At 64.7% G+C, this 57,169-nt stretch carries 49 protein-coding genes (1 of these 49 cut by a window edge); 19 read left to right on the top strand and 30 right to left on the bottom strand.

Features of this window, described 5'->3' with window-relative positions:
- Positions 1 to 162: 162 nt before the first annotated feature.
- Positions 163 to 1,335, bottom strand: a complete 1,173-nt coding sequence (locus tag BT173_RS16880) for a NucA/NucB deoxyribonuclease domain-containing protein (protein WP_084658795.1) — start codon at positions 1,333 to 1,335, stop codon at positions 163 to 165.
- 352 nt (positions 1,336 to 1,687) lie between these two features.
- Here BT173_RS16880 and BT173_RS16885 point away from each other — a divergent pair, with 352 nt between their 5' ends.
- A complete protein-coding gene (locus BT173_RS16885; RefSeq protein ID WP_072429852.1) occupies positions 1,688 to 1,984 on the top strand; it encodes a GIY-YIG nuclease family protein in 297 nt (98 codons plus the stop codon).
- A 95-nt stretch (positions 1,985 to 2,079) separates the two neighbouring features.
- Here the strand turns inward: BT173_RS16885 and BT173_RS16890 are convergent, their stop codons facing one another.
- The 4 genes from BT173_RS16890 to BT173_RS16905 all read right to left on the bottom strand — a co-directional run bounded on the left by BT173_RS16890 (position 2,080) and on the right by BT173_RS16905 (position 8,472).
- Positions 2,080 to 3,060, bottom strand: coding sequence for a Gfo/Idh/MocA family protein (locus BT173_RS16890; RefSeq protein WP_072429853.1), 981 nt, complete (start codon positions 3,058 to 3,060; stop codon positions 2,080 to 2,082).
- Between the two features lie 217 nt (positions 3,061 to 3,277).
- The gene (locus BT173_RS16895; protein ID WP_072429854.1) at positions 3,278 to 4,822 is read right to left on the bottom strand and encodes a metallophosphoesterase; all 1,545 of its coding nucleotides are present in this window, start codon (positions 4,820 to 4,822) and stop codon (positions 3,278 to 3,280) included.
- 76 nt (positions 4,823 to 4,898) lie between these two features.
- Complete coding sequence (locus BT173_RS16900; RefSeq protein WP_072429855.1) at positions 4,899 to 6,641, bottom strand: alpha/beta hydrolase; 1,743 nt, start codon at positions 6,639 to 6,641, stop codon at positions 4,899 to 4,901.
- Between the two features lie 61 nt (positions 6,642 to 6,702).
- On the bottom strand, positions 6,703 to 8,472 hold the full coding sequence (locus BT173_RS16905) for a GMC family oxidoreductase N-terminal domain-containing protein (RefSeq protein ID WP_072429856.1): 1,770 nt from the start codon (positions 8,470 to 8,472) through the stop codon (positions 6,703 to 6,705).
- 141 nt (positions 8,473 to 8,613) lie between these two features.
- Here BT173_RS16905 and BT173_RS16910 point away from each other — a divergent pair, with 141 nt between their 5' ends.
- From BT173_RS16910 to BT173_RS16920, 3 genes are all read left to right on the top strand, one after another.
- The gene (locus BT173_RS16910; protein ID WP_072429857.1) at positions 8,614 to 11,967 is read left to right on the top strand and encodes a hybrid sensor histidine kinase/response regulator; all 3,354 of its coding nucleotides are present in this window, start codon (positions 8,614 to 8,616) and stop codon (positions 11,965 to 11,967) included.
- 325 nt (positions 11,968 to 12,292) lie between these two features.
- Complete coding sequence (rsgA, locus tag BT173_RS16915) at positions 12,293 to 13,366, top strand: ribosome small subunit-dependent GTPase A (RefSeq protein ID WP_072429964.1); 1,074 nt, start codon at positions 12,293 to 12,295, stop codon at positions 13,364 to 13,366.
- On the top strand, positions 13,363 to 13,803 hold the full coding sequence (locus BT173_RS16920) for a GNAT family N-acetyltransferase (protein WP_072429858.1): 441 nt from the start codon (positions 13,363 to 13,365) through the stop codon (positions 13,801 to 13,803). The genes rsgA and BT173_RS16920 overlap by 4 nt, the downstream gene beginning before the upstream one ends.
- Here the strand turns inward: BT173_RS16920 and BT173_RS16925 are convergent.
- Positions 13,800 to 14,207, bottom strand: coding sequence for a PilZ domain-containing protein (locus tag BT173_RS16925; RefSeq protein ID WP_072429859.1), 408 nt, complete (start codon positions 14,205 to 14,207; stop codon positions 13,800 to 13,802). The two genes, BT173_RS16920 and BT173_RS16925, sit on opposite strands and share 4 nt — an antisense overlap.
- Positions 14,208 to 14,412: 205 nt before the next feature.
- Between BT173_RS16925 and BT173_RS16930 the strand changes: the two genes are divergently transcribed.
- On the top strand, positions 14,413 to 14,655 hold the full coding sequence (locus BT173_RS16930; protein ID WP_072429860.1) for a hypothetical protein: 243 nt from the start codon (positions 14,413 to 14,415) through the stop codon (positions 14,653 to 14,655).
- A gap of 57 nt (positions 14,656 to 14,712) precedes the next feature.
- Here BT173_RS16930 and BT173_RS16935 read toward each other — a convergent pair whose 3' ends face one another.
- Positions 14,713 to 16,329, bottom strand: a complete 1,617-nt coding sequence (locus BT173_RS16935; protein ID WP_072429861.1) for a methyl-accepting chemotaxis protein — start codon at positions 16,327 to 16,329, stop codon at positions 14,713 to 14,715.
- Positions 16,330 to 16,497: 168 nt separating this feature from the next.
- Positions 16,498 to 17,547, bottom strand: coding sequence for a porin (locus BT173_RS16940; RefSeq protein ID WP_072429862.1), 1,050 nt, complete (start codon positions 17,545 to 17,547; stop codon positions 16,498 to 16,500).
- A gap of 480 nt (positions 17,548 to 18,027) precedes the next feature.
- Between BT173_RS16940 and BT173_RS16945 the strand changes: the two genes are divergently transcribed.
- On the top strand, positions 18,028 to 19,029 hold the full coding sequence (locus tag BT173_RS16945) for an MBL fold metallo-hydrolase (RefSeq protein ID WP_072429863.1): 1,002 nt from the start codon (positions 18,028 to 18,030) through the stop codon (positions 19,027 to 19,029).
- Positions 19,030 to 19,085: 56 nt separating this feature from the next.
- Here the strand turns inward: BT173_RS16945 and BT173_RS16950 are convergent, their stop codons facing one another.
- Complete coding sequence (locus BT173_RS16950) at positions 19,086 to 19,877, bottom strand: M90 family metallopeptidase (RefSeq protein WP_072429864.1); 792 nt, start codon at positions 19,875 to 19,877, stop codon at positions 19,086 to 19,088.
- Positions 19,878 to 20,078: 201 nt separating this feature from the next.
- Between BT173_RS16950 and bufA2 the strand changes: the two genes are divergently transcribed.
- Together bufA2 and bufB are read left to right on the top strand one after the other, a co-directional pair.
- Positions 20,079 to 20,366, top strand: a complete 288-nt coding sequence (bufA2, locus tag BT173_RS16955; RefSeq protein WP_072429865.1) for a BufA2 family periplasmic bufferin-type metallophore — start codon at positions 20,079 to 20,081, stop codon at positions 20,364 to 20,366.
- A 74-nt stretch (positions 20,367 to 20,440) separates the two neighbouring features.
- A complete protein-coding gene (gene bufB, locus BT173_RS20015) occupies positions 20,441 to 22,117 on the top strand; it encodes an MNIO family bufferin maturase (RefSeq protein ID WP_072429866.1) in 1,677 nt (558 codons plus the stop codon).
- Between the two features lie 19 nt (positions 22,118 to 22,136).
- On the opposite strand, the gene BT173_RS16965 is transcribed toward bufB, so the two are convergent.
- The 19 genes from BT173_RS16965 to BT173_RS17055 form a co-directional block, all read right to left on the bottom strand.
- Positions 22,137 to 22,928: a hypothetical protein gene (locus BT173_RS16965; RefSeq protein WP_072429867.1), complete on the bottom strand. Its 792-nt coding sequence runs from the start codon at positions 22,926 to 22,928 to the stop codon at positions 22,137 to 22,139.
- A gap of 215 nt (positions 22,929 to 23,143) precedes the next feature.
- The gene (locus BT173_RS16970) at positions 23,144 to 23,956 is read right to left on the bottom strand and encodes a UDP-2,3-diacylglucosamine diphosphatase (RefSeq protein WP_084658802.1); all 813 of its coding nucleotides are present in this window, start codon (positions 23,954 to 23,956) and stop codon (positions 23,144 to 23,146) included.
- Positions 23,957 to 24,049: 93 nt separating this feature from the next.
- Positions 24,050 to 25,657 carry an alpha-amylase family glycosyl hydrolase gene (locus BT173_RS16975; RefSeq protein WP_072429965.1) on the bottom strand — a complete coding sequence of 536 codons (1,608 nt, stop codon included), beginning with the start codon at positions 25,655 to 25,657 and terminating at the stop codon, positions 24,050 to 24,052.
- A gap of 131 nt (positions 25,658 to 25,788) precedes the next feature.
- Positions 25,789 to 26,208 carry a hypothetical protein gene (locus tag BT173_RS16980; protein ID WP_072429868.1) on the bottom strand — a complete coding sequence of 140 codons (420 nt, stop codon included), beginning with the start codon at positions 26,206 to 26,208 and terminating at the stop codon, positions 25,789 to 25,791.
- 7 nt (positions 26,209 to 26,215) lie between these two features.
- A complete protein-coding gene (locus tag BT173_RS16985; RefSeq protein ID WP_084658805.1) occupies positions 26,216 to 27,115 on the bottom strand; it encodes a carbonic anhydrase in 900 nt (299 codons plus the stop codon).
- Between the two features lie 75 nt (positions 27,116 to 27,190).
- Positions 27,191 to 27,814: a DUF2238 domain-containing protein gene (locus tag BT173_RS16990; RefSeq protein ID WP_072429869.1), complete on the bottom strand. Its 624-nt coding sequence runs from the start codon at positions 27,812 to 27,814 to the stop codon at positions 27,191 to 27,193.
- Between the two features lie 15 nt (positions 27,815 to 27,829).
- Positions 27,830 to 28,378 (bottom strand): DUF1993 family protein, encoded by a 549-nt coding sequence (locus BT173_RS16995; RefSeq protein WP_072429870.1) that lies wholly within the window; start codon positions 28,376 to 28,378, stop codon positions 27,830 to 27,832.
- Positions 28,379 to 28,471: 93 nt separating this feature from the next.
- Positions 28,472 to 28,849: a hypothetical protein gene (locus BT173_RS17000; RefSeq protein WP_217651500.1), complete on the bottom strand. Its 378-nt coding sequence runs from the start codon at positions 28,847 to 28,849 to the stop codon at positions 28,472 to 28,474.
- Positions 28,827 to 29,330 (bottom strand): hypothetical protein, encoded by a 504-nt coding sequence (locus tag BT173_RS17005; RefSeq protein WP_072429871.1) that lies wholly within the window; start codon positions 29,328 to 29,330, stop codon positions 28,827 to 28,829. The genes BT173_RS17000 and BT173_RS17005 overlap by 23 nt, the downstream gene beginning before the upstream one ends.
- 123 nt (positions 29,331 to 29,453) lie before the next feature.
- Positions 29,454 to 31,016, bottom strand: coding sequence for an alkyl hydroperoxide reductase subunit F (ahpF, locus tag BT173_RS17010; protein WP_072429872.1), 1,563 nt, complete (start codon positions 31,014 to 31,016; stop codon positions 29,454 to 29,456).
- Positions 31,017 to 31,322: 306 nt separating this feature from the next.
- Positions 31,323 to 31,892, bottom strand: a complete 570-nt coding sequence (gene ahpC / locus BT173_RS17015) for an alkyl hydroperoxide reductase subunit C (protein WP_072429873.1) — start codon at positions 31,890 to 31,892, stop codon at positions 31,323 to 31,325.
- Positions 31,893 to 32,122: 230 nt separating this feature from the next.
- On the bottom strand, positions 32,123 to 32,809 hold the full coding sequence (locus tag BT173_RS17020; protein ID WP_175545630.1) for a glycine-rich domain-containing protein: 687 nt from the start codon (positions 32,807 to 32,809) through the stop codon (positions 32,123 to 32,125).
- Between the two features lie 27 nt (positions 32,810 to 32,836).
- Positions 32,837 to 33,253 (bottom strand): PaaI family thioesterase, encoded by a 417-nt coding sequence (locus tag BT173_RS17025; protein ID WP_072429874.1) that lies wholly within the window; start codon positions 33,251 to 33,253, stop codon positions 32,837 to 32,839.
- Between the two features lie 32 nt (positions 33,254 to 33,285).
- Positions 33,286 to 33,855, bottom strand: a complete 570-nt coding sequence (locus BT173_RS17030; RefSeq protein WP_072429875.1) for a GNAT family N-acetyltransferase — start codon at positions 33,853 to 33,855, stop codon at positions 33,286 to 33,288.
- Between the two features lie 13 nt (positions 33,856 to 33,868).
- A complete protein-coding gene (locus BT173_RS17035) occupies positions 33,869 to 34,552 on the bottom strand; it encodes a penicillin-insensitive murein endopeptidase (protein WP_072429876.1) in 684 nt (227 codons plus the stop codon).
- Between the two features lie 63 nt (positions 34,553 to 34,615).
- On the bottom strand, positions 34,616 to 35,371 hold the full coding sequence (locus BT173_RS17040; RefSeq protein ID WP_072429877.1) for a substrate-binding periplasmic protein: 756 nt from the start codon (positions 35,369 to 35,371) through the stop codon (positions 34,616 to 34,618).
- Positions 35,372 to 35,594: 223 nt separating this feature from the next.
- The gene (gene htpG, locus BT173_RS17045; protein WP_072429878.1) at positions 35,595 to 37,484 is read right to left on the bottom strand and encodes a molecular chaperone HtpG; all 1,890 of its coding nucleotides are present in this window, start codon (positions 37,482 to 37,484) and stop codon (positions 35,595 to 35,597) included.
- Between the two features lie 146 nt (positions 37,485 to 37,630).
- Entirely contained in the window at positions 37,631 to 38,416 is a 786-nt protein-coding gene (gene blaOXA, locus BT173_RS17050; RefSeq protein WP_072429879.1) for a class D beta-lactamase, read from the bottom strand.
- An 11-nt stretch (positions 38,417 to 38,427) separates the two neighbouring features.
- Positions 38,428 to 39,495, bottom strand: coding sequence for a serine hydrolase domain-containing protein (locus BT173_RS17055; protein ID WP_084658808.1), 1,068 nt, complete (start codon positions 39,493 to 39,495; stop codon positions 38,428 to 38,430).
- A gap of 161 nt (positions 39,496 to 39,656) precedes the next feature.
- Here BT173_RS17055 and BT173_RS17060 point away from each other — a divergent pair, with 161 nt between their 5' ends.
- The 3 genes from BT173_RS17060 (at position 39,657) to BT173_RS17070 (ending at position 44,308) form a co-directional block, all read left to right on the top strand.
- Positions 39,657 to 41,222: a hypothetical protein gene (locus BT173_RS17060; protein WP_084658810.1), complete on the top strand. Its 1,566-nt coding sequence runs from the start codon at positions 39,657 to 39,659 to the stop codon at positions 41,220 to 41,222.
- A gap of 78 nt (positions 41,223 to 41,300) precedes the next feature.
- Positions 41,301 to 43,979 carry an HAD-IC family P-type ATPase gene (locus BT173_RS17065; protein WP_072429882.1) on the top strand — a complete coding sequence of 893 codons (2,679 nt, stop codon included), beginning with the start codon at positions 41,301 to 41,303 and terminating at the stop codon, positions 43,977 to 43,979.
- A 50-nt stretch (positions 43,980 to 44,029) separates the two neighbouring features.
- Entirely contained in the window at positions 44,030 to 44,308 is a 279-nt protein-coding gene (locus tag BT173_RS17070; protein ID WP_072429883.1) for a hypothetical protein, read from the top strand.
- Between the two features lie 6 nt (positions 44,309 to 44,314).
- Here the strand turns inward: BT173_RS17070 and BT173_RS17075 are convergent, their stop codons facing one another.
- Complete coding sequence (locus BT173_RS17075) at positions 44,315 to 45,685, bottom strand: glycosyltransferase (protein ID WP_072429884.1); 1,371 nt, start codon at positions 45,683 to 45,685, stop codon at positions 44,315 to 44,317.
- A 134-nt stretch (positions 45,686 to 45,819) separates the two neighbouring features.
- Between BT173_RS17075 and BT173_RS17080 the strand changes: the two genes are divergently transcribed.
- The 3 genes from BT173_RS17080 (at position 45,820) to BT173_RS17090 (ending at position 50,755) form a co-directional block, all read left to right on the top strand.
- Positions 45,820 to 46,590 carry a ParA family protein gene (locus tag BT173_RS17080; protein ID WP_072429885.1) on the top strand — a complete coding sequence of 257 codons (771 nt, stop codon included), beginning with the start codon at positions 45,820 to 45,822 and terminating at the stop codon, positions 46,588 to 46,590.
- A 13-nt stretch (positions 46,591 to 46,603) separates the two neighbouring features.
- Complete coding sequence (locus BT173_RS17085) at positions 46,604 to 49,768, top strand: PAS domain S-box protein (protein ID WP_072429886.1); 3,165 nt, start codon at positions 46,604 to 46,606, stop codon at positions 49,766 to 49,768.
- Between the two features lie 84 nt (positions 49,769 to 49,852).
- Positions 49,853 to 50,755, top strand: a complete 903-nt coding sequence (locus BT173_RS17090) for a response regulator (protein WP_072429887.1) — start codon at positions 49,853 to 49,855, stop codon at positions 50,753 to 50,755.
- On the opposite strand, the gene BT173_RS17095 is transcribed toward BT173_RS17090, so the two are convergent.
- Positions 50,707 to 53,043 (bottom strand): DNA internalization-related competence protein ComEC/Rec2, encoded by a 2,337-nt coding sequence (locus tag BT173_RS17095; RefSeq protein ID WP_072429888.1) that lies wholly within the window; start codon positions 53,041 to 53,043, stop codon positions 50,707 to 50,709. The genes BT173_RS17090 and BT173_RS17095 overlap by 49 nt on opposite strands.
- A gap of 129 nt (positions 53,044 to 53,172) precedes the next feature.
- On the opposite strand from BT173_RS17095, the gene BT173_RS17100 reads away from it, so the two are divergent.
- The 5 genes from BT173_RS17100 to BT173_RS17120 all read left to right on the top strand — a co-directional run.
- Entirely contained in the window at positions 53,173 to 54,093 is a 921-nt protein-coding gene (locus BT173_RS17100) for a class I SAM-dependent methyltransferase (RefSeq protein ID WP_217651501.1), read from the top strand.
- Positions 54,094 to 54,223: 130 nt separating this feature from the next.
- A complete protein-coding gene (locus BT173_RS17105; RefSeq protein WP_072429889.1) occupies positions 54,224 to 55,624 on the top strand; it encodes an L-serine ammonia-lyase in 1,401 nt (466 codons plus the stop codon).
- A 119-nt stretch (positions 55,625 to 55,743) separates the two neighbouring features.
- A complete protein-coding gene (locus BT173_RS17110) occupies positions 55,744 to 56,103 on the top strand; it encodes a DUF4870 family protein (RefSeq protein WP_084658816.1) in 360 nt (119 codons plus the stop codon).
- Positions 56,100 to 56,552: a D-aminoacyl-tRNA deacylase gene (gene dtd, locus BT173_RS17115; RefSeq protein WP_072429890.1), complete on the top strand. Its 453-nt coding sequence runs from the start codon at positions 56,100 to 56,102 to the stop codon at positions 56,550 to 56,552. The genes BT173_RS17110 and dtd overlap by 4 nt, the downstream gene beginning before the upstream one ends.
- Before the next feature lie 332 nt (positions 56,553 to 56,884).
- Positions 56,885 to 57,169 carry the 5' portion of a hypothetical protein gene (locus BT173_RS17120; protein ID WP_072429891.1) on the top strand. The gene runs 54 nt beyond the window's last position, so the window shows 285 of its 339 coding nt (coding positions 1–285); the start codon lies at positions 56,885 to 56,887; its stop codon lies off the right edge, out of view.

Genomic DNA, 57,169 nt, shown 5'->3' on the forward strand with positions numbered 1-57,169 from the left:
AAGTATTTAACAAGAGTTATGTGAGCCATCGACAAATCATGGAATGAGAGGGAGGGTAGGTTGTTCAGACGTTGGTGAAGAAGCGACGCAGATGGGGCATATCGCCCCATCTGCAGTTTTTTCCATCGCAAATCCGCGTGTAATACCGCTTACAAGAGTGGATTACTGAATTTCAACGAAGAACGGTTCATTATCGATAACGCGCTCGCGCAGATAGAAAGTGCCGAGCAATCCACCCGCCCGACGATTGTCATCGGGCGAGATGATCCGGATCGAAGCGCCGCTCCCATCGTCGTCTTGCCCGCCTTCTCGGCTGGAAGCGAATGGATACTCATCGCAATCGCAACCTTTACCGGCTGGTTCATCCGTATCGCCGCTACCGCATTCACCTTGAATGGGGTTGTTTTTACGTGCAACACACGCTTTTTTGGTTGATTCTCGACTCGCCCGTATAGCGGATTGGCCGCGTTGCCTGCTCAATGGCTTTACTGCATCTTTGTCTGCCAATGCACTGCCAGGCGACTTCGGGACAAATTGTCCCGGTTGTCCATTCTCTTGAGCGTCTTTGATATGGCGGGCGGATTCGTCCACATCCGGATTACTTAAAGCCAAGCTACGGAATACCGCTGCGGCCTCATAATAGACGCAGCCCGTACTGTCTTTCTTGGCCATGCCTGAGTCGCAGCGTACCTTAGGTACATAGCTTTCATTTGGCTTGTTCTCCAGTTCACCCTTGCCACGGAACTGGTACTTCCATTCAGTATCGAAGTCGAGCCGCTCTCCGGCCGCTGGCCGTGGAAAGTTGATGATGACGGTTTGTTCTGCACTTAAGCCATTCAGCGACAAAAGCGCGCCGGCATTTAGGGTGATAGTGCAATCGGGGCAATTCACCTCAGGCTTGACAAATATCTGACCTGGATTGCCATCTGTGACCGTGGTGCGAATGCGATATTTAATCGGCCAGCTCAATGTATTGGTCGGGTTATTATCCGAATAAGTGTAAGTTTCTACTGAAACTTCACCTAGGTAATGGCCATCTTTATCCATCACGTTGAAAAGGAATGGCGCAGTTTTCGAACAGAACGAGGTGCGGCTACGTAGTACTTCTGGTGTTTTTCCGATAAAGGTGCGTGCGCAGACGGCGGCAACATCGCTTGCATCGATAGGGCCGCTTTCGCTGCTGCGCTTGACACGGTTGGCCGCCAGTTTGGGGGTGGGCTTGCTGGCCTGGGCGGGTTTGCCTGGGGCATACCACCGCGCGTCGAAGGCTTGCGTGCTAAGGCTGAGGCTGCCGAGCAGCAGCCCGGCAATGAGCCAGGATGGCTTGATGAACATGGTTTTCCTTGCTTCTTGATTTTGTATGGATGGCGCCGATCAGCACCTTCCTCCTGATTCCTGCCAGCGTGTGGCCAGCAGGACGGCGCAGAGTAAATAGTTGAAGCGGTATAGACAAATTATTTCGTTTAATAAGATATGCTGATTTAATTCATGTTGAAGCATGCGGAATGGCTACTATTTCAAAAGCATTTATATTCCTGGTTTAATTGCTTGATTTATTGGGTGTTCTTTTATTGCATTCGCCGGCGCGATGGCGCATGGCTGGATCATCCGACGGCCAGAGGGATGCGCCCGCATTCTCGTGACTTGGCGGCTTGCCCGCTGCCGGGGCGGTTGGGACAATGGCGGGATGAGTGAGCGCAAAGCGAAAGATTGGTGCGTGTATCTGCTGCGCTGTGCGGATGACAGCCTGTATTGCGGCATCAGCAACGATTTGGCCGCGCGCCTGGCCACGCACAATGCCGGCAAGGGCGCGCGTTATACGCGGGTGCGCCTGCCGGTGGTGCCGGTGTATGTGGAGCGCTGCGCCGACCGCTCGAGTGCTTCCAAGCGCGAAGTGGCGATCAAGCGGCTGGATAGAGCGGCCAAGCTGCGTCTGATTGCCAGTACGCCTGAGCTGACCTTGGTGCTGCCAGGCGAGGCTTAGTGCGGGCTTATCTGTGCTGCCAAGCCAGCCAGCCAGCGGGCGATGCGGGGCAAGCTTGGCGCCGCCGCGTCTGAGTCGACGCCACGCTAGCGCACTTACTCGCCCGGATAGCGGACGCCAATCTGGCGGCGGATTTCATCCATGGCCGCCAAGGCAGCCAGCGTGTCGTCCAGCGGCATGCGCGGGCTTTCGCGCAGGCCCGCGCGCAGGCAGCGGTTTACCTCTTCCACCTCGTAGCGATAGCCATTGCCCAGATGAGGGACGGCTATTTCACGGCTGCCCTGCTCGTTGTGCACGGTCAGCCGCTCGGGCTTGAACATCGGGCTATGCAAGCGCAGCGTGCCGCGCTCGCCCATCAGCGTGGCTTCCCACGGCGTGCGGCTGCGCAGGCTGCATAGGCCCTGGCTGATGCCACCGTCGCGATGGCGCAGGCTGAAGCTGGTCTGCTCATCCACACCGCTCTGCCCGAGCTCCGCCTGCGCGCTGATCGCACTGATCGGGCCGAGAAACAGCTGGGCCAGTGCTAAGGGGTAGATGCCGATATCCAGCAAGGCCCCGCCGCCCAGGGCCTGGTTGAAGGTGCGGTGTTGCGCGTCGAAAGGCTGGCAGAAGCCGAAGTCGGCCTGCAGGCCCTGCAAGCGACCAATCTCGCCCGCTGCCACCAAGTCTTGCGCCGCCACAATCGCCGGGATGAAGCGCGTCCACATCGCTTCCATCACGAACACGCCGCGCGCCCGCGCCAGCGCAATCGCCTCGGCGCCCTGGCGCGCATTCAGGGTGAACGGCTTTTCGCACAGCACCGGCTTGCCGGCCGTAATGCAGTCAAGCAGCAGCGCGTGGTGCTGGGCATGCGGGGTGGCGATATAGACCACATCAATCTGTGGGTCGGCCAGCAGAGCGGCATAGCTGCCGTAATGGATGGGCGCGCCAAACTCGCCCGCGAATGCCGCCGCTTTGGTTGCATCGCGCGATGCCACGCCGTACAGCAGCGCATCATCAAGCTCGGCCAGTGCCTGGGCGAGCTGACGGGCAATCCCACCGGTGCCGAGAATGCCCCAGCGCAAACGACTTTGCATAGCTAGCCCTTCCATGGATAACGGTTTGGGCCATGCTAGCGGCTTTGCGGGCTGTAGTGGGTAGCGCGGGGTTTCAGGGTGGATGAGACCAGTGGGGTATTGATGACTCGGCAAGGTGCGCCGCGTGGTGACGGTCTCGCCTGCCCATCTTTCAACACTCAGTGCATCGCATCCCGAAACCATCCGAGGCCCAGCACTTAGCTGGGCCTTGTCGTTTTCAAGCCAGCTTATCGAGCTGGCTCCCCCAGCTCAGCGCGTCGCGCACGTAGTAGCGTAGCGTGCGCTCGCCGTTGCCTTGCTGGGTGTCGAACAGGTAGAGCGCGCGGCCTATGCCGCGGCGGCGGTAGCCGTAGTTGGCCTTGGGGAAGATCTGGCCGCGCCAGGCGCCGGTGTTCACATAGCTGTAGTTGGGCTGCTGCTCGGGCGTGTCGAACTGCAGGTCGGCTTCCAGTGCCACATGGGTGTGGCCCTCGGTGTGGATGCTGAAGCCGTATTCGCGGTAGGCGGCGTGGAAGGCCGGCAGGCCGAGCAGATCGCGCAGCGCGATGCCGGGCTTGGGTTCCTGCACCCAGGCCATCAGCTTCATCACGCCCAGGCTGACCACCTCCTGGCGCACGCGGCTGAGCAACCAGAGCAGGGGCAGGAAGACGATGATGGGGAAGGGCGCGCGGCGCCAGGCGGCTGCTTGGGCCAGCCAGCGGCGCAGATTGGCGCGGAAGGTGGTGGAGATGCTGGCCACGATTGCTTCGTCCGCGCCCTTGCCGCGCTGGGCGCGTGCTTCCTGCAGGATGCGCACGATGCCCTTGCTGGCCGGCCGATACAGGTCCATCTCGTCGAGGATGCTGCACAGGCGTGCAATTGCCTTGCTGTCGGTGCGGTTGCCCGCTTCCAGCACGCGTAGCGCGTTCTTGGCGTCCCAGATAAAGCCGGACAGCAGGCCGGCCGCCACTGTGTCGCCAAAGCAGGCATCGGTGAAGGCGGCAAAGCGCTGCTGCTGCCAGCGTTCCGGCTGCCAGCGGCCAGCTTTCCAGCCCTTGCCCTGCACGGCATTGGTGTTGTCGCGCCATTGGCCGTGGGTGGCAAACAGCTGAAAGCCACGGTCGCCATAGTAGAAAGGCAGCCAGGGCGTGGCGGCGCCGGCGCGCGTGCTGTCAAAGCCGTATTGGGCGGCAATCCAGTCGCGGTATTCGGCATCCTCGTCCACCGCCCAGTCCAGGCAGTCGCGATAGAAGCGCGCGCGTGCGCTGTCGACCAGCAGGAGTTCCTTGTCGTGGTTGCCGACGATGGGCACCAGACGCACCTTCACGCCGCTGGCTTTCAGGCTGCGCGTGAGCTGGCGCAGCAGTTCGAAAAAGCCATCGCGGCCGAACAGGCCCTGCGGCGTGGCGTGCTGACGCACGATGCCGGCCATGATGGTGTCGATCAGCTCGGCAAAGCGTGGGTGCTCGCGCTGCCACGGGTAGACGCCGGCCTCGGTCCAGGCGGCGCTGCGGATCAGGTCGATAATGTCGCCGTTCAGAATCACCACCAGCTCGTCCTGGCCCTGGGCGGCCTGCTCGACCTGGGCAAAGAAGGCCAGCCAGTCCTCGCCTTCGCCGCTCTGGTTGCCCACCGTGCCATCGGTGCAGTGGATGTCTGAAATCACCACACACAGGCGCTTGGCGGCACTGGAGGGCGGCAGGAAGGCCATATGCGGCAGGCTGCTGCCGGCCGGGGTGTTGTGACACAGCTTGTCGTACAGGGTGCGGGTGGCGCTGACCATGGGTGCGGCGTCTCTCGTGCTGAAGTGGGCAAAGATAGGCCCGACCCGCACTAGCGGGCCGGGCCGAGGGGCAGGCTCAGGCGCTGTGCGCGCGCAGGAAGGCCAGCATGCGCGGGAAGGTGTCCTGGGCCACGTTCTTGCCCATGAACACATCCTGGTGGCCGTAGTTCGGGTACACATGCAGCTGGTGGCGGCCCGGTACCAAGCGCTCCAGCCGTTCGTGACAGACGATGTTCGAATCGGCGAATACGCCGTTCTGCTGGCCGGTGGTCAGCAGCATCGGTGTGCTGATGCTGGCCGCGGCGGCGAAGTAGTTATCGGGCAGGCTCGCGTAGCGCGGGTCCTCGGGGGCGAACTTCACCGCCTCGTGGTCGGCCTTCACCATCTTCAGCACATGGCGGTAGTAATTGACGCTGATGCCGCCGAACAGATCACCAAGCCGATCATGGGTTTCGGGCGCCATGTTCTCGTGCAGGAACAGCGCCGGTTTGCCGGCCCCCCACATGAAGCTGAGCATATGGCATTCGCTGGAATCGCATTCCGGATGGAACCAGTCCACGCCCATGGCCAAGAGCTTGGCCGGTGACCAGCCCGGTTGGTGGCGCCAGCGCGGGTTCACGTATTCCACCCCGAGCAGGTAGTCGCAGGCGAAGGGGCCGAGGCCGAGCTTGAGCGCCGAATAGGGCGGCACGCAGGCGGTCAGCGCGATGCTGTTCAGGATCGCGCTCTGGATGCCGCCGACCTGGCCGGCGGCCAGGCTCATGCCGAAGGTCAGCGCGCCTACGCAGTGGGCAATCACATGCAGGCGTTTGTTCGGGCCGATGATCTGGCGCAGGGTGGCGATGGCGGCTGGATGGTCGTACAGGGCCAGGTCGTCGAGGTTCGCCTTGCCGCGGATCAGGTTATAAGGAAAGCGGTTGCTGCCGCGGTGGTCGAGCGTGAACACATCGCCATAGCCCTCGTTCAACAGGTGCTGCACCAGGTTTTCATGCTCGGGCATGATGAACATATCGGACGAGGTGGTCAGGCCGTGGATGACCAGCACCACATCGTCGCAGTTGTTGCGCTGGAAGCGGGTCAGGCTCAGCCCCAGGCCATCGCCGGTGCTGAACGGGTGCTCGGTGATGGTGGCGCCGCGCACGCCCTCGGTGGTGAAGCGCGCGTACACACGCGGGGCTTCGTAAGGCCGCGGTGGCAGCGAGGGCCCGTACACCTGCCAGAGCGAGCCGGCGAAGAACTCCCCGAAGGCGGCCAGACCCTTCAGGCTATGGTTGCCGGCCGCATCGCTAGCGCGCACGGTGCGCAGCACTTTCACGAAGTCGGCCACGCCGAGGCTGAGGATGCCGGTGGCCAATAGGTCGGCACGCGCGGCGTCCTCGGGCGCCACATGGCCGACGAAGAGATTGGTGTACAGCGTGGTGGTGTCTTTCCACAGATCAAAGCCGAAGTGGTGCTGCACCTCCTTCTGCCCGGCCAGGGTGAAGCGCTCGCCATCCGCATTCACGCAGTAGACGCGGTAATTCATGATCTTGCGCTTGAGGTCGGCGGTGTCCGGCATCAGCATGAAGTGGCCCGATTCGACCTCGGCACGCCCGCCCACCAGCGGGCCTTCCACCCAGCCCGTCAGCCTTGCGCCGTGTTCGGGCGAGGCGAGGAAGTCGGCCAGGTCGTCCACATCCACATTCACATGCAGTGAGAGCGGCAGGCCTGCCGCGCGGCCTTCCTCGAAACCGTCGGCAAAGCTGCTGCCGCCCAGGCTCGCGTAGCCGCTCATGGTTTCGAAGAAGTGAATCCGGATGCCCTGCAGCTCGCTGGCCATATGCTTGTTCCCCTGAAAGTGTGCGGTTTCTTGTCTTGTTTTTGCTGCGGCTGCTGGCTGCTTAGCGCAGCGTGTCGTCCGGCTGCTGGCCGGTGATGCCGTGGGCAATCCATTCGCTCAGCGCAGTAATCGTGGCGGCCGGGTTGGCGCCCAGCGCACCGGGCACGATGGCGCCATCGGCCACATACAGGCCCTGGTAGCCGAATACCTGGCCTCTATCCTCGGGCCGGCCGCTGACCACGCCCTGCTCGGGGCTGTCGGCCAGCGTGCAACCGCCCAGCGGGTGCACGGTCACGTTATGGCGCATCGGCCACAGCCAGTTGGGCATGGGCATGAACAGGCGCGCGCCGATAAAGTCCTTGAAGCGCTCGCCCAGCGCCAGGATTGCGTCGTACAAGGGCTGGCTGGTCTTTTGCGGCCAGTCGATGTCGAGGAAGCCGGCCTGGTTCAGCTGTAGGCGCCCATCGGATTTGTCGATGCCCATGCATAGCAGCACGGCGCTGTACTGGGTCACATCATGGCGCAGCAGCTGCTGGATCAGGCTGCCCAGGCGCTGGCTCTTGCGCCCCGGGTAGAGGCTGGCCAGCGCTTCCCAGGCCACGCTGAGCAGCATCTTGAAGCGGTCCCAGGGATGCAGCACCGGCTGCAAGGCGGCCACCGCCCAGCCGGCGTGGGTGGGCACGCTGGCGTCTTCCAGCAGGAAGGCGCGCTCGGGGTCGTGATTCTCGAACAGATGGTGGTCGGTGTACTGGGTGATCACCGGCCCATAGGTGGAATTGATCTCGCGCTGGCCATCCAGGGCAAAGGCAAGGAAGTCGCCATTGCCGGAGAAGCGCTGGCCCAGCCGCGCGCTCAGGCGCGGCAGGCTGCGGTAGATATCGCGGCAGCGCAGCAGCAGCTCATTGCTGCCCAGCGTGCCGGCAGACACCACCACGCGCTTGGCCGTCACCGTGCGCGCACTGCCGGCGGCAAAGTCGTCGAAGTACACGCGGTAGCCATGCTGGCCATCGGCGCTCGCGTCGTCCTCACCGGCGGCATTCAGCGGCACGATCTGGTTCACCCGTGCTTGGGTTTGCACCTGGGCGCCGTGGTACGCGCGCGCCGCATGTAGGTAGTTGAGGTCGGTGGTGTTCTTGGCATGCACATTGCAGCCGATATCGCATTCGCCGCAATAGGTGCACGAGGTCTGCACCGCACCGTAGCGGTTCTTTTCCTGCAGGCCAATCTCGCTCGGCTGCGCCGCGCCCGCATAGCTGTAGCCGTGTCCGAAGTAGACGGCGATATCGGACAGCTTGCTGGGCAGCTGCTGACTGGCGGCAAACTGCTGGAACTGCTGGGTGCGCAGGATGAAGCGTCGGTCCTGCTCATTCTGGTGCGGTGGAATGGTGCGTGCACCGAGCACCGACTGGGCAATATCGTAATAGGGCGCCAGGGTGGCCAGGTTCAGGCCCTGCGGCCAGTGCTGCTCAAAGTTGCGCGCGGACGGGCGCAGAAACACATTCGCATAGATGAGCGAGCCGCCACCCAGGCCGGCGCAGGTCACCGTGTCCATGCGTGCAAAGCTGCGTACATCGAACATGCCGAGCAGCGCACCTTTGTCGCTTTTTTGCCGCGCCACATGGCGCGGGCGTTCGCTGGTGTCGTCGCGCGGGCTCCAGAAATTGCTGGCCAGATCATTCGGGCTGCGTGGAAAGCTGCCGAGCGGATAGGCCTTGCCGCGTTCGAGCAAGAGCACCTGACCCGGCCAGCGCTTGCTTAAGCGCGCGCACATGGCGGCCCCGCCAAAGCCACTGCCGATGATGACGGCTTCATATTCGCTGCTGAACGGCATCCCTGTTACTCCCTATTGTTTTTTTCTGTGGCGCAAGTCTAGCCAAGCTGCGCGCAGATGCCAGCAGAAACAGCACGGGGCCGATCTGCTACGATTAAGCGCCCAGCCGCTTTGGCTGCGGCTTTCACCACTGTCCCACCCATGCCCACGTCGACTTTCTCGCTGTCCTGCTCGCGCTTTTGCCTGCACCTGTTGCGCTGCCTGCTGGCGGCCTGCCTGTGCAGTGCGCTGCTGGCCGCGCCCGTGCCGGTGCTGGAAGTGGGCCAGATGGACACCACGCCGATCTCGCTGCAGCCCCATCTGGGCGTGTTGGAGGACCGCAGCCAGCAGCTGGTATTCGCCGATGTGCTGGACAAACACCGCAGTGGTGCCTTTCAGGTGCAGGTCGGCAAGGGCGATGGGCTGAATTTCGGCCTGACCAAGAGCGTGATCTGGCTGAGCCTGACCCTGCGCAATAGCAGTGCGCTGCCGGTGGAGCGGCTGATCGATATTGCCTACGCCCACCACGACCAGATCACCTTGTTCCAGCCCGAGGCCGGTAGCTATACCAGCCTGCGCAGCGGCGGTGAGCTGCCGTTCACCGCCCGGCCGTATCGGCATCGCTTCTTTGCACTGCCGGTATCGCTGCCCGCGCAGAGCGAGCGCACCTACTTCCTGCGTCTGCAGTCGGACAGCTCGATGGATATTCCGGCCAAGCTGTGGACCAAGCCGGCCTTTGAGCAATACCAGCGCACCGACTATATGGGCCAGGCTTGGTATTTCGGCATGGTGATGGCCATGGGCCTGTTCAATCTGCTGCTCTTCCTGGCCCTGCGCGACCGCTCCTATCTGCTGTATGTGGGCTTTGTCAGCTTCGCCGCATTGTCGCTGGCCAGTTACAACGGCGTGGCCTTCGAATTCCTCTGGCCCGATTCGCCGCACTGGGCCAAGCCGTCCACGATGATCTTCTTCGCGCTGACCAATCTGATGCTGCTGCTGTTCATGCGCAATCTTTTGGACACCGCGCGTTATGTGCCCAGGTTCGACAAGGCGCTACTTGGCTTCGTGGCGCTGAACCCGCTGCAGATCCTCGGGCTGCTGTTTGCGTTCAGCGCGACCTTGCCCTGGGCGATCTTCATCGATTCGCTGACCATGCTGGTGGTGCTGGGTACCGGCATCGCCTGCCTGCTCAAACGCCAGCGCAGCGCCAAGTACTTCGTGGCCGCCTTCACCGTGCTGCTCTTGGCCGCCGCCATGACCGGCCTGCGCAGCTTTGGCCTGTTGCCCACCAATTTCATTACCGTGAATGGCATGCAGTTCGGCTCGGCGCTGGAAATGCTGCTGCTGGCCTTTGCCCTGGCCGACCGCTTCAATGCGGTGCGCATCGAGAAGGAAAAGGCCCAGGCCGAGGCGCTGGCGGTGAACCTCGAGCTGGTGGAAACGTTGCAATCGTCGGAAAAGAACCTGGAAGAGCGCGTTGAGCAGCGCACGCGCGAGCTGAGCGAGGCGAATGACCGCCTGCAGGAACAGGAGCTGGCGCTGCGCCACGCCATGCAGGTGGCCGAGGATGCCTCGCGCATGAAGTCGGAATTCCTGGCCAATATGAGCCACGAGATCCGCACCCCGATGAATGCGGTGATCGGCATGGCCTTCCTGGCCCTGAAGACCGAGCTGAGCGCCAAGCAGCGCGACTATGTGAGCAAGATCCACAATGCTGGCAACTCGCTGTTGGCGGTGATCAATGATGTGCTCGACTTCACCAAGATCGAGGCGGGCAAGCTGGATATGGAGCAGGTCGAGTTCTCGCTCGACGAGGTACTGGCCAATGTGGCCACGGTGACCGCACAGAAGGCGCAGGACAAGCAGCTCGAATACCTGTTCCAGATTCCGCCCGAGATTCCGCGCCGGTTGGTGGGCGACCCGCTGCGCCTTGGCCAGGTGCTGATCAATCTGGCCAATAACGCAATCAAATTCACCGAGCAGGGCGAAATCCACCTGAGCTGCCGACTGCTCAGGCAGGCGCATGGTGAGGTGGTGCTGGAATTCGCCGTGCGTGATACCGGCATCGGCATGAGCGCCGAGCAGGCGGCGCTGCTGTTCCAACCGTTCACCCAGGCCGATGGCTCGACCACGCGCAAATATGGTGGCACCGGCCTTGGCCTCGCCATCTGTAAGCGGCTGGTGAATATGATGGGCGGCGAGATTGGCCTCGATAGCCTACCAGGCAAGGGTTCGACCTTCCGCTTCAGCGCCAGCTTCGGCCTGGTGCAGGGCGCGCAGCCAGCCGTGACGGATGCCGCACAGGCCTGGCAGGGCAAGCGCGCGCTGGTGGCAGACGACAACCCGGTGGCCTGCGAAATCCTCGTCGATGCGCTGAGCACGCTGGGCATGCAGGCCGATGTGGCGCGCGATGGCGCCGAGGCGCTGCTGGCCATCCATGATGCCGACCATGGCAAGCCCTACGATGTGGTGTTCTGCGACTGGAAGATGCCGCAGCTGGATGGGGTGGAGGTGGCCCAGTTCGTACAGAAGGCCCAGCTGCGCCATACGCCGCGCATGATCTTGGTCAGTGCCTTTGGCCGCGACGAGGTGCGCCAGCATGTGGAAGACATCGTCATTGATGCCATCCTGACCAAGCCGATCAATCTGGTCAGCCTGACCGAGACCCTGCAGCCGCTGCTGCTCAAGCAGCCGGTGTCGGTTGCGCCGCAGCCCGTACACGGTGCTGCGCCGCGCTGGACAGGTCAGCGCGTGCTGTTGGCTGAGGACAATGAGATCAATCAACAGATTGCCGTCGAGCTGCTGGAGAGCGAAGGTCTACAGGTCGAGGTGGCGCAGACCGGGCGCGAAGCGCTGACCCTGCTGCAGACCCAGCCGGCCGACTACTACCAGCTGGTGCTGATGGATGTGCAGATGCCCGATATGGACGGGCATGAGGCCACCCGCCAGATACGCAGCCAGCCGCGTTTTGACGCCTTGCCCATCCTGGCCATGACCGCGCATGCGATGGTCGAGGAGCGAGAGCGTTGCCTGCGCGAAGGTATGCAGGACTGCATCACCAAGCCGATCGACCCCTTGCGCATGTTCCAGACCCTGGATAAATGGCTGCAGCAGGGTGCCAGCCCGGCTGCGGAGGTGCCATCGCCTGCGGCCGAGCCTGAGGCGGACGGCGAGCTAGCCGGCTTCGACACCGAGGGTGCGCTGCGCCGCATGGGCGGCCGGCTGGAGTTCTACCACCGCATGTTGGCCAAGCTGCCTAAGGCGCTTGGCCAGACCAGTGCCCAGCTGCATGCGGCATTGGCCGAGGGCGACCGCAGCACGGCCGAGCGCGTCGTGCACACGGCGGTGGGCGTCGCCGCCAATGTGGGCGCCACCGAGCTGACCGAGTGCGCGCGCACGCTCGAATACGCGCTGCACGATGGCCAGGAAAGCGCCGAGCAGATTGCCGCTTTCGATCAATGTCTGGCCCGTGTGCTGGCCCAGATTGGCCAGCGCTTCCCGGCTGCGGTCAGCTAGGGGCGGCTTGTTGCGCCGCGCGCGGCGGAGCGGCGGCCTAGCTTGACGGCGCCACCGGCCGGCGCGCAGACTGGCGCCTCTTTCACCCACCCACAGGAGACGACCATGGATAGATTTGACCTTGCCCTCCTGTCGGCCGTCTAGGCGCCTCGCCGCCCGCGCTTGATCTTCCCGCCCGCCATCCTGGTCGGGCCCTGTTTCTCCCAAGCCAGACGCGTGTTTGCCGCTGCCCGCGGCCGACCTCCCGTTTTTCCGTGCCATGCGCTGCTTGCGCCATGGCGATGCCGACGCACGCGTCGGCCACGTGATCTGGATAGAGAGAATCATGCACGCATTCGATTTTGACGCCCTGCACCGTCTGGGCCTGAATCAAACCCTGGCTGCGCAATGGCTGAGCAGCCCGGCTGCCGACCATAGCCAGTTGATGCGAATTACCGAGCTGCAGCGCGATTGCCTGCAGCTGCACGATGGCAGGGATGAGTACCCGGCCCGCGCCCTGCCCGCCCTGCAGGCCAGCCTGCACGAGGCAGGCAGCGGTCTGGCGGTCGGCGACTGGGTGGCCGTAGAAGCTCATGCCCACGATGAACTGTGGGTGGCCGAGCGGCTGGCACCGAGCACCCATCTGGCGCGGCGCGCCAATGATGGGCGGCGCCAGCCGCTGGCCAGCAATATCGACACCGCCCTGCTGGTGATGGGGCTAGACCATGATTTCAATCTGCGCCGCATGGAGCGCTATCTGGCCCTAGTACAGGCAGCTGGGGTGATGGGTGTGGTGGTGCTGACCAAGGCCGATATCGGCCAGGACGTGGAAGCGCGCATGGCCGAGCTGCACCGGCGTCTGCCGCGCAGCGTGCCCGCCTATGCGCTGAATGGGCTGGACGAGGCCGCGCGCGCTGATCTGGCGCCCTGGCTGGGCCTGGGCCAGACCCTGGTGCTGCTCGGCTCCTCGGGCGCCGGCAAATCCACGCTGACCAATACCCTGAGCGGCAGCGCGCTGCAGTCCACCGGCGGAGTAAGGCGTGGCGATGGGCGTGGTCGGCATACCACCACGGCGCGCTCGCTGCATTTCTGCCTGGATGGTGCATGCATCATCGATACGCCCGGTCTGCGCACCTGGCGCCCCGATGCGGATGCCGACAGCCTGGCTGCCACCTTCGAGGATATCGAGGCGCTGGCCCGGCATTGCCACTTCCGCGACTGCCAGCACGAGGACGAGCCGGGCTGCGCGGTGCGTGAGGTGGTGCCGGCCGACCGCCTGCTTAACTACCACAAGCTATTGCGCGAGGTGCGCCGCAGCCAGCAGACCCCGCTAGAGCGCAAGGCGCAACAGGCCAAGTGGAAGGTGATCGGCAAGGCCGGCAAGCAACGCTCGCAGGACAAGCGCCGGGGTGAGCGATGAGCGCGGATGGGCTGCACGGCGAGCAGGCCGATACGGTAGTGGCCGAGGTGGAGGCGGCCATGCTGGCCTTCAACCAGGCTCAGCTGGGTCCGCAGGCCGCACAGCGCTATGTGCTGGCCCGTTACGCTGCGCAGGGCGATTTGCTGGCAGGTCTGGTGGCCTGGTCTTACTGGAACTGCCTGTACATCGACCAGCTATGGGTGCATGAAGCGGCGCGTGGGCGCGGTCTGGGACGGGCGCTGATGGACGAGGCGGAAGCGCTGTCCTTGCGCCTGGGGCTGGCCGGGCTGCGTCTGGAAACCTTCAGCTTTGCCGCGCTGGGCTTTTATCGCCGCCTCGGCTACCAGGAATACGGCCATTTGCACGGCATGCCGCGCGGCGTAGGGCGCCATTACCTGTGCAAATGGCTGCGGGACGCGCCAGTAGCGAGGGCCTAGTCGGCGGGATGCAGGCGCGCCAGGCGCTTGCGTTCCGCCTGCAGGATGTAGCGCTGGATCAGCTGCTGGGCCGGCACGGTCAGGGCCAGGAACTGGGCGCCGCTGCGCACCGTGCGTATGCCATTGCGCAGTTGCACATCCTGCACGGCGCGGATCTCGATATTCGCCAGCAGCACGCCGGCCTGGGGCAACTCGATGCGTACTCCGTGGTAGCGCACGCCAGGGCGCAGCAGCAGGCCGGGGATATAGCCGAGGATGCCGATGCCTCCCTCGCTGAGATCGATCAGGTCGATCTCCTGCACCTCGTCCGGCAGGGCGATCTGGCAGCTCAGCGCCTCCACCTCCTGGGTCAGCAGGCGGTAGTGGGCACGTCTTTGTTCGGCAGGTGCGGTGGACACGGACATCGGCAAGCTCCCTCTGCAAGGCTGTCGCGATTGTAGTAGAGCGCTACGCCTTGCTGCCGCTTTTCTCGTCTCCGTCTGGATCGCGGCCTAGGCGTAGCGTGGCCGTGTAACAGCTGCTTGCAAATACGCGGGGCTGGCAAACAATCGGACATGTTTGCGAAACGGTGGCAGACGATGCTGCGGCCTGTCTACTCAGGAGCCCAATATGAAACCCAACATCCTTCTCTGTGCCTGCCTGCTGCTCAACCCACTCTGGGCCGCCGATACCCGCCCTGGCCCGGGCATGCCTCCGCCCCCATTGGATACCGCCGCCTGTGCCGCCAAGACTGCTGGTACCACTGTGCAGATCACCAGCCCGGATGGGCGCAGCATCAAAGCGACCTGCGTGCTGGTGGCGCTGCCCGATCGCCCGGCCGGACCACCGCCGGTCGGGCCTACCCAGCAGTAAGTGCCCAGCAATAAGCCGCTCGAAAGAGCGGCTTTTTCTTGTGACCAGGTCGCCGGACTAGAGCCGGAAGCGCGCCACAGCCTGCTCGAGTTCGCCGGCCAGGCGTTCCAGCTCATCTACCGTGCTACTGCTGCGTCCGATGGCGAGGTTGGTGCTCTCGGTCATCTGGGCGATCTGTTCGAGGTTCTGCGCAATCGACTGGCTGGCGCTAGTCTGCTCGCGATAGATGGCGGCCAGTTCGCTCAGCTCGCTGCTGGTATTGCCCGAGCCGGTCTTCAGCTCGGCCAGCGCCGGCAGCAATGCACGCACGGTTTCCGCGCCATGGGCAACCTGGGTACTGCTCTGGCGCATCGCGCCGGCGGCCTGGCCGGTTTCGCGCTGAATCGAGTCGAGCGCGCCCATGATGTCGGTGGTGGCCGAAGAAGTCTTTTCGGCTAGCTTGCGTACCTCGTCGGCCACCACGGCAAAGCCGCGCCCCTGCTCGCCGGCCCGCGCGGCCTCGATGGCAGCATTCAGGGCGAGCAGATTGGTCTGGTCGGCAATCTCGCGAATGGTGGCGGCGATGCTGCCTATGCTGTGCGCGTGCGCTTCCAACCGGTCTATGGTGGCCTGGCTTTCACGCACGGCCTCGGCGGCGCGGCCGATCTCGGCGCTTGCGCTATTGGCCTGAGCTGCGCCCGATTCGGCCAGCTGCCAGCCACGTTCGGCCTCGCTGCGCACTTCGCCGCTGCGATTGGACACATGGTCAAAGCTCACCGTCATCTGCTCGACCGCTGCTGCGATCGAGGCGGTGGCCTCGCTTTGGCGTAGCGAGCCATCGCCGATCTCCCGGTAGGCGGCGCGCAGCGCATGGGCAGCCTTGTCGAGCTGATTACTTGAGGCGCCGATGGCGGCCATCATCTCGCGCAGCTGGGCGCGCATGGTTTCCAGCGCCTTGCCCAGCCGGCCCATCTCGCCTTTTTCAGGCAGCTGCACGGTCTGGTTCAGCTCGCCAGCGGCGATCTTGCCCGCCATGCGGATGGCGGCTTCGAGCGGGCCGAGCACCGAGCGCACGATGGCGATGGACAGCACAATGGCCAGCACGATGCCAATCAGCACCGCGGCGCCCAGCACACCCTGCAGGCGGTTGCCCGCCGCGCTGGCGCGTTCATAGGCGAGTTTGGATTCCTCGCGCTGCAGGGCGATCCAGCTGCCCAGGGTCTGGGTGGTGTTCTCGAAGGCGCCACGCACCTTTTCGCGATAGGCCTGGCCGGCGGCCATCATATCGCCCTGCATGGCAATCGCTTCCATCTCCTGGCGCGCCGTCGCATACGCGGCATAGCTGGCGGCGAATTTGTCGCGGATGGCGGCTTCCTCGCCACTCAGCACAGCCTGCTCGGCCAGCGCGCTGCGCAAGGGGGCTTCCAGCGTGGCGATCTGATCGAAATGCTGCTTGGCCACATCAGGAAACGGCGCATCCAGCACCAGCAGCAAGGCGGCGCGCGCCTGGTGCAGCCGGTCCATCTGGTCGGCCAGGGCCACCACCGGCACCGTGCGCTTCTGGTAGATATCGGCCAGCTCGGCGTTGCCGCTGCGTATGCCGGCCATGCCGAGCAGACTCACGCCCAAGAGCAACAGCAGCAAGGTGGTGCAGAGCAGGGCCAGTCGGCTGCGGATCGAGAGCGAGGCGAACATGATGAAATCCTGATGAGCGGTGAGGGTATGATTCAAGCATAGCCGCTCGGGCAATGCATGCGCGGCGCCCTGATCTTGCTAGGGCCGCGCTCCAAAAAGAGACACCCCGCGCAAGGCGGGGTGCTGATGTGGCGGCCCGGTGTGCACCGAAGCCTGTGCTGCAACTGCTTAGAACAGGTGGATCAGACCAGTGGTCCAGGCGCTGTTCTTGCGCTCTCCAGCGGCTTGGCCAGCGGTGGTGCTCATCAGGCCACCGGCAGCCGAGTCATTACGGGCGTAGCTGAACTCGGTGTAGACGATGCTGCGCTTGGACAGCGGGTAGTCCACACCCACAGCCAGGTAGCTGCCACCGGTGTTTTCGACATCATCGATATCGCCAGCCTGGGTGAAGCCGATGCGGCCGGTCACGTCGCCAAACGGATGGGCGACCACGGCGATAAAGGTGTTGCGCTTGGCACCGTCGATATCGCTCAGGCGCACGGCGGCCTTCAGATTGGTACCGGTGGGCAGGGTGTAGCCAGCACCCAGCAGGTAGTTACGAATCTTCAGACCTTTGGACAGATATGCGCCAGTCTTTGGATCCTTCAGCGTCTTGGAACCGTTGCCAAACGATGCCGGCAGATCCTTCTGGTTCTCGAAGGCGAACACAGCGTTCAGCGGGCCGTTTTCGTAGGCCAGCGAGCCGATCAGCGCGTACGGCGAGATTTCGCTGTCCTTGCCTTCCATATCGCCGTACTGCAGCTTGCCGGTGAAGCCGTCCATGTTGACGGTTTCGTAGGCGATGCTGTCGTTCATGCGGTAGTAGGCGCCATCGATCAGCAGGCTGCTGATCATGGTCGAGTTGCCGTTGAAGCCGTCAAAGCCTTCCTGGGCCAGGTCGAAGTAGGTCTTGCCGCGGCCGAGCTTGACGGTACCGAAGTCACCCTTCAGACCGAGCCAGCCTTCACGGGAAGCGAAGCCGCTGGCGCCGGCATTGTCCATCGCAACAGCGCTTTCGATCTGGAAGAAGGCCTTGCTGCCATTGCCGAGCAGCTCTTCGCCCTTGAAGCCAATGCGCGAACCGGTGTCTTCCACCAGCAGCTTGTTGGTGTCGCCGTTGTCGGCAATGGTCAGGCCCAGCTGGGCGATACCGTACAGATTGACGGTGTTCTCGGCAGCTTGCACGGCCGGCACGGCGAACAGGCCAGCCAGTACGGCGGCGATAGCAGTGTATTTCATGAACGATGCTCCTGATTTATCCGTTGTTGGTGTCTGCAGCCCGCTATCCCATTCTGGGATGCTGGTGCTGCATTGCAAAAAGCCAGCACATTGTTCGGCGCGGGCTTCGGGCACACGCATTGGGGAAAACCGCTGCAGACAAGTGTGAATTGGCGCGGAATGCAAATGACATATTTTGCTAATGTAGCCCGCAACTACTTGTTACAAGCGGGTTTCAGGCCACTTGGCCTGGCAGGAGTCCATCCGAGGACTGCGCGTGGAGCCAGGCCGTATTGCGGCAAAACTACCGAAAAATCTGTCGCAAATATGCGATGCACACCGGTATTTGCAGCAATGCTGCAACAGTGAGCTGCCAGTCATGCCGTGCTCGCAGTATCAGGGGGGGGAGGGAATGGGCTGGTAATTCCGCTCTGGGCGCCTATCTTGTCGTTCACGGGGTGTGGCCATCCGCTGCCGCACCGATATTGGAAGGAATGGCTTATGTCTGCGCCCCTGCGCCGAATCACCCAAGCCAGCCTGCTGGCGCTTGGCCTCAGTGCCGTCACCCTGGCCGTCGCCACCACCCAGCTCGCCCATGCTGCACCGCCTGAGCAGCAGCGCGTGCAGGTGCCGGGCTTCTATCGCATGGCGCTCGGTGACTTCGAAGTCACTGCCTTGTACGACGGCTATATCGACCTTGATCAGAAGATCCTCAAGCACACCAGCGCACGCGATCTGCAAAGCCTGCTGGCGCGCATGTTCATCGATACCAGCAAGGGCATGCAGACCGCCGTGAATGTCTATCTCGTGCACACCGGCAGCCAGCTGGTGCTAGTGGATGCAGGCGCAGCGCAGTGTTTCGGCCCCACGCTGGGCAATCTGCGCGCCAATATCGAGGCGGCCGGTTATCGGCTTGAGCAGGTAGATAGCGTGCTGCTCACCCATCTGCATGCCGATCATGCGTGTGGCCTGAGCACGCCGGATGGGCAGATGGCCTTTCCGAACGCCCAGGTCTGGGCGGCCCAGGCCGAGGCTGATTTCTGGCTGAGCGAGGCGGTGGCGGCCAAGGCGCCAGCCGAGGCACAGGGCTTCTTCAAGTTGGCGCGCCAGTCGGTGGCGCCCTATCAGGCGGCCGGGCGCTTCCATACCTTCAAGCCGGGCGAGAACCCGCTGCCCGCGCTGCGTGTCATGCCCACACCCGGTCATACGCCGGGGCATAGCAGCTTTCTGTTCAGCTCGAAGGCGCAGAGCCTGCTGGTGTGGGGCGATATCGTGCATAGCCATGCCAGCCAGTTCGCCCGGCCCGAGATCGCCATCGAGTTCGATATCGACAGCCAGCAGGCGGTGGCCACGCGCAAGCAGCTGTTCGCCGCTGCCAGTCGTGACAAGCTCTGGGTGGCCGGCGCCCACCTGCCTTTCCCCGGCCTTGGTCATGTCCGTGCCGAGGCCAAGGGCTATGCCTGGGTGCCGATCGAGTACGGTCCGCTACGCAGCGATCGTTGAGCCAGTCAGGGCCTACCCGCACACAAGCCGCCGAAGGGCGGCTTTTTTCATGGGGTCTATGTGAGCTCATCCTCTGACCAGGGCGGATGCTCGACTGGTGCGAGGCGCGCGCCCGGGTCCTGGCGATAGAACTGACGCAGCTGCTCGTAGATGGCCGGGTAGGCGTCGTGCAGCACATGAGGCAGTTCGAAGAAGTATTCCGATAGCACGGCAAAGAACTCGGCCGGGTTTTCGGCCGCATAGGGGTCGATGGCGACGGTCTCGCCACGATCCAGGCGCCGGTTCAGATCGGCAAAGCCCGCTTCGAAGGCGCGCGTCCAGTCGGCCACCTGCATGCCGGCATGCAGGGGCGGAAAGCCATTGGCGCTGCCATTGAGCATATCGAGCTTGTGCGCGCATTCATGGATGACCACATTCCAGCCATCGATCTCGGGGCTGCGCCGCGCATCGGGCCAGGCAAGCAGGATGGGGCCATCGTGACGCGCCTGGCCGGCCAGCGCCCACTCGCCCTCGTGCACCAGACCCACCTCATCGCGCCACGGATCGCGGCTGACGAAGGCGCGCGGGTAAAGCACCACCTCATGCCAGTCCGCATAGGCGTTGTCGTCGAGGTTGAGGATGGGCAGGCAGGCCTGGGCGGCGATCTGCAGGCGGCGCGTACTGCTCAGCGCAAAGCCATGCGCGCCATGGAAGGTCTTGTGAGCCAGAAAGTGGCGCATGCGCGCTTCGAGGCGCTGCCATTCATCCGTGCTCAAGCCTTGCAACAGCGGCATCTGCCGGCCGACTTCCGGCCAGGATCGGTGCGCTAGCGGGTCTTCCGCCACGTGGCGGCGCAGTAAATTCCACATGCTGTGTAGGCCTGTCGACTGGGGCAATGGCGTGTAGATGCAGGTCGGTGTGCGCAAACACAAGCGTCGCCTGCCAGTTGCCCCACATAAAACATATACATACCGCTGTAAGAAAGCCGCGCGTATGCAGACCAAGTGGCACGGCAGCAGCACCGTATGCCTCTGCCGCCAATGCTTCCCATCTCTAATCAGGAGTAAGACATGAACAAGCCTAGCCACAAGACCGTTTCTTCCTTTGCCTTTGCCGCCGGTGCGCTGGCCCTGGCGAGCGCCGCGTTCGCTGCCGATGCCCCGAAGGGCTCGTCCGGCAAGGCTGTGGCCGCCAACGACAAGGTGCATTGCTACAACGTGCATGACTGCAAGGGCAATAGCGATTGCAAGACCACCGAGCACGCTTGCAAGGGCCAGAATGCCTGCAAGGGTCATGGCTTCAAGGCCGCCAGTGCCAAGGACTGCCTGGCCAAGGGCGGCACTATCGGCGATCTGTAAGTCGGGTCCCGCGGCCGCACCCGGTGCCGCCGCGGGCCTGTTTCGCCCACCGCCTGCCTTGCCGGATCACTGCCATGTCCATCGCCTGCTCGACTTCACCCGGCTTCGGCCTGGGCCTGCGCACCGCGCACTACGCCGATTTCCTGGCCCAGCCGCAACCGGTGGACTGGCTGGAAATCATCAGCGACAACTTCCTGGTGGATGGCGGCAAGCCGTGGCAATGGCTGGAGCGCTTCCGGCGCGACTATCCAATGGCCATGCATGGGGTGGCGATGTCCATCGGTAGTGCCGATGGCTTGGACCTCGCCTATCTGGACCGCATCAAGGCCCTGGCTGCGCGTATCGCGCCACTCTGGGTGTCCGACCATCTGTGCTTTACCGGCCTGGGCACGCAGCGTCTGCACGATCTTTACCCCCTGCCTTACACCGAGGAGTGCGCGCAGCGGGTGATCGAGCAGATCGGCATCGCACAGGACAGGCTGGGGCGCAGGCTGGTGTTGGAGAATGTATCGAGCTATGTGCGCTACCACGCTGCTCAGCTCAGCGAGTGGGACTTCCTGCGCCATGTGGCGCAGCAGGCCGACTGCGAATTGCTAGTCGATGTGAACAATATCTATGTGAGCAGCGTGAACCACGGTTTCGATCCGCTCGCCTATCTGGATGGCCTGCCGGCCGAGCGGGTGCGCCAGATTCATCTGGCCGGGCACTCGGTTCAGGACGGCTACCTGGTTGATACCCATGACCAGCCGGTGCCCGAGGCGGTGTGGGCGCTGTATGCGCAAGCCTGCCAGCGCTTTGGCCCGGTCGCCAGCATGATAGAGCGCGATGCGCATATCCCGCCGCTGGCAGACCTGCTGGCAGAGCTCGCCCGCGCACGTGCGATTGCGGCCCGCTTTCCCCAGCCCGCCCGGTCGCAGGCTGACGACCGCGCCATTACTTTTCCCGCCACTCACGCCGCCGATTTCGCCCACACACAGCAGCAGCTGTGCGCCTATGTGCTGGCTGAGTCGGCCGGACCGCTGCCGGCCACGATCCAGGCATCCGGCCCACTGGCCGGCCTGCAGGGCTTACAGATTTACCATCATGCGTATCGCGCGCGCCTCGCCGAGGTGTTGGCAGATAGCTATCCCAAGTGTGTGCGGTATCTGGGCCAGGCCTTGTTCGATGCACTGGCGGCCAGCTATATCGCGCGCCATGTGCCGCAGCAGCGCAATCTGGGCTGTTACGGCGCGGACTTCGCCGCTCATTTGCAGGCCGAATACCCGCACAACCCGGAGCTGGCCGATCTGGCTGGCCTGGAATGGGCATTGCGCAGCGTGTTCGATACGGCCGATGCGCCAGCCTGGACGGCGCATACCGTGGCCGAGCAAGGTGGCGATGCCTGCCTAGCCCAGCCGGCGCCCTTGCTGCCGAGCGCGCAATGGCTGTGCGTGCGCAGCAATGCGCTGGCGATCTGGCAAGCGATTGACGCCGATGCGGCGGTGCCGCCCGCTAGCCGCAGCGCACAGGCGCTGAGCGTGCTGGTCTGGCGCAAGGGCTTGCAACCCCATTTCTGTTCGTTCGAGGCAGCCGAGGCCGACTTCCTGCAGACCTTGCAGTGTGAACGGCGGAGCATCGGCGAGCTGGCCGAGGCCTGGGGTGGCACGGCGCGCTTGCCGGAGCCAGCCGTGCTGGCCGGCTGGCTAAGCCGCTGGTGGCAGGAGGAAATGCTGTTCAAGCCGGCGCATCTGCCTGTCGGCACTGGCGGGTGATGCGGCGCTAGCAGCGGTTTCAGTGCATCTGCGCCCGATAACGCTGTGCCAGCTCGGTGGCGACTTCGTAGATTCGATCGCTGGTGGTGAAGACATTGCGCTGTAACTGGCGATCCAGATTCTGTTTGGCAAGCTCGTCAATCGCCTGCTGGAAGAAGAGCCACTGGGTATCGAGCAATTGCAGCTGGGATTGCATGCTAGGCGTATTGCCAGGATAGGCGCGCAGCTGGCGGCTGGCGGCGTCGAATTCCGTGCGGGCGCTGGCAAGGTCTTTGTGCAAAAAGGGAAGGGTAAGACCGGCGCTGCGCATCAGGTAGATTTTGGCCAGGCGCTGCGAGAGCGCACCGATGTCTTCCGCAAGCTGTACCGGCTTCTGGGCCGGCCCAAGCTTGGCTTCGAGCAGTTGTGTGCCCTTTTGCGCGATCCAGGTCATGTCCTCGGAGGCTTCCAGCAGCGCTCGGCCATCCTGTGCCTTGGGCTGGCTGGCGATCAGTGTCTGATAGTCATCCCATTGCTGGGCGAGCAGCGCGTAGTTTTCCTGCAGTTCTGCATCGCTGGCGGTGGCGCGGCGCAGCTTGATCAGTTGGGCTGAAAACTCACTGGCGGCCTGCGCGTACTGACGCCTGGCCTTGTCATCGTTGGCATCCAGCCAGCGCCAGGCATAGCTGCGCGTCATGCGTTCAACCAGGCTGCGCTGGTGGCTTGCTTGCTGCGCACCATCGATGTCGATCTGGCTGTTCGCCAGGCTGGGCGGGCTGACGAGCAGCAGGCTGAGTGGTACAGCGAGGAAACAGACGAAACGGCTTGGCATTGGAGACACCTATCGGGCAGAGGACTGACCCTTGGTCGGTGTTGGCGGCAAAACATGACAGCGCCACAGCGCTTTGGCTTGTGCGCCTGCAGCCTTGCACAGTGGGGGATGAGGTGGCCAAGGCCCTCCCTCGACAGGTAAGCCGCGACGATACATCGTGCGGCCATCGTCCACCACGTCGTTGTCTTGCGCTTGCCGGATGGCCTTCTTCTTGCCTAGGCCGGTGCATCCGCCAGCCGCTCGGGTAGCCGCGGTGGCTCATCGCGCCGCACCGCCGGTCGGCGTGGCTGCCAGTGGATGATCTTCAGCTCGCCTTCCAGGGTTTCCACCAGCGCGCTCAGGCTTTCCACCCAGTCGCCATCGTTGCAGTACAGCACGCCGTCGATCTCGCGCATCTCGGCCTTGTGGATATGGCCACAGATCACCCCGTCCAGTCCGCGTGCCTTGGCTTCGCGCGCCACCGCCTCTTCAAACTGGGTGACGAAGTTCACTGCCTTTTTCACCTTGTGCTTCAGGTATTGCGATAGCGACCAGTATTCGAGCCCGAAGCGTGCACGCAGATGGTTGAACCAGCGATTGAGCTTGAGGGTGATCTCGTAAGCGCGGTCGCCGACGATGGCCAGCCAGCGCGCGCACTGGATCACGCCGTCGAACAGATCGCCATGCAGCACCAGAAAGCGCCGCCCGTCCGCCATCGTGTGCACCACCTCGTCCTGAATATCAATGCCACCGAAGGCCAGGCCGATGAACTGGCGCACGACCTCATCATGATTGCCGGCGATATACACGACGCGCGTGCCCTTGCGCGCCTTGCGCAGAATCTTCTGCACCACATCGTTGTGCTGCTGGTTCCAGTACCAGGAGCGCTTGAGCGCCCAGCCGTCGATGATGTCGCCAACCAGATACAGCTGGTCGGACTCGGTGTGCTTGAGGAAATCGAGCAGATAGCCGGCCTGGCAGCCGGCGGTGCCCAGGTGCAGATCGGAAATCCAGATGCTGCGGTAATGCTGGCTGGCTTGGTCGCTCACGGCAGTCGCAGGTGGTTGAGTTCACGCGAGCATGCCGGGCGATTGTGACAGGGCGTTGAAGCCGGGCCGGCGCTGTGCCGGCCCATATCATGCCTAGAACTGATAGACGCGCAGCGACTTGGCTGGCATGGTCAGCTTGATCCGGCCGCGCCCATCGGTCCGCAGCGTGGTGGCGTCTTGCGGATAGACCGCACGCAGCGTGGCATCGGCCGGCAACTTGACCAGCTTGGCCTGCTGCTCGCTACCGAAGTTGAGCAGCACGAGCAGTCTTTGCTGCTCGGACTTGCGCTGGAAGCTGATCAGCTCGGCGCTTTGCTCGGCCTGCTCGAAACTGCCGGTCTGCAGGGCGGGATTATCGCGGCGCAGCTGCAGCATGGCGCGGTAGTGGCTATGTAGCGAGTCGGGCTTGCCGAGCTGGCTGGCCAGGTTATGGCTGGCGATATTGGTCGCCAGCGCCCGAAACGGCTGGCCGCTGCTAAAGCCGCTGGCATCGGCCGTCCAGCTCATTGGCACGCGCAGCGAGGCATCGCCGTCGAGGCCCGCGCCCTCGTCCATGCCCACTTCCTCGCCGTAGTAAATAAAAGGAATGCCCGGCAGGGTCAGCAGCGCCGCCGCCACCATGCGGTTGCTGGCCTCATTCGCATAAACCTGGTCGAACACGCGTCGACCGGCGAAATGGTCGTGGTTGCTGGTAAAGGTGGCCATATGGGCCTTGCCCTGGCCGTGGTAGCGCAGCACATCGGCAATACCGCGCAGATGGCCGTTGGCTGCCGTCATTAGCTTATTGTTCAGACCAAAGGCAAAGGCCGAGCCACAGGCGTCCTGGCTGCCAAAGCCGTCCGGATCGGCCGGTGCCTCGCAGACCACATAGCGGTTCGGGTATTGCTGAATCGTGCGCACCAGACGCTGCATGATGGGCTGGTTCTCGGCCTGCACTTCCCAGCGCTTGGGGCCGTTCTCGACCAGATTGCCGACCGCATCGAAGCGAAAGCCATCCACGCCGCGGTTCAGCCAGAAACGCAGATTGTCCTCATGCCAGGCCAGCACGGCCGGATTGCGCAGATTGAAATCCGGCATCTGGCTCCAGAAGCCGGCGAAGTAATAGCCTTCCTCGCCGCTATACCACGGGTAGTTGCCGTAAATCTGCCAGCCTTCCGGCTCCTGCTCCGACCAGACATACCAGTCGCGGAACGGGGACTGCTTGCGATTGGCTGCCTGGAACAGCGGGTGGTCGGCCGCGCTGTGGTTGATCACATAGTCCATGATCACCCCGATGCCGCGCTGATGGGCCGCCGCAAGCAGGGCATCGAAATCGGCCAGCGTGCCGTAATCGGCTTCGATATTGCGGTAGTCGACCACCGCATAGCCATGGTCGCGATCCTGGCTGGCATTGACCGGCATTAGCCAGATGCCCTTGATGCCGAGGTCCTGCAGATAGTCGAGGCGGGAGATCAGGCCGCGCAGGTCGCCGATGCCATCGCCATCGCTGTCCTGGTAGGCGCGCACATAGATTTCCATGAAGGCGCCCGACTGATGCCAGCCCTGGGGCAGGGCCGAGCTGAGCGGGCCGGCGGCGACCGGGTTGATATCGGCGCCCGGTGGCGGGGCGGCATGACTAGTGGCGGGGTGCAGGCCCAGCCAGCTGGCGGCGAGCAGGGCGAACAGGCAGGGGAGAACGCGCCGGCGTGGCGGTAGGGACATGGCTTCACTCATCTCTGTTTTCTTTGGTTTGGGCCTTGCCTGGCCTGTCGAACGCAGGCCTGTCTGCAAGGCTGGTGGCCAGCTTAGAGTGAAGGGGCAGGGTGGGCAAGCATGTAGCGGCGCGGCGGAAACTACAGCGATTTCAGCGTCTTGCCGTGGGTCGGGGCCAGTCGGTAGGCCTCGCGCTCGAAGGCATTGTCGCGATAGGGATCGCGCCCGTGCAGCCACTGCCACAGGCTGCTTAGCGCGTAGGCGGGAAAGAACAGCAGGCCCCAGCGCCGGTACTGGCGCACATGCACCTGCTCATGCGCACGCAGCAGCGCCAGTTGCGTGGCATTGCGCCCCACAATCACCTGGCCGAAGGTAATGGCGCCGTAGCGGGCACTGGCCTGTTCGGCAAGGCCGAGGTCGATTTCCAGCGTGCCCTGGCGTCTTTGCCAGCGCTGGCCGCGGCGCCACAGGCAGAGCGCCAGCAGCAGGCCCACCAAGGCGGCGGGCGCTGCCCAGGCATGGCCAAGCCATTGGCCGAGCAGTCGCAGTGGGCCGGCCATGCGCGGCTTACTCGCTTTCCAGAATCTCACGCCCGTTCAGGGCTTGCAGCGGGCGCGCATTCATGGGGAAGAACTGGCGGAAGCGCTCCAGCTGCGCACTGGACAGCTCGAGCGGTGTTTTCAGGATCAACCAGCGCACCTCTTCCGAGCAGGGCGGCGTGGTCAGCGAGCCCTTGAGCGTGAAGAAGCGCAGATTATCGGGCAGCAGGCTGGCCGGGCTCAGCACGCGCTCGCTATAGCTGCGGGTTTCACCGTGTTCCTCGGGCAGGCGCGGCCAGAGTGCATCGAGCGTGGGGTTGGCGCGCCCTTCCTTGAACAGCACGGCAATCACCGCCAGGCTGCCCGACTCGCTGGCATGCACCATATGCGCGACCAGCGGGAAGCGCCGGCCATTGATCGCTTCTTCGCTCGGGGTATGGAAATGGAACTGCTTGAGTTCATAACGCTCGCCGAGCGCCTCCAGCCAGCTGCCCGGCTCCACATTCACCTGAATCGTATGACCGTTGTTCAGAATGGCCAGCTTGCTCAGGCCATAGGTGATCTTGAGTGGCTCGAGCTTCTGCAGCTGGGCCTTGTCTACATTGACCGGCGATTGCGCCTGCCCCTCGGCGCACAGGCCATAGGCCGGATTGATGCGCGCCCAGTTGGCCGGGCCGGTCAGCTTGCCCTCATAGCTCCAGTGATTCGGGTCTTCCTCGTGTGCCGCGTGCGCAGCCGGCTTGGCGGCCTCGCTCGGCGCAACCGTGCTGGTGAACAGCGGCTTGGCGGGTTTGGCCGCTACCGGCTTGCTGGCCGGCTTGGGCTTGCTTGGCACTGCGGTGGTGGCGGACTCATGGGCGGCAGGGGCCTCATTGCCCCAAGTCAGGAGCGAACTCAGCACTAGGCACAGCAGGGCGGATTGGTGCATGGCGAAAACCTGGCAGACACAGAGTCTTGAGCTTAGCTGCTTGGGTGGGGCTTTGACCATCGCGGCCGCGCGTGCTCAGTGCCGCGGCGCGCCTTGCAGCTGCGCCAGCAGGCGGTCGTGCCAGCTGCTGAGCAGCAGGGTGCTGCACAGTGCACCCAGCAGCGCGAGGAAGATATCGGACTGGGTATCCCAAGGGTCGCCCTGGGTGCCGAGGAATTCTTCCGCGCCCTGGCCCAGCGCCAGTGCCGACCACCATTCGATCAGCTCATAGACGGCACTGATGGCCAGCGCCACGCACACGGCCAGAAAACCGGTCATCGCCCGGCTGCTCAGATAGCCGCGCCGCAGCAGGATCTCGCGCGCCAATAGCGCCGGCACCAGGCCCTGCATGAAATGGCCGAGCTTGTCGTAGGGGTTGCGGCTCAGGTCCAGCCAATCCTGCACCCAGAAGCCAAGCGGCACGCGCGCGTAGCTATAGGCACCGCCCAGGATCAGCACCAGGGCGTGCAGGCAGATCAGCCCATACAGCAGCGAGCTGAGCGGAAAGCGCCGGTAGCTGAGCAGCAGGATGGGCGCGGCGATCAGCACCGGCGCTACTTCCAGCAGCCAGGTCAGCCTGTCGTAGGGCGCGATCGCCGAGGCGAGCAGGGCCAGCAACACCAGGGCGGACTGGATACGCAGGGTGGTGGCATCGGGCATGGGGTGGCTCCGCGTTCAGGTTGTCGGCTTGGCTTCGAAGGAGAAGCCGGCCGGATAGGCGTGCAGGCCATCGAAGTCCTGCTTGCTCAGCGGCAGGCCCTGCGCACGCAGGCCGGCATAGCAAAGACTCAGATGGAAGAAGAAATTCGGCAGCGCATAGTGGAGCACATGCTGCTGGCCGGGCAGCTGCAGCTGGGCAAAGCCGGCCTCGCTGTGGATCGGTCGCTCAGCCGCGGCATTGAAGCGGGTGGCATCGATGTGCGCCAGCCAATGCAGGGTGGCGGCCGCATAGGCATCGAGCGTGCCAAAGCTTGTCTGCGGCTGGTTGGCTAGCTCGGCTTCCATATCGAGCAGTGGCGCACAGGCGCGCCGGGCAAAGCCGATGGCGATCTGCGCCTGTTGGGCCACGCCGAACATATCGGGCACCAGCCTTGCCGCCAGGACCGCGTGCTCGTCCAGGCCCTGTGCCTGGGCCGCGCTGGCCGCCTTGGCCAGCAATTGGCGCAGCTGTTGCAGATAGCGTTGCAGAACGGGTACGGCGGCAGAGTAGAGATCAACGGACATGGCGGCAGGCTGGGGGAATCGGGCGCTGCACTCTAGCGCGCGGCGCGCCAAAGCCCAAGCGGGTGAAGCGGCCTGCGCGCCAGTTCGCGCGCTTCAGCCCAGGCTGGGCAGCGGCAGGACCAGTTGGGTTACTTTGCTGATCGCCTGCCAGATCACCCCGACCATGGCATTCCAGACCTTCTCGATGGTCACCATCAAGAGGCCGCGCAGGGTGCGCACAAAGTTCAGCGTCATGTCTTCGAGGCTATCGAGAAAGAAATCGCGCGTCTCGGCGCTGATCTGCCCGCTCAGGATGCCACTGGCCACGAAGTCGGCCTGCTGGGCAATCGCTTGCAGCTGGCGCTCGGAAAAGCCGCGCAACACGCTCACATCATTGCCGAGCGCCTGGCTCGCAGCGGCTTTCATATCGGCAATCAACTGGCTCAGATCGATCTGCATGCGCGGCTCCTCATCGGGCCAGGAAATATTCATAACTGAGCGCCTGATCGAGATAGATCAGCACCTGGCCGCGAAAGGCCTGCACCTCGACCGCGCTGAGGCCTTGCTTGCGGTCGGTATCGCGCAGCTTGGCCAGGGTGGCCGATACGCGCTGCAAGGCGTGTACGCTGGGTAGGCGCGCATCCGGCTCGCTCATGCCCTTCGCCTGCAGCCAGTCCTTGAGCTTGGCCTGCAGCGGGCCGCTGGGCTCTGGGCGCGCACCAGCCTGCAGGGCTAGCGCATCCAGTTCGCCGATGCGCTGGGCATAGGCGGCTTCGCGCTGGCTGAAGTCGGCGGCCTGGGTGCCGCCGGCCAGGCTGGCTAGCAGGGTCAGGGTGGCGATGCTATTGCGTTCTAGCCCGCTGACCACGGCGGGCTCGTAGGCTGGCGCCAGTTGGGTGGCGCAAGCCGACAGCAGCAGGCTGGCGGCCAGCAGCAGGGGGTGAAGACAGCGTGTTAGCCAGGCGGTGGGCATAGACGGGTACTCGATACGCGTTAGCCTCAGCATAGTGGGCGGCGCGTAATGCGCCCAAATGAACACAGGCCACCCCAATGGGGCGGCCTGCGTGGTGGCGCTGGGAAGCGCGGGCAGTGCGGTTTACTGGGCCTGGGTGCGGATCAGGTAATCGAAGGCACCGAGGCTGGCCTTGGCACCCTCGCCCATGGCGATGATGATCTGCTTGAACGGTACGGTGGTCGCGTCGCCCGAGGCAAAGATGCCAGGCACCGAGGTTTCGCCACGCTCGTTGACCTCAATCTCGCCACGCGGTGAGAGCTTGATCACATCGCGGGCAAAGTCGGTGTTCGGCAGCAGACCGATCTGCACGAAGATGCCTTCCAGCTCGACCAGATGCTCCACACCGCTGCTGCGATCCTTGTACCTGAGGCCATTCACCTTCTGGCCATCGCCAACCACTTCGGTGGTCTGCGCCTGCAGGATCACCGTCACATTGGGCAGGCTGCGCAGCTTGTTCTGCAGCACGGCATCGGCACGCATGGCATCGCCGAATTCCAGCAGCGTCACATGGGACACGATGCCAGCGAGGTCAATCGCCGCTTCCACGCCCGAGTTGCCGCCACCGATCACCGCCACGCGCTTACCCTTGAATAGCGGGCCATCGCAGTGCGGGCAGAAGGCCACGCCCTTGTTCTTGTACTCGGCTTCACCGGGCACATTCATTTCGCGCCAGCGCGCACCGGTGGCCAGGATCAGCGCACGGCTCTTGAGCTTGGCACCCGAGGCGAGCTCTACCTCGTGCAGACCACCCGGCTGGGCGGCGGGCACGAGGGCAGCCACGCGCTGCAGATTCATCACGTCCACCTCGTAGTCGCGCACATGCTGATCGAGCGCGGCGGCCAGCTTCGGGCCTTCGGTGGCCTTCACCGAGATGAAGTTCTCGATGCCCAGGGTGTCGAGCACTTGGCCGCCGAAACGGTCGGCCACCACGCCGGTACGGATGCCCTTGCGGGCGGCATAGATGGCGGCCGCGGCGCCGGATGGGCCACCGCCCACCACCAGCACATCGAAGGCCTCTTTTTCATTCAGCTTGGCCGCATCGCGTTCGGCTGCGCCGGTATCGATCTTGGCCAGAATCTCTTCCAGGCTCATGCGGCCCTGACCGAAGTGCGCGCCATTCAGGTAAATGGCCGGCACGCCCATGATCTGGCGACGCTCGACTTCTTCCTGGAACAGCGCGCCATCGATCATGGTCGCGTCAAAGCCGGGGTTGAGCACCGCCAGGGTGTTCAGTGCCTGCACCACATCCGGGCAGTTATGGCAGGACAGCGAGATAAAGGTCTCGAAGCTGAACTTGCCCTCGATTGCCTTGATCTGTTCGATCTGCGCCGCTTCCAGCTTGGGCGCATAACCGCTCACCTGCAGCAGGGCCAGGACCAGCGAGGTGAACTCGTGGCCCATCGGGATGCCGGCAAAGTGCACGCGCGGGGTATCGCCCTGCTTGACGATGGCGAAGGACGGCTTGCGGGCGTTGCTGCCATCTTCACGTACGGTCACCTTGTCCGACAGCTCGGCCACTTCGCGCAGCAACTCGCGCACTTCGGCCGACTTCGCGCTGCCGTCCAGCGAGGCAATGAGTTCGATCGGGGCAACCAGACGTTCCAGATAGGCTTTGAGCTGGGCTTTGATATTGCTGTCGAGCATGATGAATCTCCGAGTTCGAAAAGCATCCCCAGCCCGGCCGGTGCAAGGGAATCAGTAAAGGGTGCACAGGGGAAAAACCGCGGTACGGACTTTCCTATGTACGCCATGAATGGGGTAGGAGCGGGCCGGGTGAATGAGCGCACCTGGGTTCAGGTGAAAAATCACTACCTTGCCCACGCCTACCGGGCTTAAGGCATTCAGCTCGCCTGGCGAGCGGCCCGAGCTTTGGTCGAGTAGCGCAACCGTACTTGAGTACGGCGAGCAACACAGGCCGAAGATCGGGTCGCGCAGCGGCGAGATGAAGCCTTAGATCTTGCCGACCAGATCCAGCGACGGTGCCAGGGTAGCGGCGCCTTCTTGCCACTTGGCCGGGCACACTTCACCCGGGTGGCTGGCCACGTACTGGGCAGCCTTCACCTTGCGCAGCAGCTCTTCGGCGTTACGGCCGATGCCGCCAGCGTTGATTTCGATGATCTGGATCTTGCCTTGCGGGTCAACCACGAAGGTGCCACGCTCGGCCAGACCGGCTTCTTCGATCATCACGCCGAAGTTGCGGGTGATGGTGCCGGTGGGGTCGCCGATCAGCGGGTACTGGATCTTGCCGATGGTTTCCGAGGTGTCGTGCCAGGCCTTGTGGGTGAAGTGGGTGTCGGTGGACACGCCGTAGATTTCCACGCCCAGCTTCTGGAATTCCGCGTAGTTGTCGGCCAGGTCGCCCAGCTCGGTCGGGCAAACGAAGGTGAAGTCGGCCGGGTAGAAGAAGAACACCGACCACTTGCCCTTCACGCTGGCGTCGCTGACTTCAACGAACTTGCCGCCATGGAAAGCGGTGGCCTTGAAAGGTTTGATTTCGGTGTTGATCAGGGATACGGACATGGGTTTTCTCCTGGTTGAAGGTGAACAGAACTACGCAACGGGGCGAACTATAGGTGCTGAGCAAACATTGCTCAAATTGATTGTTTTAAAAATTTAAATAGCAAATGGCTATCATTGACGCGTGCAGCCGTCGTGCAGCACCACGCATGGTGGAGGTGGGCACGCTACCGGCGTATGAAAAGCGCGCTGCCGCTCCGCGCAAATGCGAAGTTTTCGACCAGCGGTAGGGGCTAATCGCCCCCGCCGCCGCAACCACCCCCACAGCCACCGCCGTCTCCGCCGCCACCATCGCTATCGCTGCTCGAGCCGTCGCTGCCACCATCGCCGCCGCCACAGCTGCCCAGCGCGCCGCCGCAGTGCACGGCGCTGCTGCCATCCGTGCTGCGCTGCACGCCGCTGCAGTCGGGTACATAGCGGTAGCCATTGACGATCTGCAGCTTGCTGTCCAGCGCGAACAGCAGCGGCAGGCGTGTCGGTGCGCGCGGGTTGATATGTTCTTCCTGGCAGACCTCACGCCAGCAGCGCTGCAGGCCGGCATCCGATGCTGCGCTGCTGCCCATGATGGCGGCCGGCGTGTGGTGGAAGAAGCGTCCAAAGGCCTGCTGGCAGAATGCTTGGTAGTTGCGCGTGTAGAGGATGAACTCATGCCATAGATCGTCGGCCACCTGGGATGGCATGGACACGAATTGCTGGCCGCTGTGCAGATGAGCGAGGAAGAACTGGCGCAGACCATTGGCCACCAGCTGGCAGTCCTTCAGGCTCAGCTGCGGATGCTGCTTGCGCAGCCGTTCGAACAGGCCGTACGGAAAGCTGTAATGACGGATAAAGGCATCGCGCTGCAGACGCTGGTAGCGGCGCAAGAACCAGTTGGCGACCAACAGTACCAGCAGGGCAAATAGGATCAGCAGAATAGGCATGGTGGGCGGATCAATCGATGGAAGGTTTCAGGCGCCGCGTTGGGCGCTGGGTAGCGCATAGGTGCCGGTCGCATGGGCGACCAGCTCAGTGTTGCCGGCAGAGTACAGACTGACTTCGCCCATGATCAGGCTACGCCCGACCTTGAGCAGCCGGCATTCGGCCAGCACATCGCAGTCGGCGCTCGGCTTGCGCAGGAAGTTGATCGTCAGATTGCTGGTCACCGCCAGCGGTACGATGCCGATCTCGCCGAGGATGGCCACGTACAGCGCCACATCGGCCAAGGTCATCAGCACGGGGCCGGATACGGTGCCGCCTGGGCGCAGCTCGGCAAAGCCGACCGGGTGGCGCACGGTGGCCGCGCGCGCACCGACCGCTTCGACCACGCATTTACTTTGGGGAAACTCCGCCGCCAGAAAGGCGACGATCTCGGCTTGGCTGGCCATGGGTTGTCCTGGGCTAAGTGATCGGCGCCAGCTTAGCGACTTCCCGCCGCGCTGGCAGCCTGGACGTGGTCCGCCTCCGTTACTGCAGCCTGGTATCGATAGATGTCGTCCTGACTGGCCTCTCCATGCAGTTCGGCCGCTTCGCGGCGCAAGAAACGAAAGCCAGCCTTCTGCAGCACGCGGATTGAGGCGAGGTGGCGATGGTCGGCCGCCGCCAGTATGGCGCGGCCCGGTAGGCGCCGGGCCAGTTCACCCAGCAGCCAGCGCAGCGCTTCACTCGCATAGCCCTGACCCCAGTGGGCGGGCGCGAATTTATAACCCACCCATAGCAGGCCATCGGCAAAGACGGTGGCTTGCAGTGTGCCGATGCACTGGTGTGAGCTGCGTTCGCGCACCACCCAGTTCAGCCACAGCTCGCCGCTGTCGGCCGGCGCGCCGGCGGCAAACTCGCCATAGCCGCGTTGCAGGTCGGCCAGGGTGGCGGGTGGCTTTCCCGGGATGTAGCGATACAGCTCGGCCGGCTGAAAGGGGTCGAAGAGCTCGGCCGCATGGCTGGGGCGCAGCACTTCCATGTTCAGGCGTGGGGTCTGTGTGTCGGACATGAGCGAAGTGGGTCTAGAGCGGTCGGCAGGGCAGGGCGAAGTCGATATGGTAGTGCTCGTCGTGACGCACCCAGGGTTTGCCGCGCATGAAGTGCAGCTGTCCGCGCAGATAGGCGCCGCGCGGGGTGGCGAACAGGGCGGGCAGGTAGGCGCGTTCGATGATCACCTGCTGGATGCCGATGCCCTGTTTTTGCGCGGCGCGGTGCAGTTGGTACAGATGTTCGGCCAGGGCCGGGAAGTCGATCCGGTAGGTATCCAGCCGACCTTGCGCATCGAACTCCAGGTCGTAGCCAAAGCGGCTTGAGATGGCCGTGGGCAGCGGGACTGACTCGCCGGACGGATTGAGCACCGGCACGAAAAAATCCACCGATAGACCGTTCTGATGGGTGCGATGCGGGGCGAAGCGACCGCCCTGGGCGAGACCGGTTTCGCCATACACATAGTGCTTGCCCGGCGCGCTGTCCTGCAGCGCGACATAGGCGGCCAGTACGCTAGCCGCCACCTTCTCGTGCACATGGGTGCGCCCGGCTGCGGCCGCGAGGCGGCTATAGCTGTGGAAATTGGGGCCACTGATGGGCAGGCGTACGCTGCCTTCGATGCGTCCACGGCTGACCGTACCGAAACATTGGCTGGCACTGGCTGGAACAAGCAACAGGCAAATGCCGAGCAGGGCAAGCAGGCGGGATGGCATGGGCATGGCAATACGGGGGGCTGGCGGATGGGCCGCCAGCTTGCCATGTTTGCCGCTGCAAGTGGGCGACTAGGGATAGCGCGCGCGCAGGCGGGCCAACTCGCCCGAGAGGTGCAATTGCTGCAGCGCGGCCTCGATGCGGCGCTGGGTTTCCAGCGGCAGGCCGCGTTGTATGGCCAAGTATTGCTGCTGGGTATTGAGCACGATGGGCAGGATGCGCACACGCTGCTGGAGCTTGAGCGCAGCAATCTCGGCCTGCAGGCCGAAGTCGTGCCGGAAGTAGAAACGCCCCATGCCGGCCAGCAGCTTCTTCAGATTATCCGGCTGGTCATAGCCGCTACCGTCAATGTGTAGGCCGGGTTGTGACTGCAACCACATCGCCGAGCCGCTGCCGCGGTTGACCAGGATCACACCGTCCTTGCCCAGTGCGCGCAGCTCATCCAGATTGCGGATCTGTATCGGATCGTCGGCACGCACGGCCAAGCGGTTATGCAGTTCGAGGATGGGCGGCTCGAGGAAACGTATCGTTGCCTCGCGCTCCGGCGTCTTGCTCAGGCAAGCGAAGATATCGAGCTGGCCGCTTTGCAACAGGGCCAGCATGCGGTTGACCGGCATGGTCTGCTCAAGACCGCTGAAACGCAGGCCGGGATCGATCTGGTTCAGTGCGAGCAGTACCTCGGCGCAATAGCCGCCAGCCATGCTCTGGCCGGGTGCCAGCGGCAGATAACGCGGGCGCGCATCTTCCTGGGCCGTGGTTCGCAGGATGGGGAGTTCGCCGGCCAAGGCGCCGGCCAGCAGCATCAGGGGGAGTAAGTGGCGCAACATGACAAGCTCCCAGGGAAAACGGTTCTCTCCTCCGGGCTGTCTGCCTCGCCGGGCAGTGGCTGTTATCGCTTCAGTCTAGTTCAGACTGCCCGCACCATGCCAGCTGGGCACCCGCTTCGGATGATCGGCAGGCGCAGCGCCAGGCGCACGCAGTTGGCCAGAAAAAAGCCGATACCGTGCATTCACGGTATCGGCTTGGGTCGGCCCGCCCGAGGGAGGACGTTTAGTGCGACATGGCCAGCATCAGGCCATTCAGGCGCTTCACGAAGCCGGCCGGGTCTTCCAATGTGCCGCCTTCGGCAAGCAGGGCCTGGTCGAACAGGATGTGCGCCCAGTCCTCGAAGCGCTCGCCAGCCGCCTCGGCCTTCAGCTTGCCCACCAGCACATGGTCGGGGTTGATTTCCAGAATCGGCTTGGAGCCACCGACATTCTGGCCGATGGACTTCAGGAGGCGCTCCATATTGCCGCTCATCGCATGCTCGTCGGCCACCAGGCAAGCCGGGCTGTCGGTCAGACGGTGGGTAATGCGCACTTCCTTGACCCGTTCGCCCAGCGTGGCCTGCACCTTCTCGACCAGCTCCTTGAAGGCATCCGCCTTGGCTTCCTGTTCCTTCTTCTCGGCCTCGTCTTCCAGCGCACCCAGGTCCAGGCCACCCTTGGCCACCGAGGCGAGCTCCTTGCCCTCGAATTCGCTCAGGCTGGACACGAACCACTCGTCCACGCGGTCGCTCAGCAGCAGCACCTCGATGCCCTTCTTGCGGAAGATTTCCAGGTGCGGGCTGTTCTTGGCCGCGCCAAACGAGTCGGCGGTCACGTAGTAGATCTTGTCCTGGCCTTCCTTCATACGGCCGAGGTAGTCCTTCAGCGACACGGTTTGCGCTTCCGAATCGGTGGCGGTGGTGGCAAAGCGGCACAGGCCGGCGATGCGTTCCTTATTGGCGTGGTCTTCGCCTACGCCTTCCTTGACCACCTTGCCGAATTCCTTCCAGAAGCTCGCGTAGTCGTCCTGACGGTTCTCGGCGATGTCTTCCAAGAGGCCGAGCACCTTCTTCACGCAGCCTGCCTTGATCTGCTCGATATCCTTGCTGTGCTGGAGGATTTCGCGGCTCACGTTCAGCGGCAGATCATTGCTGTCGATCACGCCGCGGATAAAGCGCAGGTACTGCGGCAGCAGCTTCTCGGCGTCTTCCAGAATGAACACGCGCTTCACGAACAGCTTCACGCCATGGCGGCGCTCGCGCTCATACAGATCGAAGGGCGCGCGCTTGGGGATGTAGAGCAGCTCGGTGTATTCCTGACGGCCTTCCACGCGCGCATGGCTCCAGGCCAGTGGCTCTTCCCAGTCGTGGCTCACATGCTTGTAGAACTGCTTGTACTCGTCTTCCGAGATGTCGTTCTTGCTGCGCGTCCACAGCGCATTGGCCTTGTTCACGGTTTCCAGCTCGTCCGAGACGATCACCTCGCCGTTCTCGCCGTAGCTATTGCCCTTCTTCATGCGGATGGGCAGGGTGATGTGGTCCGAGTACTTCTTGATGATGGACTTCAGGCGCCAGTCGTCGAGGAACTCGTCCTCGCCTTCCTTCAGATGCAACACGATCTCAGTGCCGCGCCCGGTCTTTTCCACGTCCTCGATGCTGAACTCACCGGCGCCTTCGCTTTCCCAGCGCGTGGCGCTGGTCTCGCCGGCGCGGCGGGTGGTCAGCGTCACGCGGTCGGCTACGATAAAGGCCGAGTAAAAGCCCACGCCGAACTGACCGATCAGATTGGCATCCTTCTGTGCGTCACCCGACAGCTTGCCGAAGAATTCCTTGGTGCCCGAGCGCGCGATCGTGCCGATATTGGCAATCACCTCGTCGCGCGTCATGCCGATGCCGTTGTCGGCGATGGTGACGGTGCGCGCATCCTTGTCGAAGCTGACGTCGATATGCAGGCTGCCATCGCCCTCGTACAGCGCGTCATTGTTCAGCGATTCGAACTTGAGCTTGTCGCAGGCATCGCTGGCGTTCGAGACCAGCTCGCGCAGGAAAATCTCCTTGTTCGAATACAGGGAGTGAATCATCAACTGCAGCAGTTGTTTGGTTTCTGCCTGGAAGCCCAGGGTTTGCTTGCTCATATCAATCACCTCGTTACGACTGGGGTTTTAATGCTCTGGCCGCTAGATAGGTACGCCCGGGCTGATTTCAAGAGCAGCTTGTACAAAGCACCGCAAGCGATACGCAGCCCGCGAGGCGTTGACGCCTGGGGCTGCGCGACCAGCGCCTACAGCACGCCCAGTGCCTGCAGACAACGGCGGCCAAGCGGAATGCGCTTGTCGACATCGCCCTGTGCGCGCAGGTCCACATTCAGCGCAAAGCTGTACAACTTGCCCTGACGCGCCACCCAGCCCACCCACCAACCCACGCCGGGCTGGCTATTGGCTGCCCAGCCGGTCTTGGCATACAGCGTGTACTCAGGGCTGCGGTCGATCTGCATGATCTCCTCTGTGGCCTGCATGGCCGCCTGGCTGAAGGGCAGCTGCCGCTGGGCAAGGCGCGCAAGGAACTGGGTCTGCTCGATGGCCGAGATGGCCAGCGGGCCATCCAGCCAGAAGCGGTCGATCTCCTTGCCCATCTGGGCATTGCCGTAGCCGACGTTCTGCAGATAGGCCTGCATGCGCGTGGCGCCCACGCGGCGTGCCACTTCCTGGTAGATCGGCACATTCGAGAGGCGCATCGCCTCGCGCAAGCCCATATCGCGCTCCCACACCTTCATCCACTGCGGCTTGCCGCCATAGGGCAACACCTCGTCCACATCGCGCACGGCCGCGCTGTCCAGCCCGGCCAGGGTGTTGAAGACCTTGAAGGTTGAGGCAGGGGTGTAGCGTGTGGCGGCGCGCTCGGCCTGATACACCTGCAGCCGCTCGCTGGCCGGCTCGTACAGCACGAAGGTGCCGCGCAGGCCGAGGGCACGGAAGTGCTCGCCGAGGTCGACGGCGCTGGTGTGGGTTTCCGCCTGCGCCAACGCAGGCAGGCAGAGGCTGAGCAAGAGGGTGAATAGATGACGCATGGGGACGGTCCTTAGGGTTGCGGGGAAAGGGGAGCGCCTGCGCGCAGGTAGTCGCGCGCCAGCAGACGAACCTGGTCATGCAGTGCATAGGCCTGCGCGATATCGCGCTCGGGGTAGCTGGTGTTTTCCAGCACGACCACGCTGAATGACTGACTGGGGTAATAGAGCAGGGTGCTCATATAGCCGGGCACATAGCCGCCATGGCTGTACTCGAGCAAGCCATCGCGCTGCAGCACCTGTAGGCCGGCGCCGTAGCCAAGCAGACCCCAGCGATGCGGCCGCTCGATGCGCGGCGTGGTCAGGTAGGCATATTGCGCGGGTGCCAGGGCCGGTCCGGCGTGCAGGCAGCGGTTCCAGCGCACCAGGTCGGCCGCGCTGGCCAGCAGGCCGCCGGAAGCATGCTGTGCTGGCGTGATATCCCATTCCAGCCTTTCGGCGGCGGCCGTGCCGCGCTGCACATAGCCATCGCGCAGCTGTGGGTAGCGCTGGCGCCGCTCGGCGGCCGTAGCGGGGGCGGGCATGGTGCTCTGGTGCATCTGGCAGCGCGCCAGCAGCGCATTGGCCTGTACCGCATAGCTTTGCCTGGTAACCCGGCTTAGCCACTCGCCCAGCAGCACATAGCCATGGTTGGCATACGCAAAGCGGCTGCCCGGCACGAACTGCGGCGGCTGGCCCGGCTCGATAAGTCCGGCGCTGTGGTTGAGCAGCTGCGCGGCGCTGACCGTGTTGTGCGCACCCGCCGGCAGGCGGGTCAGCTCGCTGTCCAGTGCCTGCTCCAGGTCGAGCTGGCCCTTGGCCGCGGCGCTTAGCACCAGTACGGCGGTCAGCTGCTTGCTAATCGAGCCAACCCGGTATTGGTAGGGCCGGTCGGGTGGCGGTGCATCGCTGCGCTCCACCGGGGTCTGGCTGCGCTGGTAAAGCGTCTGCTCGCCCTGCACCAGCAGCAGCTCGCCGCTGAAGGCGGGCTGGGCGGCCAGCAGGGCATCCAGCCGCTGGACCAGCTGGTCCTCGGCCGGACCAGCCAGGGCCAGGCCGGGCAGCAGGCTAAGCAGACACATCCTTGCGTATCGTTTGGGCATGGAGAGGCTCCGATTGAATGACCGCCATGCTAGGCGGCGTGTCCAGGCTTGCCGACTGGCACGGCCGCCACGCCAGCCACGGCTGTAACGTCTGTAACGCAAGGCGCTTGGGCCAGGAAATTCGGCGCACAATGCGCGCCTGTTTTCTTCACCTTGTCCCCATGCCCGTGCTGGATATCGAACTGACTGCCCCGCAAACCGTGCAGGGTCAACGCGCGGCCTACCAGTCGCTATGGCTGCTGGTGCGCCTGTGCCAGGCCAGCCAGCTCAGCGGCGGTGCCGGCGTGCTGCGCTTGGCCGAGCTGCGTCAGCAGTTCGCCGATACGCGCAGCCTGCGCATGCTGGTCAGCCGCGCCTACCGCGACTTCGCCCGCTGGGGCGTACGCGCCGGCTGGGGTGACGATGCTGGGCGCGACCCGCGCTTTCTCAATCCGGCCGGGCGCAGCCAGGGCCCGTTCTGGCTGGCCCAGGCCGAGGCGGCCCAGCTGCGCCTGCTGGTGGAAGGCCGCCCTGCCACGCCCTCGGAAGTGGCCGATTTCCTGGGCCAGGAAAGTCCCGATGCCGAGGCCGGCATGGCCAGCGTCCGTGGCGTAGATTTCTGGCTGGCGCTGGCCGCCGCCCAGCAGGACCTGCGCCAGGGTCATCTGCTGGCGCGGCTGGATGCGCAGGGCCTGGCCAGCCAGCGTGGTGCCCTGGCCGGTTTCAAGGCGGCCGGCGTGCTGGCCGAGGCCGGCTTGCAGCAGGCGCTAGCCGCGCTCGGCGAGGCCAGTGTCTGGCGCCGCCTTGATGATCTGGGCGCGGCGCGCCAGACCCTGAGCCAGCTGCGCCGTGCGCTCAAGGATGGTGGCGAGGGGGAAAGCGGTTATCTGGATGCCATGGAGCAAATCCTGTCCGCCTGGGTGGCCTGGGGCCAGCGCGAGGCCGGCCAGGCCGAGGCGATTCTGGCCGGCATGCGCGCGGCCGAACCCCGCGCCTCGGTGGTGCGCCACCATCCGCGCATCCGTTTCGAGTGGTACAACCTGTCCGCGCTGATCAGCCGTGCACGCGTGCTGAATGGGCAGGGGCCGGACCTGGCGCTGCGCCGCCAGGAAGCGGCCAGCGCACTCGATTACTTCGGCCGTGCACTGGAGGCCGCCTTCGAATTCGGCTCCTTCGATGCGGCCCAGCAGGTGGCGGCCAATATCGGTATGGCGATCTGGCTGTTTGCCGGCGAAGGCCTGTGTGGCGAGCCCAGCAGTGCCGGGCCGGAGGCGCTGCGCTGGCTGCTGTTGAGCGAATGGTTGTGCCGCTGCGCGGGTGGCGGCCCGTCGGCCTGGAATGCCATCTATCTGATGCGCATCGCGCGCGGCCAATGCCCGCGCCAGGCCGAACCCAGCCGCGCCGCCTTTCATGCCTACCAGCCGATCAGCCCGGCCGATATCCACCGCCAGGCGGGCGCCTTGCCCTGGATAGAGGCCGAGGCACTGCTGCCCGCCAGCTGGCTGACCCTGGCGGAAAGCCTGCTGGCCGAACTGGCCGAGGGCCGCGCGCGCTACAGCCTGCTGCAGCGCTGCGGCCTGTGGCTGGAACATGCGTGGTACGCCGCCCACGCCGGCCAGGATGCCGCCGCACAGACCTCGCTGCAGCGTCTGGCGCAGGAAATGCACGGCCTGCCACTGTCCGACCGCGCCTATTTCCAGTCCTGCTGCCGCCAGCTGCCGCTGCTGCACAGCACTTCAGCCACTTGATTTGCCGCAAGGCCGGGCGTGGCGCGGCCGTCTATGCTGGCCTGGCGGCATGGTGCCGCTTAGAGGCAAGGAGCCGGCATGCAGCAGCCCCCATGGCACAGTCTGGACCTGAACGAGGTATGGGCACGCCTGGCCAGCCAGCCAGCCGGCCTCAGTAGCGCCGCCGCTGCGCAGGCGCTGCGCGTGCATGGTCCGAATGCGCTGCCCGAGCCTGCGCGGCGTAGCGCAATGCGCCGCTGGCTGGGCCAGCTCGACAATGTGCTCATCTATGTATTGCTGGCCGCCGGCTTGATCACCGCCTTGCTTGGCCATGCGCTCGACGCGGTGGTGATCTTCGCCGTGGTGCTGATCAATGCCCAGGTCGGTTTTCTGCAGGAAGGCCGCGCCGAGGCGGCTTTGCATGGCATACGCAGCCTGTTGACCCGCGAAGCACTGGTGCTGCGTGACGGGCAGCGCCAGAGTATCGCCGCCGAGCAGCTGGTGCCGGGCGATGTGGTGCTGGTGCAGGCGGGCGACCGCGTGCCGGCTGATCTGCGCCTGATCGAGGCCTACCAGCTGCTGGCCGACGAGGCCGCGCTGACCGGAGAATCGCTGCCGGTGGAAAAAAGCGCGACGCCCTGCGCGCCGGATACCGCGCTGGCCGAGCGGCGCTGCCAGCTTTGGTCGGGCAGCCTGCTGCGGCGCGGCCAGGGCCTGGGTGTGGTGGTGGCCACTGGCCCAGCGGCCGAGATCGGCCGCATCGGCCAGCTGGTGGCCGAGGCACATAGCCTGGATACGCCGCTGACCCTGGCGCTGGCGCGTTTTGGCCGCCAGCTGGCGCTGGCCACCCTGTTGCTGGCGTTGCTGACCTTTGCGGTCGGCCGCCTTGTGCATGGCCTGCCGGCCGATGAACTATTTATCGCCGTGGTTGGCCTCGCCGTGGCAGCGATACCGGAAGGCCTGCCGGCCATCGTGACCATCACCCTGGCGCTGGGTGTGCGGCGCATGGCCGCCCAGCGCGCCATTGTGCGCCGCCTGCCGGCGGTGGAAACCCTGGGCGGCGTGTCCACCATCTGCACCGACAAGACCGGCACGCTGACCCGCAATGAGATGACCGTGCGCGCGCTGCTGACCGCCGAGGGCGATTACCAGCTCAGCGGCCTCGGTTATGCGCCGCATGGTGGGCTGAGCGATGCCCAAGGCCGGCTCGGCATGCCGCCGGTGGCCGAGCTGATCGCGCGCGCGGCGCTGCTCTGTAATGACGCCGATCTGCGCGAACAGGACGGCGAGTGGCAGCCAGTGGGCGACCCGACTGAGGCGGCGCTGGTGGTGCTGGCCTGCAAGCTCGGCCTGCAGCCTGCCTACGAGCGCGAGGCCTGCCCACGCAGCGATGTGATTCCCTTCGACCCCGAACATCGGCTGATGGCCAGCCTCAACCATGACCACGCCGGCCATGGCCATATCTGGCTCAAGGGCGCGCCCGAGCAGGTGCTGCCGCGCTGCGAGCGCGCCTGGCAGTCGGGCGGCGCTCAGCCCTTGCAGCTGGACGCCTGGCAGACGCGCGCCAATATCCTGGCCGGCCAGGGCATGCGTCTGTTGGCGCTGGCCATGCGCAGCACGGCCCAGCGCGAGCTGAGCTTTGCTGATCTCGATGAGGGCTTTGTCTTGCTGGGCCTCGTGGCCATGCAGGACCCGCCGCGCGAGGAAGCGCGCCAGGCGGTGGCGGCCTGCCAGGGCGCCGGGGTGGGCATCAAGATGATTACTGGCGATCGGCCTGATACTGCGCTGGCCATTGCCCGCGAACTCGGTTTCGCCCGCAATGGGCGGGTGCTGAGCGGCCAGCAGCTCGATGCGCTGCCCGCGGCTGACTGGCCCTTGGCTGTGCAGGAAACCGAGGTGTTTGCGCGCGCCAGCCCCGAGCACAAGCTGCGCATCGTGGCGGCACTGCAGGCCGGCGGCGCCGCTGTAGCGATGACGGGCGACGGGGTGAATGACGCGCCGGCGCTCAAGCAGGCCGATATCGGCGTGGCCATGGGCCAGAAGGGCACCGAGGCCGCGCGCGAGGCGGCCGGCATGGTGCTGACCGATGACCGCTTCGACACCCTGGTGGCCGCGGTGCGTGAGGGGCGGGTGATCAATGACAATCTGAAGAAGGCGATCCGCTTCATCCTGCCCACCAATGGTGCTGAGGCCCTGGTACTAGTGGCGGCCGTGCTCTTGGGCATGCAGCTGCCGATCAGCGCGGTGCAGATCCTGTGGATCAATATGATCACCGCGGTGACCCTGGCGCTGGCGCTGGCTTTCGAACCGCCCGAGGCCGATGTCATGCAGCGCCCGCCACGTCCGGCTAGCGCGGGCCTACTGGATGGCTTTCTGCTCTGGCGCGTGTTCTATGTGTCGGTGCTGATCGCGGCCGTGGCCATGGGTCTGTTCCACTGGGAACTGGCGCGCGGCATGAGTGAGGCGGCCGCACGCAATGCGGCGGTCAATGTGTTGGTGGCCGGCGAAATCGCCTATTTGTTCAATAGCCGCTATCTGCGCGCCAGCGCGCTCGGCGCCCATGTGCTGCGCGGCAACCCGGCCATCTGGTGGGTGCTGGCCGCGCTGATCCCGGCCCAGCTGCTGTTCAGCTACTGGGGGCCGATGAACCGGCTGTTTGAAGTCGCCCCGCTTGATCTCGCCGCCTGGGCACGCATCGGCCTGCTGGCGGCGGGCGTGTTCATCGCGGTGGAGTGCGAGAAGGCGCTTGGGCGATACTGGCACGCAATGCGGTCCTAGCCCGATTGGGCGGGCCAGGGCGCGCGCGTGCACAGATTGAGAGTGGATAGATGTTGCTGCTAGCGTTCTTACCCGGCCTGATCGTATTGATGGTGACCCTCAGCGGGCAGTCCAGCCTGCGCAAACCGTGGCTGTTCTTCAGCCTGGCACTCCTGGCCAGCTACCTGATCCTGATCGTCGGCGGCGTGGTATTGCTGGCCGGGGTCGGGGTATCGGGCACGACGGGGGCGGGCGCCGAGGGCGCGCGCGGCATGCTGCTGGTCGGTGGTCTGCTCGGCCTGAGCCTCTTGCCGATGGCGCCGCTTCGGCACTGGCTGCGTAAGCCCTGAACCGGCTCAGCACAGGTCCAGCAGGGCGGGCAGATCGCTCAGATGGGCCTTGGCCGCCGCGCGCAGAGCGGGCGAGCGCTCGCCGATGGCGAAGCCGCTGTGCGCAGCGCGCAAGAGGCAAAGATCGTTATCGCCATCCCCTACCACCAACACCTGTTCGAAACGCTGGCCGGCGATGTTTTCCAGATGGCTGAGCACATTGCGTTTGCACACCGGGTGCAGCTGGCAGCCGTGGCTGGCCTGGAAGAAGGGATTGATGCGCAGCTGGCCGGTGGCCTGGCGTTGTTCGAACTGCATGATGTGACCCAGGCCGAAGTGGGCGAACACGCGCCGGCGCACCACTTCGGCGGCAATGAAATAGCTGTCCGACACCACGCCCACCGTGTAGCCGCGCTTTTTCAGTTCGATAAGGGTTTGTGCGGCACCGCTGCGCAGCGGCATGGTCTTCGCCACGCGGATGAATTCGCTTTGCGGCACGCCCTTGAACACCGCGGCAATCGCGCTCGAACGGGTGGCGGCATCGGCTTGTGGCTGGTCGAGATGACGCAGTAGCGCCGCTTCGCGCCCGGTGGCACGCGCCAGTTCTAGGGCAAAGCGGCCCTCCAGCAGCGTGCCGTCCATATCGAACAGCGCAAGCTTGCTGGACAGGCGCACGCGGGCAGCCAATTGCTCGATCTCGGCCGATAGCTGGCGCTCTTCCTCGGCCGCCGCGCGCAGGGTGGCGATATCGTAGCGGCCGGCTTGCTCGGCACGGTCGAAGATCACCCGCGATACCTCGGTGGCCATACGCGCCAGATTGGCCAGCGGCTGCGGGTCATGCTCGATCTGGCCGACATTCACTTCCACGATGCGCGCGCCGGCCAGATGGGTATCGATGAGCAAGCCGATATCGACGCCATAACCATCTTCGATATCGAGCCCGAGCAGAAAGTCACGCCGCCCGGCCACGATGCCGCCCAAGGGCTGCTGAAAACTGCTCAGTTCGGGGAAGAAGGCCTTCAGCAGCGGCTTGGCGGTCAGCTCGGTCACCCTGCCGCCACTGCGACCGAAGCGCGCCTTGACGAAGTCGGCCCCGTCCTGCAGGGGCGCATACAGCTGGTCGAGCAGCGTCTCGTCCAGGCCGCGCAGATCGCCATCCAGAAAGGCCACATAGTCATTGCGCGCCAGCATCAGGCCGTCGTGCATGGATACGCCCTTGCCCAGCATGCTGCTGGTGAAGACCTGGGCGCCGGCGGCCAAGGCCAGGCTGGCTGATTCATCGGTCGAGCCATCGTCGATGACCAGTACTTCATCGACCAGCGGATTGCGCCGCGCGAAACGCACCACATCGGCAATCGTGTCCGCCTCGTTCAGGATGGGAATGACTACGCTCAACATCGCTGTTTCCTTCTATTTCCTAAATACGACAGATAAACGCCAAAGCGCCACACTGCGCGGCCATGGCGCCCACGTGCCTACACATTCGACTGCTAGAATCCCCGCAAACTCAACACATTGCGGAGGCGGGAACCATGAAGCGGGTGATCTTCAACCAGAAGGGCGGGGTGGGAAAATCGACGATCGCGGTCAATCTGGCTGCGATTGCCGCGCATGAGGGCAAGAAGACCCTGCTGATCGATATCGACCCGCAGTGCAATGCCAGCCGCTATCTGCTCGGCGAGGCGGCCAAGACGGCTAGCCCCACCCTGGCCGATTACTTCGAGCAGACGCTGAACTTCAGCCTGTTTTCCAAGCCGGCCAGCGCCTTCGTACACCCGACCCGCTTCGAGAATCTATTCATCATCCCTTCGCATCCCGAGATCGGCGAACTGCAGTCCAAGCTCGAATCGCGTCACAAGATCTACAAGCTGCGCGATACCTTGAACGAGCTGGGCAAGGAGTTCGAGGTGATCGTGATGGATACCCCGCCGGCTTATAACTTCTTCACTCAATCGGCGCTGATCGCTGCCGATGCCTGCCTGATTCCGTTTGATTGCGACGATTTCTCGCGTCAGGCACTGTATACGTTGATGGAGAACGTGGCCGAGATCCGCGCCGATCACAACGACGCTCTTCGTATTGAGGGCATTGTGGTCAATCAGTTCCAGCCACGCGCCAGCCTGCCCAAGCAGCTGGTCGATGCGCTGCGCGAGGAGGGGCTGCCGGTGCTGAACACCCATCTGTCCTCCTCGATCAAGATCCGCGAGTCGCATCAGCGCGGCCTGCCCATGGTGCACCTAGATGCCCGCCACAAGCTGAGCCAGGAGTTCCTGGCCCTGCATCAGGAACTGGACGCCGCCTGATTCCGCCCCGGCCATGCGCAACCGTACGCCCCGGCTACTGACTGCCCTGCTGGCCTTCGGCCTGCTGACGGCTGCGCTGTGGTTGATTCTGGCCGAGCGTGATCTGGAGCGGCAGCTGGCCCAGCAGCGTACGCTGGCCAACCAGCATCTGGCCCAGCAGGAGGCCATTCTGCGCCGTGCCCTGCATGGCCTGGATGCGCTGGAAGCGCTGCTGGCCAGCCAGCCACGCCCGCAGCCCGCGCACTTTCAGCAGCTCAAGCGCGCGCTGCAGGCCACGGCCGGCGTGCAGGACCTGTTCGTGGCCGAGCCGGTCAGCGCGGCCGGGCGCGATGCTTTCGAGCAGCGCTGGCGCGAGCTCTACCCGAACTATTCGCTGCTATTCCGCAGCCCCAGCAGCCAGCGTCTGCGTCTGCGCTCCACCGAATGGCTGGACTTCCTACCGGTCGTGTATGGCGACCCCTCGGCCAGCGCACGCTTTGGCCTCGGGCTTGATCTATCGGCCGAATTCGACCTGATCCCCGACACCCTGGCCGGCCAGCCTGGCCAGCGCGCGCTATCACGCCCATTCCGGCTGGAGAGCGGCGAGATGGCGGTGCTGGCGCTGAGCTGGCAACGCACGCAGGGTCAGGGCCGCCTCTTGGGCAGCGTGCTGGTGCCCGCGCAGCTGCTGCGCCATATGTCGGAAACCCATGGTTGGCTGGATGTGGCCGAGGATGTGAGCCAGGCTGGCGAGGTGCTGGGCCTGCAGCTGAGCACGCTGCGCCCGAGCGGCCCGCTGCTGGCCGAGCGCCGCATCGAGCTGGCCGGGCGGCAATGGCGCCTGGCCAGTTATCGGAATGCGGTACCCGGCCTGATCGCGCCCGAGGTCGGTTGGATGATAGGCCTGGCTGGCCTGGTGCTCTGGCTGCACCTGGCCATGGTCTGGTGGGGGCAGCGGCGTGCCAAGGCCGAGTTGCTGCGCCTGGTCGAGCCGCCCAGCCCACAGCCCTCGCCCGACACGCTGCGCAACCAGCAGCGCCTGCATGCGCTGTTGGAGACCAGCCGCGAGGCCATCCTGCTTGTCGACGATTTGGGCCACGTGCAGCAGGCCAATCCGGCCGCCGCGCAGCTGTTCGGCTATCCGCCCGAGCAGCTGGCGGGCATTAATCTGCCACTGCTGCTGCCCGAGCTGAACCTGGCCGCCGAGCCGCCCGAGGAGGCGCAGCTGGCGCGGCGAAGCGGCGGTAGCATGTTCCCGGTGCTATTGCGCAGCAGTGCGGTGCAGGACGACGGCGTGCGCATCCTCATCCTGTGCGATAACAGCGAGCGTCGGCATGCCGAGCGGCTGTTGTTTGAGAGCGAGCAGAAATACCGCGCGATTCTGGATACCGCCCAGGTCGGCATCTATCTGCTGCAGGACGGCAAACTCCAGTATGTGAACGCCGCCTTCGCCGCCTGCTTTGGGCGCATGCCGGCCGAGATGATGTTGCGCAGCAGCCTGGAGGAACTGGTCACGCCGGGCTGGCAGGCTGCGCTGGCCCTGGTGCTCGACCCGGTGGAATCGGGCGGCCGCCCGAGCGAGCTGCTTATGCAGCGCCCCGATGGTAGCAGCTTCTATGCGCTGCTCAGCGCGCGCCCCACGGTGCTGAACCGCCAGCCGGCGCTGGCCGGCTCGCTGCTTGATATCAGCGAACGTAAGCGGGCCGAGGAGGCACGCCTGCGCGCGGAAATCCGCAATGTGGCGATTCTGGAGGCGATTCCCGATCTGATGCTGCAGCTCGATGCCGAGGGCAAGGTCATGGACTGTCGCGCCCAGGCTGGGGGGGGCGAATTCGGCCTGACGCCCGAGTGCGTGGGCCAGCATTACCGGCTTGGCCTGCCGCAGTCACTGGTGCTGCCCCTGCAGGAGGCGCTGGCCCAACCCAAGGGTGTGCGCCTGCACAGCTTTGAATACAGCCTGGGTCTGCCCAGCGGCCTACGCCAGTTCGAGGCACGCCTGACCCCGGCCAGCGAAGGCGAATGGCTGCTGATGGTGCGTGATATCACCACCCGCAAGGCGATCGAGGCCGAGCTGATCCGTCATCGCGACCATCTGGCTGAGCTGGTGCGCGAGCGCACCGCCGAACTCGATACCCTGTTTGCCGCCAGCCCCTTGCCAACGCTGTTTCTGGCGCGCCGGCACATCCTGGCCGTCAACCAGGCCTTCGTGACCCTGTTCGGCTACCCGGCCGACAAGCTGATCGGCGCCTCGATGCGCAAGCTGCACGATGATGACGCCGAGTTCGAGCGCATTGGCAAGATCGCCTACCCGCCGCTACGCGAGGGCGGCGTGGTGCGGGTGGAAGTGCGCTACCGCGCGGCCGATGGCTGGCTGGTGCTGTGCGAAGCGTTTGGTAAGGCCATCGACCCGAACGACCCGCAGGCCGGTTCGATCTGGGTATTTCAGGATATCGGCGAGCGGCGCGCGGCCGAGGAGGCGCTGCACCGTGCCAAGGAACTGGCCGAGGCGGCCAGCCATGCCAAGTCCGAATTCCTGGCCAATATGTCGCACGAGCTGCGCACGCCCATGCATGCGGTGCTCAGCTTTGCCGAACTGGGCGAGCGGCGCGCCGAGAGCCTGGCCGACGAGAAGCTCGGCCACTATTTCAGCCGCATCCGCAGCAGTGGCCAGCGCCTCTTGCACATCCTCAACGATCTGCTCGACCTGTCCAAGCTCGAGGCCGGCAAGATGCGCTATGAGATGCGCATGCTCGATGTGCAGCCGCTCCTGCGCGAGGTGGCTGAGGAATTCGCCCCGCTGGCCCGCCCGCGCGGGGTGGAGATTGTGCTGGCCGTCGACCCCGATCTGCCCGCCCTGCGTGGTGATGCGCTGCGCCTGGGCCAGGTCTTGCGTAACCTGGTCGGCAATGCGCTGCGCTACAGCCCGGATGGTGCACAGATCATCCTGCGCGCCGAAAACGCCGGCAAGGAACTGCAGCTGATGGTGGAGGACGCCGGGGTCGGCATTCCGCCCGAGGAATTGGGCTTGATCTTCGACAAATTCGTGCAAAGCTCGAAAACGAATACCGGCGCCGGCGGCACCGGCCTGGGCCTTGCCATCTGCCGCGAGATCGTCGCCGCCCATGCCGGCCGCATCATGGCGGAGAACCGCGCCGAGGGCGGCGCACGCTTCCGCGTCTGCCTGCCCTGGCAGGCTTGAGCGCGCCGGCCTTGCGATCGATTCTTGTCTGACAGGCCGCGGATCTCGGTGTATAAATCCTTGGCTAGGAATAAGGAAACGCTAATGGTATCTCCCAAACCCGCCACGCTGCTGCTGGTCGACGATGAGCCCTTCAATCTGGAGATTCTGGCCGAGCACTTGATCGAGGCTGGCTATCTGATCGAAATGGCCCACGATGGCGAGGCGGCCTGGGATTGCCTGATGCAGGACGCGCGCCGCTACGATGCCGTGCTGCTCGACCGCATGATGCCGGGCCTGAATGGCATGGAAGTGCTGCGCCGCATGCAGGCCAATGCCCAGCTGTCCACGCTGCCGGTGATCATGCAGACCGCGGTTGGCTCGGCCGAGGCGGTGCGCGAGGGCATGGAGGCGGGCGCTTATTACTATCTGACCAAGCCCTTCGAGCGCGACATCCTGCTGGCCATCGTGGCGGCGGCCGTGGCCCAGCATCGTCTGCACAGCCAGGCCAAACGTGCGGCCGAGAACCCGCTCGATGCCATGCTGCTGCTACAGGCGGCGGAATTCCAGCTTGGCACCCTGGATGAGGCGCAGCGCCTGGCTGGCTTGCTGTGCCGTGGCAGCAAGCAGCCGGAGCGGGTGGCCATGGGCCTGACCGAGCTGATGGTGAATGCCATCGAGCACGGCAATCTGGGCCTCGGTTATGCCGAAAAAAAAGCCATGATGCAGACTGGCCGCTGGCGCGAAACCCTGGAAGCGCGCCAACGCCAGCCCGAATTCATCGACAAGCGTGTGCGCATCAAAGTCGCGCGTCAGGACGATCTGCTACAGGTCGAGGTCTGCGACGAAGGCCAGGGCTTCGAATGGCAGCAGTATCTGGAGTTCGATCCAGCGCGCGCCTTCGACCCAAACGGGCGCGGCATCTCCATGGCCCGTGCGATGAGCTTTGAATCGCTCGACTATCTGGGCGCCGGCAACCGCGTGCTGGCCACCATCAAGCTGGCCTGATCGCGCGGCGACGGCCGCCAGTAGCGCGGCTGCCGCGCTGCTTGGCTATGCGCCGACCAACCTTGTGCATCGAAGCGCAGCGTGACCGCCCCGGCCACATCACTACGCCATACCGCGCTGCCCGCCGCCTGGTAGCGCGCCACCACCTCGGGGCGCGGATGGCGAAAGCGGTTCTGGTAGCCATTGCTGGCCAGCGCCAGTTGCGGCGACACCGCCGCGATAAAGCCGGGTGAGGATGCACTGTGCGAGCCATGGTGCGGCATCAGCAGCACATCGCTGTCCAGCGCGCTGTGCGCCGCCACCAAGTCCGCTTCCTCGCGCCGGCCGATATCGCCGGGAATCAGCAGGCTGCCGCCCGGCCCCGCGATGCGCAGCACACAGCTGCGCGCATTGTCATCCTCGCCGTCCGCCGCCTGCGTCGGGTGCAGCAGCGTAAACACCACCCCATCCCACACCCAGTGCTGGCCGGCCTGGCAGGGTAGCTGGCGCGCGGGCAGCGCGCTGTGCAACAGGGAACGCGGTAGCGCGCCGTGCAGGGTATGCACCGGCAGCTCGGCCAGCAGGGCGGCGGCACCGCCGGTATGGTCGCCATCGTCATGGCTGAGCATCAGCACATCGAGCGCCCGTACGCCCAGCGCGCGCAGCCCGGCCGGCACCACGCGCCCACCGCCACCCTCCGGTCCGGCATCGAAAAGCAGCGCATGTTGCTGGGTCTGCACCAGCACGGCCAGGCCCTGGCCCACATCAAACACGGTGGCGCGGAAGGTGCCGGCCGTCATGGGCGTTTGGCGCGGCAGCAGTAAGGGCAAGAGTAAGAGCGCTGCCAACCAGCGCCCCGGCACGCCGCGTGGCAACAGCAGCAGCGCCACCGCCAGCGCGGCCGGCAGCAGTGTCCAGGCCGGCGGCTGCGCCTGCGACCACAGCGCCGCCGGCTGGCCCAGCGGGCCGATCAGCCACAGGGTGGCGGCCAGTACGCTATGGCCAAGCACAAGCAGCTGGCCGCTCGGGTCCACACTGCCCAGCAGCGCGAGCGGGGTGACCACGGCGCTGATGGCCGGAATGGCCAGCGCGTTCGCCACCGGCGAGCTGAGCGGTAGCTGTTGGAACAGCACCAGCAGGAGCGGCAGGCTGCCCAGCGTGGCCGCCCATTGCACATTGCCCCATTGGCGCAGCCGGCTGCGCCAGTCCAAGCGGCGGCCCTGGTGCCCGCTCAGCGCCCACAGCATGGCGCCCACGGTCAGGAAGGATAGCCAGAAGCCGGCCGACAGCACGGCCCAGGGGTCAAGCACAATCACCACCGCCAGCGCTGCGCACCAAGTGGTGGACACCGCCAGATGCCGGCCGCTGAGCAGGGCCAGTGCGGCGGTGCCCAGCATGAACAGCGTGCGCTGGGTGGGCACCGAAAAGCCGGCCAGCAGGCTGTAGGCGAGGGCAGCCAGCACGCCGGCCAGCAGCGCCGCATGGCGGGCTGGATAGCGCAGGGTCAGCCTGCTGGAACGCCGCCATAGCGCGCCCACCAGCCCACCAAACAGGCCGGCCAGCAGCGTGACATGCAGACCGCTGATCGACACCAGATGGGTAATGCCGGTGGCGCGGAACAGCTGCCATTGCGCCTGGCTGATGCCGCCCTGCTCGCCCACCACCAGGGCCACCATCACCCCGGTATAGCTGCGCTCGCCCAGACTGGTCTGGATGTGCGCAGCCAGCCGCGCGCGTAGCGCATGCAGAAAGTGGCTGGGGCTGGGCTGGAAGTCGTCCAGCAGTTGTCGCCCACGCTTTTGCACGCTGCCGGTCGCCCCTATGCCCTCGCCCAGCAGCCAGGCTGCGTAATCACTGCCACCGGGGTTCAGGCTGCCATGCGGGCGCTTCAGGCGCAGCTGCAGCTGCCAGTGCTGGCCGGGCTGCCAGGCGGTAGCGGGGCGAGTGTAATCATTCAGCAGTAAAAGCGGCGGCACGCCGGGCGGAGCCTCGGTAACTTGCAGGCGAAAACGCGGCCCATAGCGCGAAGGTTGCGGCAGCCCCAGCACGTTGCCTTGTACGTTCAACACCTCGCCCTCCAGCGCCGCGGGCAGCCACTGCGCAAGCCGGCTTTCCGCCCGCCAGCCCGCATAGGCAAAACCCAGGCAGAACGCACACAGGCAAACCAGCGCCACGCGCCCAGGCCGCCACTGCCGCGCCAGCAGTGCGCAGGCCACGGTCAGCATTAGCCAAGGCCATAACACCGGCAGCTGCGCCTGCCACTGCAGACATAGCACGCCAGCCACGTAAGCAAGCACGGCCAGCCGCACGCGTCCTCCTCAGTCATTTATTTGATGGTTTGCTTCATCCTAGCGACTGAATGGCGGGATGTTGAACAGCCATGCTGCTGGCAACGAGGCAGATGTCGCAGCGCTGGAGACAGTGATGGATTCAGCCGCTTGATCAGCTCAAGGCGTGTTGCCCCACTTGCACGCCCGGGTTTCCTCGGCAGCGCTTATCTGTCCCTCAATGCGATAATCGCCGGCAATACCACCCAGCCACCGCGCCCTTCTATTGTGTCCACCATCTTCAGCAGCGACTCCGCCACCAACAACACTTTGCCCGGTCTCTACTGCGCAGACCCGGCCCGATTGGCCGAGGCGCAGGCGCTGGCGGACTCGCATGGCTTTGCGCTGCTGGCCGCCTTGCCCGATGCCGGCCATGCGCTGGTGCTGGATGGTGACAAGCTCGCCCTGCATAGCCTGGGCAAGGGTGCGCCGGGGCCGGTGTGGGTGGATTTTGTGGCGGGGGCGCTGGCCTGGCGGCGCAAACATGGCGGTGGACGGGGGCAAGGGGTAGCCAAGGCCTGTGGGCTGAAAGCGGGTGCCACGCCGCATGTGCTGGATGCCACGGCCGGCTTGGGGCGCGATGGCTTTGTGCTGGCTACCCTCGGTTGCCGGGTCGACCTGATCGAGCGCTCGCCGGTGGCGGCGGCGCTGCTGGCCGATGGCCTGGCGCGCGCCGCGCAGGACCCCGAGGTAGCCGAGATCGCCGCGCGCATGACCTTGCATCAGGGCAGTAGTGCAGATCTGCTCGCCCACTGGCGTGGCGAGCGGCCCGAGGTGATTTACCTTGATCCGATGTTTCCCGAGACCAAAGCCAAGTCCGCGCTGTCCAAGAAGGACATGCACACCTTTCAGCAGGTAGTGGGTGCCGATGCGGACGCCGATGCGCTGCTGGCGCCGGCTCGTGCGCTGGCCAGCAAGCGCGTGGCGGTCAAGCGGCCGCGCCATGCGCCGCTCCTGGCGGGCGAAAAGCCCGCCTTCAGCCTGGAGGGCGATAGCGTACGTTTCGACATCTATTTGCCGCTGAGCCCCTAGCGCTTGCTTGGTTTGCGGGGAAACCCTGTCGTGCAAGCGTAGTCGGGCGCGGCTAGACTACGCGCCAGTCCGGTGACCTACCGGCCGGCGATATCAGACAGGCCGCCACGAGCGGCCGGCGGAGACAAGCATGGCAATCAGTGTGTTCGACCTGTTCAAAATCGGCATCGGGCCGTCCAGTTCCCATACCGTGGGGCCGATGCGCGCGGCGCGGCAATTCATGCAGCGCATCGAGCGCGCGGGCATGCTGGCCCAGGTGGCCAGCATCAAGGCCGAGCTGTATGGCTCGCTCGGGGCCACTGGCAAGGGCCACGGCTCGGATATCGCGGTGCTGCTAGGCCTCATGGGCGAGGAGCCGCAGCTGGTGGATACCGATGCGGTGCCGGCACTGATCGCCGCGGTGCGCAGCAGCAAGCGCCTGCACCTAATGGGTGCACACGAGATTGCCTTCGAGGAGCCGCAGCACCTGGTGCTGCACAAGCGCAAATCGTTGCCCTATCACCCGAACGGCATGATCTTCGCCGCCTTCGCCGCCGATGGCAGTGAGATCGAGCGACGGGCGTATTACTCGGTGGGCGGCGGCTTCGTGGTGGACGAGCATGCGGTCGAGGGCGGCTTTACCCCGCCGACCGCCGAGGTGCTGACCCATCCCTTCAATACCGGCGCGCAACTCTTGGCCCTGTGCGAGCGCGAGGGCAAATCGATCAGCCAGCTGATGCTGGAGAACGAGCTGGCCTGGCGCAGCGAGGCCGAGGTGCGCGAAAAGCTGCTTGGCATCTGGGCGGTGATGCGCGCCTGTGTGCAGCGCGGCTGCAAGACCGAGGGCATTCTGCCCGGCGGCATGAAGGTGAGGCGCCGTGCGGCCGATCTGTTCCAGCAGCTATCCAGCAAGCCCGAGGCCGCGCTGCGCGACCCGCTGACCGTGCTGGACTGGGTGAACCTGTACGCGCTGGCGGTGAACGAGGAAAACGCTGGCGGCGGCCGCGTGGTGACGGCGCCCACTAATGGCGCGGCCGGCATCGTTCCGGCCGTGCTCCACTACTACGCCAACTTCGTGCCCGGCGCGAACGAGGACGGCATCGTGCGTTTCCTGCTCACCGCCGGGGCAATCGGCATCCTGTTCAAGACCAATGCGAGCATTTCGGGTGCCGAGGTTGGCTGCCAGGGCGAGGTCGGCTCGGCCTGCTCGATGGCGGCTGGTGCGCTGTGCGAAGTATTGGGTGGCATGCCCGAACAGGTGGAGAACGCGGCCGAGATCGGCATGGAACACAATCTGGGCCTGACCTGCGACCCAGTCGGCGGCCTAGTGCAGGTGCCGTGCATCGAACGCAATGCGATGGCCAGCATCAAAGCCATCAATGCGGCACGCATGGCCTTGCGCGGTGACGGCAAGCACTTCATCTCGCTCGATAGAGTGATTCGTACCATGCGCGATACCGGGCGTGATATGCATATCAAATACAAGGAAACCGCGCGTGGCGGACTGGCCATCGACATCGTCGAAGTGCCGGTCAATGTGGTCGAATGCTGACAGCCTGTCGGCGCTAGCCGCATTCTGCGTCCGTGCCGGCGCCGACTGTCTGGAGCGGGCCGACAGCCAGCCCAGGCTGCAGCTAATCTGAGCCCATGTTCACAACAAGGAGCGCTGTCATGACTGAAGTGATGCTGTCCGAGGAGGCCGAACGTTCGAGTTCGCAGCTGGTGCTGGCCATCTATATCCTGATCGCGGTGTCGGTGTTTACCGCCATGTGCACCGGCATCATCGGGGTGATCATTGCCCATATCAAACGCGATGAAGCGCGTGGCAGCTGGCTGGAATCGCATTTCGACTGGCTGATCCAGACCTTCTGGTATTCGATAGCTGGCTATGCGCTGGCGGGTTTGCTGGCGCTGACCATCATCGGCATCCCACTGGCCGGCCTGCTGGTGGTGGCGACCTGGTTGTGGAGCGTGTATCGCCTGGTGAAGGGCTTTCTGCAATGGAATGAACGAAAGGCTGTATTGGCGTGAGGGTGTTGTTGCAAAGAGTGAGTAGCGCCGCCGTGGCGGTGAATGCGCAGACCGTGGGCCAGATCGGCCCCGGTCTGTTGTTATTGGTGGGGGCGGAGGCCGAGGATGGCCCGGCCGATATTGCCTGGCTGGTGGGCAAGATCAGCAAGCTGCGCGTGTTTGGGGATGCGGACGGGGTGATGAACCGCTCGCTGCTGGATACCGGCGGTGAGGTGCTGGCGGTCAGCCAGTTCACGCTGTTTGCCAGCGTGAAGAAGGGCAACCGCCCATCCTGGAGTCGCGCGGCACCCGGCTTGGTGTCCCAGCCGCTGTTCGATGCCTTCGTGGCGGCCATGGCGGCCGAGATCGGCAAGCCGGTACCGACCGGGGTATTCGGCGCCGATATGCAGGTGAGCCTGGTCAATGACGGGCCGGTAACGCTGCTGCTCGACTCCCGTCACCCCGAATAAGGGGCGTCCCGGCTTGACGAGCCCCATCGCCGCGCATACAGTGCGGCCCATAGCGCCGATTTGAACCATCAGCTTGCGGGCGCTTAATAAATACGGCTAAAGCGTGGTGAAGCTGCAAGGCGCTACTGCATCAAGCAAGGCAATAGCGCCCGAAACAGCCGCAAACCCGCTGGCCACTGAAAAGTGCAGCGGGTTTTTTGTTTTTCGTTTCAACGCGCCGATTTAATCGACAACTTGCGGGGCGCGTGGCAGCTGGGCTGCCGAATCCAGAACCGCTAAAGCGCCGCCCCGGTCCGGGGCTTCGCTGTCGTACAACCGCATCGGAGCTGCCCATGTTTGACTGTCTGGAAACCCATACCCCCACCACCGACTGCCGTGCTGTCGCACCGCAGGATGCCGCCACCCTGGCCTCGCCGCTGACCGCTGTGCAGATCAGCCGTCGCCACCCGGGCCGCAGCTGGTTGCGCTTGCGTGGCCAGGGCGCGCAGGCCGCCCAGCTGGCGCGTGCGCGCGAGGTGGCGCTCTATCTGGATGCCGAGGTCGAAAGGCTGGATGACGGCAGCCTGCTGATCGTAGGCCTGAACCTGAATGCCACGCTAACCCTGAGCGAGCGCTTC

The sequence above is a fragment of the Chitinimonas taiwanensis DSM 18899 genome (assembly GCF_900119825.1).
Lineage (GTDB): Bacteria > Pseudomonadota > Gammaproteobacteria > Burkholderiales > Chitinimonadaceae > Chitinimonas > Chitinimonas taiwanensis.

Coding starts and splice junctions, on each gene's coding strand:
- BT173_RS16880 (WP_084658795.1), bottom strand. CDS start 1,335: ATGTTCATCAAGCCATCCTGGCTCATTGCCGGGCTGCTGCTCGGCAGC.
- BT173_RS16885 (WP_072429852.1), top strand. CDS start 1,688: ATGAGTGAGCGCAAAGCGAAAGATTGGTGCGTGTATCTGCTGCGCTGT.
- BT173_RS16890 (WP_072429853.1), bottom strand. CDS start 3,060: ATGCAAAGTCGTTTGCGCTGGGGCATTCTCGGCACCGGTGGGATTGCC.
- BT173_RS16895 (WP_072429854.1), bottom strand. CDS start 4,822: ATGGTCAGCGCCACCCGCACCCTGTACGACAAGCTGTGTCACAACACC.
- BT173_RS16900 (WP_072429855.1), bottom strand. CDS start 6,641: ATGGCCAGCGAGCTGCAGGGCATCCGGATTCACTTCTTCGAAACCATG.
- BT173_RS16905 (WP_072429856.1), bottom strand. CDS start 8,472: ATGCCGTTCAGCAGCGAATATGAAGCCGTCATCATCGGCAGTGGCTTT.
- BT173_RS16910 (WP_072429857.1), top strand. CDS start 8,614: ATGCCCACGTCGACTTTCTCGCTGTCCTGCTCGCGCTTTTGCCTGCAC.
- rsgA (WP_072429964.1), top strand. CDS start 12,293: ATGCACGCATTCGATTTTGACGCCCTGCACCGTCTGGGCCTGAATCAA.
- BT173_RS16920 (WP_072429858.1), top strand. CDS start 13,363: ATGAGCGCGGATGGGCTGCACGGCGAGCAGGCCGATACGGTAGTGGCC.
- BT173_RS16925 (WP_072429859.1), bottom strand. CDS start 14,207: ATGTCCGTGTCCACCGCACCTGCCGAACAAAGACGTGCCCACTACCGC.
- BT173_RS16930 (WP_072429860.1), top strand. CDS start 14,413: ATGAAACCCAACATCCTTCTCTGTGCCTGCCTGCTGCTCAACCCACTC.
- BT173_RS16935 (WP_072429861.1), bottom strand. CDS start 16,329: ATGTTCGCCTCGCTCTCGATCCGCAGCCGACTGGCCCTGCTCTGCACC.
- BT173_RS16940 (WP_072429862.1), bottom strand. CDS start 17,547: ATGAAATACACTGCTATCGCCGCCGTACTGGCTGGCCTGTTCGCCGTG.
- BT173_RS16945 (WP_072429863.1), top strand. CDS start 18,028: ATGTCTGCGCCCCTGCGCCGAATCACCCAAGCCAGCCTGCTGGCGCTT.
- BT173_RS16950 (WP_072429864.1), bottom strand. CDS start 19,877: ATGTGGAATTTACTGCGCCGCCACGTGGCGGAAGACCCGCTAGCGCAC.
- bufA2 (WP_072429865.1), top strand. CDS start 20,079: ATGAACAAGCCTAGCCACAAGACCGTTTCTTCCTTTGCCTTTGCCGCC.
- bufB (WP_072429866.1), top strand. CDS start 20,441: ATGTCCATCGCCTGCTCGACTTCACCCGGCTTCGGCCTGGGCCTGCGC.
- BT173_RS16965 (WP_072429867.1), bottom strand. CDS start 22,928: ATGCCAAGCCGTTTCGTCTGTTTCCTCGCTGTACCACTCAGCCTGCTG.
- BT173_RS16975 (WP_072429965.1), bottom strand. CDS start 25,657: ATGTCCCTACCGCCACGCCGGCGCGTTCTCCCCTGCCTGTTCGCCCTG.
- BT173_RS16980 (WP_072429868.1), bottom strand. CDS start 26,208: ATGGCCGGCCCACTGCGACTGCTCGGCCAATGGCTTGGCCATGCCTGG.
- BT173_RS16985 (WP_084658805.1), bottom strand. CDS start 27,115: ATGCACCAATCCGCCCTGCTGTGCCTAGTGCTGAGTTCGCTCCTGACT.
- BT173_RS16990 (WP_072429869.1), bottom strand. CDS start 27,814: ATGCCCGATGCCACCACCCTGCGTATCCAGTCCGCCCTGGTGTTGCTG.
- BT173_RS16995 (WP_072429870.1), bottom strand. CDS start 28,378: ATGTCCGTTGATCTCTACTCTGCCGCCGTACCCGTTCTGCAACGCTAT.
- BT173_RS17000 (WP_217651500.1), bottom strand. CDS start 28,849: ATGAATATTTCCTGGCCCGATGAGGAGCCGCGCATGCAGATCGATCTG.
- BT173_RS17005 (WP_072429871.1), bottom strand. CDS start 29,330: ATGCCCACCGCCTGGCTAACACGCTGTCTTCACCCCCTGCTGCTGGCC.
- ahpF (WP_072429872.1), bottom strand. CDS start 31,016: ATGCTCGACAGCAATATCAAAGCCCAGCTCAAAGCCTATCTGGAACGT.
- ahpC (WP_072429873.1), bottom strand. CDS start 31,892: ATGTCCGTATCCCTGATCAACACCGAAATCAAACCTTTCAAGGCCACC.
- BT173_RS17020 (WP_175545630.1), bottom strand. CDS start 32,809: ATGCCTATTCTGCTGATCCTATTTGCCCTGCTGGTACTGTTGGTCGCC.
- BT173_RS17025 (WP_072429874.1), bottom strand. CDS start 33,253: ATGGCCAGCCAAGCCGAGATCGTCGCCTTTCTGGCGGCGGAGTTTCCC.
- BT173_RS17030 (WP_072429875.1), bottom strand. CDS start 33,855: ATGTCCGACACACAGACCCCACGCCTGAACATGGAAGTGCTGCGCCCC.
- BT173_RS17035 (WP_072429876.1), bottom strand. CDS start 34,552: ATGCCCATGCCATCCCGCCTGCTTGCCCTGCTCGGCATTTGCCTGTTG.
- BT173_RS17040 (WP_072429877.1), bottom strand. CDS start 35,371: ATGTTGCGCCACTTACTCCCCCTGATGCTGCTGGCCGGCGCCTTGGCC.
- htpG (WP_072429878.1), bottom strand. CDS start 37,484: ATGAGCAAGCAAACCCTGGGCTTCCAGGCAGAAACCAAACAACTGCTG.
- blaOXA (WP_072429879.1), bottom strand. CDS start 38,416: ATGCGTCATCTATTCACCCTCTTGCTCAGCCTCTGCCTGCCTGCGTTG.
- BT173_RS17055 (WP_084658808.1), bottom strand. CDS start 39,495: ATGCCCAAACGATACGCAAGGATGTGTCTGCTTAGCCTGCTGCCCGGC.
- BT173_RS17060 (WP_084658810.1), top strand. CDS start 39,657: ATGCCCGTGCTGGATATCGAACTGACTGCCCCGCAAACCGTGCAGGGT.
- BT173_RS17065 (WP_072429882.1), top strand. CDS start 41,301: ATGCAGCAGCCCCCATGGCACAGTCTGGACCTGAACGAGGTATGGGCA.
- BT173_RS17070 (WP_072429883.1), top strand. CDS start 44,030: ATGTTGCTGCTAGCGTTCTTACCCGGCCTGATCGTATTGATGGTGACC.
- BT173_RS17075 (WP_072429884.1), bottom strand. CDS start 45,685: ATGTTGAGCGTAGTCATTCCCATCCTGAACGAGGCGGACACGATTGCC.
- BT173_RS17080 (WP_072429885.1), top strand. CDS start 45,820: ATGAAGCGGGTGATCTTCAACCAGAAGGGCGGGGTGGGAAAATCGACG.
- BT173_RS17085 (WP_072429886.1), top strand. CDS start 46,604: ATGCGCAACCGTACGCCCCGGCTACTGACTGCCCTGCTGGCCTTCGGC.
- BT173_RS17090 (WP_072429887.1), top strand. CDS start 49,853: ATGGTATCTCCCAAACCCGCCACGCTGCTGCTGGTCGACGATGAGCCC.
- BT173_RS17105 (WP_072429889.1), top strand. CDS start 54,224: ATGGCAATCAGTGTGTTCGACCTGTTCAAAATCGGCATCGGGCCGTCC.
- BT173_RS17110 (WP_084658816.1), top strand. CDS start 55,744: ATGACTGAAGTGATGCTGTCCGAGGAGGCCGAACGTTCGAGTTCGCAG.